The 57,671-nt window shown below is 66.0% G+C and carries 43 protein-coding genes; 22 read left to right on the top strand and 21 right to left on the bottom strand.

What is annotated here, in order from left to right; translation table 11 throughout:
* Window positions 1-41: 41 nt before the first annotated feature.
* The 3 genes from AB0J29_RS28060 (at window position 42) to AB0J29_RS28050 (ending at window position 2,668) form a co-directional block, all read left to right on the top strand.
* Window positions 42-1,334 (top strand): ROK family protein, encoded by a 1,293-nt coding sequence (locus AB0J29_RS28060; protein ID WP_364792615.1) that lies wholly within the window; start codon window positions 42-44, stop codon window positions 1,332-1,334.
* Window positions 1,335-1,801: 467 nt separating this feature from the next.
* Window positions 1,802-2,293, top strand: a complete 492-nt coding sequence (locus AB0J29_RS28055) for a helix-turn-helix domain-containing protein (RefSeq protein ID WP_364792612.1) — start codon at window positions 1,802-1,804, stop codon at window positions 2,291-2,293.
* Window positions 2,294-2,314: 21 nt separating this feature from the next.
* Window positions 2,315-2,668: a hypothetical protein gene (locus AB0J29_RS28050; protein WP_364792609.1), complete on the top strand. Its 354-nt coding sequence runs from the start codon at window positions 2,315-2,317 to the stop codon at window positions 2,666-2,668.
* Between the two features lie 376 nt (window positions 2,669-3,044).
* On the opposite strand, the gene AB0J29_RS28045 is transcribed toward AB0J29_RS28050, so the two are convergent.
* The gene (locus AB0J29_RS28045; RefSeq protein WP_364792606.1) at window positions 3,045-4,655 is read right to left on the bottom strand and encodes a DUF2207 domain-containing protein; all 1,611 of its coding nucleotides are present in this window, start codon (window positions 4,653-4,655) and stop codon (window positions 3,045-3,047) included.
* A 316-nt stretch (window positions 4,656-4,971) separates the two neighbouring features.
* On the opposite strand from AB0J29_RS28045, the gene AB0J29_RS28040 reads away from it, so the two are divergent.
* Together AB0J29_RS28040 and AB0J29_RS28035 are read left to right on the top strand one after the other, a co-directional pair.
* On the top strand, window positions 4,972-5,892 hold the full coding sequence (locus AB0J29_RS28040) for a neutral zinc metallopeptidase (protein WP_364792603.1): 921 nt from the start codon (window positions 4,972-4,974) through the stop codon (window positions 5,890-5,892).
* Between the two features lie 4 nt (window positions 5,893-5,896).
* Complete coding sequence (locus AB0J29_RS28035; protein ID WP_364792600.1) at window positions 5,897-7,087, top strand: neutral zinc metallopeptidase; 1,191 nt, start codon at window positions 5,897-5,899, stop codon at window positions 7,085-7,087.
* 151 nt (window positions 7,088-7,238) lie between these two features.
* Here AB0J29_RS28035 and AB0J29_RS28030 read toward each other — a convergent pair whose 3' ends face one another.
* Entirely contained in the window at window positions 7,239-8,063 is an 825-nt protein-coding gene (locus AB0J29_RS28030; protein ID WP_364792597.1) for a hypothetical protein, read from the bottom strand.
* A 467-nt stretch (window positions 8,064-8,530) separates the two neighbouring features.
* On the opposite strand from AB0J29_RS28030, the gene AB0J29_RS28025 reads away from it, so the two are divergent.
* From AB0J29_RS28025 to AB0J29_RS28010, 4 genes are all read left to right on the top strand, one after another.
* The gene (locus tag AB0J29_RS28025; RefSeq protein ID WP_364792594.1) at window positions 8,531-11,815 is read left to right on the top strand and encodes a DNA polymerase III subunit gamma and tau; all 3,285 of its coding nucleotides are present in this window, start codon (window positions 8,531-8,533) and stop codon (window positions 11,813-11,815) included.
* A gap of 255 nt (window positions 11,816-12,070) precedes the next feature.
* Window positions 12,071-13,285 carry an acetyl-CoA C-acetyltransferase gene (locus AB0J29_RS28020; protein ID WP_364792591.1) on the top strand — a complete coding sequence of 405 codons (1,215 nt, stop codon included), beginning with the start codon at window positions 12,071-12,073 and terminating at the stop codon, window positions 13,283-13,285.
* A gap of 252 nt (window positions 13,286-13,537) precedes the next feature.
* Window positions 13,538-15,682 (top strand): 3-hydroxyacyl-CoA dehydrogenase NAD-binding domain-containing protein, encoded by a 2,145-nt coding sequence (locus AB0J29_RS28015; protein ID WP_364792588.1) that lies wholly within the window; start codon window positions 13,538-13,540, stop codon window positions 15,680-15,682.
* 333 nt (window positions 15,683-16,015) lie between these two features.
* Window positions 16,016-19,612: a protein kinase gene (locus tag AB0J29_RS28010; RefSeq protein ID WP_364792585.1), complete on the top strand. Its 3,597-nt coding sequence runs from the start codon at window positions 16,016-16,018 to the stop codon at window positions 19,610-19,612.
* A gap of 22 nt (window positions 19,613-19,634) precedes the next feature.
* Here the strand turns inward: AB0J29_RS28010 and AB0J29_RS28005 are convergent, their stop codons facing one another.
* Together AB0J29_RS28005 and AB0J29_RS28000 are read right to left on the bottom strand one after the other, a co-directional pair.
* The gene (locus AB0J29_RS28005) at window positions 19,635-20,951 is read right to left on the bottom strand and encodes a class I SAM-dependent methyltransferase (protein WP_364792582.1); all 1,317 of its coding nucleotides are present in this window, start codon (window positions 20,949-20,951) and stop codon (window positions 19,635-19,637) included.
* Window positions 20,948-22,384 (bottom strand): FAD-binding oxidoreductase, encoded by a 1,437-nt coding sequence (locus AB0J29_RS28000; RefSeq protein WP_364792579.1) that lies wholly within the window; start codon window positions 22,382-22,384, stop codon window positions 20,948-20,950. The genes AB0J29_RS28005 and AB0J29_RS28000 overlap by 4 nt, the downstream gene beginning before the upstream one ends.
* 421 nt (window positions 22,385-22,805) lie before the next feature.
* Here AB0J29_RS28000 and AB0J29_RS27995 point away from each other — a divergent pair, with 421 nt between their 5' ends.
* Window positions 22,806-23,240 (top strand): SRPBCC family protein, encoded by a 435-nt coding sequence (locus tag AB0J29_RS27995; protein ID WP_364792576.1) that lies wholly within the window; start codon window positions 22,806-22,808, stop codon window positions 23,238-23,240.
* A gap of 38 nt (window positions 23,241-23,278) precedes the next feature.
* Here the strand turns inward: AB0J29_RS27995 and AB0J29_RS27990 are convergent, their stop codons facing one another.
* Window positions 23,279-23,629 carry a VOC family protein gene (locus AB0J29_RS27990; protein WP_364792573.1) on the bottom strand — a complete coding sequence of 117 codons (351 nt, stop codon included), beginning with the start codon at window positions 23,627-23,629 and terminating at the stop codon, window positions 23,279-23,281.
* Between the two features lie 16 nt (window positions 23,630-23,645).
* A complete protein-coding gene (locus tag AB0J29_RS27985; RefSeq protein WP_364792570.1) occupies window positions 23,646-24,461 on the bottom strand; it encodes a MerR family transcriptional regulator in 816 nt (271 codons plus the stop codon).
* Between the two features lie 110 nt (window positions 24,462-24,571).
* Between AB0J29_RS27985 and AB0J29_RS27980 the strand changes: the two genes are divergently transcribed.
* The gene (locus AB0J29_RS27980; RefSeq protein ID WP_364792567.1) at window positions 24,572-25,216 is read left to right on the top strand and encodes a hypothetical protein; all 645 of its coding nucleotides are present in this window, start codon (window positions 24,572-24,574) and stop codon (window positions 25,214-25,216) included.
* 3 nt (window positions 25,217-25,219) lie between these two features.
* Here the strand turns inward: AB0J29_RS27980 and AB0J29_RS27975 are convergent, their stop codons facing one another.
* The 3 genes from AB0J29_RS27975 to AB0J29_RS27965 are packed head-to-tail and all read right to left on the bottom strand — an operon-like array spanning window position 25,220 to window position 26,828.
* Window positions 25,220-25,834, bottom strand: coding sequence for a LysE family translocator (locus AB0J29_RS27975; RefSeq protein ID WP_364792564.1), 615 nt, complete (start codon window positions 25,832-25,834; stop codon window positions 25,220-25,222).
* A gap of 39 nt (window positions 25,835-25,873) precedes the next feature.
* Window positions 25,874-26,482 (bottom strand): recombination mediator RecR, encoded by a 609-nt coding sequence (gene recR / locus AB0J29_RS27970; RefSeq protein ID WP_364497833.1) that lies wholly within the window; start codon window positions 26,480-26,482, stop codon window positions 25,874-25,876.
* A gap of 13 nt (window positions 26,483-26,495) precedes the next feature.
* Complete coding sequence (locus AB0J29_RS27965) at window positions 26,496-26,828, bottom strand: YbaB/EbfC family nucleoid-associated protein (protein WP_364792561.1); 333 nt, start codon at window positions 26,826-26,828, stop codon at window positions 26,496-26,498.
* A 174-nt stretch (window positions 26,829-27,002) separates the two neighbouring features.
* Between AB0J29_RS27965 and AB0J29_RS27960 the strand changes: the two genes are divergently transcribed.
* The 5 genes from AB0J29_RS27960 (at window position 27,003) to AB0J29_RS27940 (ending at window position 36,526) form a co-directional block, all read left to right on the top strand.
* Window positions 27,003-27,614, top strand: a complete 612-nt coding sequence (locus tag AB0J29_RS27960; protein ID WP_364792558.1) for a hypothetical protein — start codon at window positions 27,003-27,005, stop codon at window positions 27,612-27,614.
* Between the two features lie 377 nt (window positions 27,615-27,991).
* Window positions 27,992-31,540 (top strand): transglutaminase family protein, encoded by a 3,549-nt coding sequence (locus AB0J29_RS27955; RefSeq protein WP_364792555.1) that lies wholly within the window; start codon window positions 27,992-27,994, stop codon window positions 31,538-31,540.
* Between the two features lie 69 nt (window positions 31,541-31,609).
* Complete coding sequence (locus AB0J29_RS27950; RefSeq protein WP_364792682.1) at window positions 31,610-34,474, top strand: circularly permuted type 2 ATP-grasp protein; 2,865 nt, start codon at window positions 31,610-31,612, stop codon at window positions 34,472-34,474.
* Window positions 34,471-35,385 (top strand): transglutaminase family protein, encoded by a 915-nt coding sequence (locus AB0J29_RS27945; RefSeq protein ID WP_364792552.1) that lies wholly within the window; start codon window positions 34,471-34,473, stop codon window positions 35,383-35,385. The genes AB0J29_RS27950 and AB0J29_RS27945 overlap by 4 nt, the downstream gene beginning before the upstream one ends.
* Window positions 35,386-35,389: 4 nt before the next feature.
* On the top strand, window positions 35,390-36,526 hold the full coding sequence (locus AB0J29_RS27940; protein WP_364792549.1) for a putative zinc-binding metallopeptidase: 1,137 nt from the start codon (window positions 35,390-35,392) through the stop codon (window positions 36,524-36,526).
* A 70-nt stretch (window positions 36,527-36,596) separates the two neighbouring features.
* On the opposite strand, the gene AB0J29_RS27935 is transcribed toward AB0J29_RS27940, so the two are convergent.
* The 6 genes from AB0J29_RS27935 to AB0J29_RS27910 all read right to left on the bottom strand — a co-directional run bounded on the left by AB0J29_RS27935 (window position 36,597) and on the right by AB0J29_RS27910 (window position 43,896).
* Window positions 36,597-37,622 carry a DUF2637 domain-containing protein gene (locus tag AB0J29_RS27935; RefSeq protein WP_364792546.1) on the bottom strand — a complete coding sequence of 342 codons (1,026 nt, stop codon included), beginning with the start codon at window positions 37,620-37,622 and terminating at the stop codon, window positions 36,597-36,599.
* Between the two features lie 159 nt (window positions 37,623-37,781).
* Entirely contained in the window at window positions 37,782-38,519 is a 738-nt protein-coding gene (locus tag AB0J29_RS27930) for a glutamine amidotransferase (RefSeq protein ID WP_364792679.1), read from the bottom strand.
* Window positions 38,520-38,542: 23 nt separating this feature from the next.
* Window positions 38,543-39,778: a MurT ligase domain-containing protein gene (locus tag AB0J29_RS27925; protein ID WP_364792543.1), complete on the bottom strand. Its 1,236-nt coding sequence runs from the start codon at window positions 39,776-39,778 to the stop codon at window positions 38,543-38,545.
* Window positions 39,779-39,849: 71 nt separating this feature from the next.
* Window positions 39,850-40,467 carry a pyridoxamine 5'-phosphate oxidase family protein gene (locus AB0J29_RS27920; protein ID WP_364792540.1) on the bottom strand — a complete coding sequence of 206 codons (618 nt, stop codon included), beginning with the start codon at window positions 40,465-40,467 and terminating at the stop codon, window positions 39,850-39,852.
* A gap of 169 nt (window positions 40,468-40,636) precedes the next feature.
* On the bottom strand, window positions 40,637-42,412 hold the full coding sequence (locus AB0J29_RS27915) for an FAD-dependent oxidoreductase (protein WP_364792537.1): 1,776 nt from the start codon (window positions 42,410-42,412) through the stop codon (window positions 40,637-40,639).
* Window positions 42,413-42,927: 515 nt separating this feature from the next.
* Window positions 42,928-43,896, bottom strand: coding sequence for an EamA family transporter (locus tag AB0J29_RS27910; protein ID WP_364792534.1), 969 nt, complete (start codon window positions 43,894-43,896; stop codon window positions 42,928-42,930).
* Window positions 43,897-44,223: 327 nt separating this feature from the next.
* Between AB0J29_RS27910 and AB0J29_RS27905 the strand changes: the two genes are divergently transcribed.
* Window positions 44,224-45,120 (top strand): LysR family transcriptional regulator, encoded by an 897-nt coding sequence (locus tag AB0J29_RS27905; protein WP_364792531.1) that lies wholly within the window; start codon window positions 44,224-44,226, stop codon window positions 45,118-45,120.
* A gap of 19 nt (window positions 45,121-45,139) precedes the next feature.
* Here the strand turns inward: AB0J29_RS27905 and AB0J29_RS27900 are convergent, their stop codons facing one another.
* Window positions 45,140-46,810 (bottom strand): AAA family ATPase, encoded by a 1,671-nt coding sequence (locus AB0J29_RS27900; protein ID WP_364792528.1) that lies wholly within the window; start codon window positions 46,808-46,810, stop codon window positions 45,140-45,142.
* Window positions 46,811-47,289: 479 nt separating this feature from the next.
* Window positions 47,290-49,080: a 2-isopropylmalate synthase gene (gene leuA, locus AB0J29_RS27895; RefSeq protein ID WP_364792525.1), complete on the bottom strand. Its 1,791-nt coding sequence runs from the start codon at window positions 49,078-49,080 to the stop codon at window positions 47,290-47,292.
* Between the two features lie 230 nt (window positions 49,081-49,310).
* On the opposite strand from leuA, the gene AB0J29_RS27890 reads away from it, so the two are divergent.
* The 4 genes from AB0J29_RS27890 (at window position 49,311) to AB0J29_RS27875 (ending at window position 54,490) form a co-directional block, all read left to right on the top strand.
* Window positions 49,311-50,078, top strand: coding sequence for a sulfite exporter TauE/SafE family protein (locus AB0J29_RS27890; protein WP_364792522.1), 768 nt, complete (start codon window positions 49,311-49,313; stop codon window positions 50,076-50,078).
* A 174-nt stretch (window positions 50,079-50,252) separates the two neighbouring features.
* Entirely contained in the window at window positions 50,253-51,830 is a 1,578-nt protein-coding gene (locus AB0J29_RS27885) for an alpha/beta hydrolase (RefSeq protein ID WP_364792519.1), read from the top strand.
* A gap of 130 nt (window positions 51,831-51,960) precedes the next feature.
* Window positions 51,961-53,583, top strand: a complete 1,623-nt coding sequence (locus AB0J29_RS27880) for a GMC oxidoreductase (protein ID WP_364792516.1) — start codon at window positions 51,961-51,963, stop codon at window positions 53,581-53,583.
* 58 nt (window positions 53,584-53,641) lie between these two features.
* A complete protein-coding gene (locus AB0J29_RS27875; protein ID WP_364792513.1) occupies window positions 53,642-54,490 on the top strand; it encodes an ion transporter in 849 nt (282 codons plus the stop codon).
* Here the strand turns inward: AB0J29_RS27875 and AB0J29_RS27870 are convergent.
* From AB0J29_RS27870 to AB0J29_RS27855, 4 genes are all read right to left on the bottom strand, one after another.
* On the bottom strand, window positions 54,468-55,679 hold the full coding sequence (locus tag AB0J29_RS27870; RefSeq protein WP_364792510.1) for a low temperature requirement protein A: 1,212 nt from the start codon (window positions 55,677-55,679) through the stop codon (window positions 54,468-54,470). The two genes, AB0J29_RS27875 and AB0J29_RS27870, sit on opposite strands and share 23 nt — an antisense overlap.
* 38 nt (window positions 55,680-55,717) lie before the next feature.
* Window positions 55,718-56,176, bottom strand: coding sequence for an SRPBCC family protein (locus tag AB0J29_RS27865; RefSeq protein ID WP_364792507.1), 459 nt, complete (start codon window positions 56,174-56,176; stop codon window positions 55,718-55,720).
* Window positions 56,177-56,497: 321 nt separating this feature from the next.
* Complete coding sequence (locus AB0J29_RS27860) at window positions 56,498-56,686, bottom strand: DUF1918 domain-containing protein (RefSeq protein ID WP_364497907.1); 189 nt, start codon at window positions 56,684-56,686, stop codon at window positions 56,498-56,500.
* A gap of 60 nt (window positions 56,687-56,746) precedes the next feature.
* A complete protein-coding gene (locus AB0J29_RS27855) occupies window positions 56,747-57,337 on the bottom strand; it encodes a TetR family transcriptional regulator (RefSeq protein WP_364792504.1) in 591 nt (196 codons plus the stop codon).
* 58 nt (window positions 57,338-57,395) lie between these two features.
* On the opposite strand from AB0J29_RS27855, the gene AB0J29_RS27850 reads away from it, so the two are divergent.
* Window positions 57,396-57,581: a hypothetical protein gene (locus AB0J29_RS27850; protein WP_364792501.1), complete on the top strand. Its 186-nt coding sequence runs from the start codon at window positions 57,396-57,398 to the stop codon at window positions 57,579-57,581.
* The last annotated feature ends 90 nt before the right edge of the window (window positions 57,582-57,671 follow it).

The following is a 57,671-nucleotide window of genomic DNA, read 5'->3' as shown; positions in this document are numbered from 1 at the left end:
GGCACGTCCCGTGGTACGGGACTTCAGCAAGGAATCTGCATATGTCCCTCCCCACCCTTGATCGATCTGCTTCCAGGGTTGTCACCGGTCGTGTCCGGGTCCAGCGTCCGGTCATCGCGCCGGAGTTGCGCATCACCGACAATCCGGCGGCGGCCGTGCTGCGCGCCGCGACCGGCGGTCCGGTCTCCCGTGACAATGCCGCGCGCACAACGGGTTTGAGCATCGCGACGGTCAACCGTCAGGTATCGGCGCTATTGGCTGCCGGACTGCTGCGCGAGCGCCCCGATCTGACCGCATCGGGTGCGGTCGGGCGTCCGCGGGTGCCGTTCGAAATCGACCACGATTCCTATCTGACCCTCGGCATCCACATCGGTGCCGCGGTCACCAAGATCGTCGCGGCCGATCTGCGCGGGCGCATCCTCGGTGGGCTGGCGATCGCGACGCCGCAGACCGGTCAAGACTTTGCGATCACGACAGTCGCGCGCAGCGCCAAGGCCTTCCTGCAGCGCTGGCATCGGCGTAGACCGCTGTGGGCCGGTGTGGCCATCGGCGGGCGGGTCGATCCCGCGACCGGTATCGTCGATCATCCCAAGTTGGCTTGGCAAGGCGCGCAGGTCGGTTCGGTGCTCGGCGAGGTGCTCGAGCTGCCGATTTCGGTCGCGCCGCACGTCGAGGCCATGGCCGCGTCGGAGCTGTTGTTGCCGACCGGCGAGCCGCGTGATGCCGAGCGCAATGGTGTGGGAACCAGTGGTGCGGGCAGCAGCCTGTACTTCTACGTTCGCGAAACCGCCGGTATCGCCGTGACTTTGGACGGCCGGGTGCATACCGGCAGCAGCGGTCCTGGTTCGATCGCGCACTTCCCGACCGGCTCCGATGTCGAATGCGCCTGCGGACGGCGCGGCTGCCTCGAGGTGACCGTCAGTGATCGGTCGCTGCACGCCAGAGCCGTTGGGCGCGGGATCATTCCGGCGCACAAGGGCACCGGCGGCACCACCATCGCCGACCTGTACCGCGCCGCCGATGCGGGCGCGGCCGATGCCAAGGAACTGCTCGCCGAGCGTGCCACCATCCTCGGGCACACCGTCGCGATGGTTCGCGACATGCTCAATCCGGATCGGGTGATCCTCGGCGGCCAAGCCTTCACCGGCTACCGACCCGCGGTCGCCCACGTCGCCCGCGCCTTCACCCAGTCCTCCCAGCTCCCGCCGACCGATATCCGTATCAGCGGATTCGGCGGCAAGGTCCAGGAATTCGCCGCGGTGGTCACCTCCCTCAGCATCATCTACGCCGACCCCCTCTCCGCAATCCGCCGCCGCACCGCACTGTCCGACTAGGTCCTCTATCGAAGTCAGTGCTGGGGTGGCAGCGCTGTGCGGTGCCACCCCCAAGTGTGAGATACACGGCTGTGCTGCCGATCGCCGCGGCCACCGTCGAGTTCGTGGCCGGGGCTGCTGGCGACCGAGTGTCGACGCCGGGGCGGCCGCTGGCGGAAGCCGGACTGTCGACCAGGCGGTGCTGGCGCTGCACTGGTTCGTAGACGGCACCCACCTGGTGCAGCTGACCTGTGACAACGGCCCCGTCTGCTCGGGAGTTCTCGATGATGTCGCTGCCCACGCGTCGACCTAGCTGGTGCGGCGTATGCTGCGCGCGATACGTGCGGCGCCTGTCCTCGCGCACCTCGGTCATTCGATAGCCCTATCCTCCGCCGGTCGGCTTCCTTCTGGGAACCTGCGTAGAAGGTGCCCTCATTCGGGAACGATCATTCTTGACTGATCATTCCCATATATCGTACGGTCAAGCCATGCCACGACCGAGAGCATTCGATGAGGAGACGGTCGTCGAATCGGCAGCGCGACTGTTCGCCCGCCGCGGTTTCGATGCCGTGTCGATTGACGACCTTGTCGGTGATCTGGGCATCCACCGCAACAGCTTGTACCGCACGTTCGGCAGCAAACGGGGGCTTTACCTTCGGGCATTGCGGGCCGCGCGGCGGCAGATCATGCAGGCGATGTCCGCCGCCGATCCCCTGCAGAACCTCTGCAGGGCAGTGACTTCCGACGAGATCGGCGCCCTCGATCTGTTGCTGATGGCGGCTATCGAGCAGGGCCGCGCCGATCCGGAGATCGCGGCGGAGGTGGCAGGCGCTTTCGCCGAACTCGACGGCTACACCGCAGTGCTGGGCAATGGAACGGTGTCGACAGCGACGTTGCTGGGACTTCGGTTGCGGGTCTGTGTCGGTGACGAGGTGGCTCACCTACGGCCGAATGGACCGGGCAGACAGACCGATCAGTGAAGATGAAAGAAGGAGAATGACGTGGCCGAGGTCGCTATCGCGGATACCGATCTGGTGATCCAACTCGAAGGCTGGGACAAACTCTGGGCCTTGAAGAGCCGCTTGGTGATCCCTTTGACGAATGTCCGCGGCGCCACCGCAGATCCAGGAATCACTAAGGAACGCAAGGGCATTCGAACGGCCGGCACCTATATGCCCGGTGTGATCACCGCCGGAACCTTTCACGTCGATGGCGAGCGCGTGTTCTGGGACATCCGTGACCCCGCCAAAGCCGTGGTCATCGAGTTGGCCGACGAACGCTACGCACGACTGGTCATCCAGGTAGACAACTCCTCAGAGGTGGTCGCCCTGATCGAACGCGCTTGCACCCACTGACGACGCGCCGAGTGGCGCCATACGGATACTGCAACGGCTGTGGGCCTGTCCCATCGAGGGCCATCGGATGATCTGGCCTGACAGCGGCCACGCCGACGCATATCTGCGCTGGCGTCGGTGTGGCCGAGTTCGGCACGGAAGAGGTGTGCCCGAGATCCTCGACCGCATCGTGCGGATCCAACCAGAACCGTTCTGGCCTCGCACGCACGACTGCGTTCGCCGCCGTCCGATGCAACCGGGATCTCCGGCTCGTCCTCCTCGGCTTTGTCACTGAGCGTGCCGATCGGTTGATACACCTCACCCGCGCGCTGGGACCAGAAGTCGTCTAGCCGACGAGTCGACTAGCCACCAAGTGGCCCGGCATCGTCACCCCGCGCTATGCGAAGAGTCCTTCAAGGGCGGTGATGAAGTAGGGGAAGTGGCCAGCGAAGCGTTGCAGGTTGCGGTCGCGTTCGAAGGTGCCGAACCAATAGAGGCCGGGCTGGGAGTCGGCGGCGAGGTTCAGGTCGCGGAAGGCGCGGATCCAGTTGTCGGCGCGGCCGACGATCACCATGAACGGCAGCGCTCTGGAGAAGACCAATTCCTGGTCGGCGGGCGGGATCTGGTCGCGGGTGGTGGCGTCGAGGCCGCGCTGCAAGCCGCGGATCTGGCGGACGAGTTCGCGGCCCTGGGCCGTGCGGACCGGTAGGAAGCGTGGCAGCAGTACGGTCGCGACGCCGGCGAGCAGGATCGCGACACCGACCAGTGCGCTGCCCGAGGTGAGCGCCAAGGCAACGGTCGCGGCGATACCGCCGACGATCAGTGCCCCACCCAACAGGACCGGCAGGCCGATGCGGGCCCGATCAATGAAGGCACCACGCTCGACCGCATCGGCCTGCATCGCGCTGCGCACCGGCTGCGACTGCACGCGGCCCGGCGCGCGCAACTGCCCGACGGTCACCGAATCGGTGCCGTCCGGTAGCACTGCGCGGTAGACCGCCTTCTCGTAATCGCGCAGTTGGTCATCGGGCGCGTTCACCCGATCGATGCGCCAATCGCTATCGCTGACCGGTGTGATCCAGATGTACCGGCGCACGGCGAGGTCGATCACCGTCGCGGCGATATCGCTCGGATCGACATGTTCGTCGAGCAATACGCCCGCCTCGCCGGGCAGAATGCCGTCCGGGGAGGTGAACTGGACCTGCCTACCGTCGCGCAGCAGCGGGTCGATCAGCTCCGAACTGGTTGCGGCGGCGGCGTTTTCCCGCCTGGTCTTGAACACGTAGGCCGCCATTGCGGCCAGTGCGAGCAGCAGCACACCGAACGCGACGAGCACCGGAGTCGTGAAGGAGAAGGCACCCGCCTCGCTGTTGTCACGAATATCGGCATTGGCGGGCACCGTGCCGGGCGGCAGCTGCAGCGTCAGGTCGATATTGTCGCCCTTGCGCAGGTCGGTCTGGCGCCAGTAGAGCACCCCGTCCGATTCGATCTGCAGATCGGAGCACTGCCGCAGATTACCGGGCGGGCCGAGTTTGCAGTCCACCACGCCCATTTCGTAGCTCGGGCTGATCAGGGATGCGTCGATCGATGCGACATCGGCATTGATGGTGCCGAGCCAGCGGAAGACCTGGGTGCCGGGTGCGTCGCTGACCGTGTTGTGGATCGCGTAGGTGAAGGTCGATTCACCCGGCTTGGCATCGATGGTGAACAGATCGTTCGCGACCGTGGCGGTGCCGGTGCCCTTGGTATCGATATCGGTGACTTTGAAGACGCGTTCGACGTCTTCGCCGACCTTGAGGCGCAGTGGCAGTGTCATTTTGAAGCTGCCGTCGGCGGGGACGACCACGTTCTCGGTGACCTCGAGCACGCCCTCGCGGCTCAGTTTCAGATCTGCGACGATATCGACGCCATCGGTTGCGGGCTCGGCGTGGGCAACCGGTGCGGCGGCCAGCATTCCCGCGGCGGCGAGAAGCAGCACGCTCGCGGTGCCCCCCCGTAAAGTCAGCATGACTGCCTACTCTAGACAAGTTGCTAAGCTGCGTCAGCGGCTGTAGGCGATCATGAGATGAGGGGGTACGGGGGACGTGACCCAACCACCATACGGCTACCGGCCGGTTCCGCCTGGTGGACAATCGGTTCCGCCGCGCCCCGGCGTCGGTTCGCCGCATGGGCAGCCCGGATATCGTCCAGCGCCGGGTCAGCCCGGATATGGCCAGCAGCCGGGTTATCCGCCCGGTTACGGCCAGCAGCCCAGTCATGCTCCGCCGCCCGGTTATGGCCAACAGCCTGGTCATCCGGCGCCCGGATACCGACAGCGTGTGCCGATGCCGCCGCCGATGCCCTACGGTCCCTCCGGACATCGGCGGCCGCAGAAACGCAAGGGCGGCGGCGGATGGATCGCGCTGCTGTTGATCGTCGTCTTCGTGGTCGCGGGTGGCCTGGTACGTGGCGCGATTTGGCACGGCAGGGGCAGCAATACCGCGTCCGGCGCCGCCCCGAGCATGACCTACACCCCGGATTCGAATGGCGGCGTAGCGGAGACCGGAACGAATCCACTGCTGACCGATCCGAACGCCACCTTGATCCCGGCGAAATGCGCTTACTCGCCGTGGAGCACGCGGGTGGACACCGCGCGCAAGTTCTTCGAGACCGCCGCGAGCTGCCTGGAGGCGGCGTGGAAACCCGTACTGGCACAGAAGAATCTGCCGTTCCAATCGCCGACACTGAATGTCAGCGCAAGCACGGACGGCATAACCACCCCGTGCACCGGTTCCACCAGTAATTTCGCCGCGTTCTACTGTCCGGCGAACAAGACGATCTACATGCCACTCAGCCAGCTGCAGACCGATCTGTTCAAGGACAACTGGATCATCTACCTGTCGGTCTTCGCGCACGAGTACGGCCACCACGTCCAGGCCATGTCCGGAATCCTGCGCAAGGCCAATAGCGATCGCGTAGACGCGGGCGTGCGCAGTGAAAAGGGGCTGGAGCTGTCGCGTCGAATCGAGTTGCAGGCCAACTGTTTCGACGGCATGTACGTCGGTTCCTCAGCCGATGGCGGTTCGTTGACCACGGCACAGATCACCCTTGCCCGCCGCGACGCACACGGCCGCGGTGACCAGCGCGGCGATATGCGCGATCACGGGACCGCGGACAACGGTGGCACCTGGTTCGAGATCGGCGTGGACAAAGGCCATGCGGCACAGTGCAATACATTCACCGCATCCGCCAGCTCGGTGTCGTGAGTAGATGACGCGGCCGCCCTACGGCCCTGGTTCGCCGCCCGCGTACCAGCCGGCACCGGGGTATCAACCCGCACCCGGTTATCAGCAACCGCCGGGATATGGTCCGCCACAGGGGTATCCGCCCGGTTACTGTCCGCCGTACGCGGCACCGTACGGCCCGCCGATACCGCATCAGCGGCCGGGTTATCCGCCGCGTCCGTACCCACCGCGCCGCCGGAGCTCGGGTGCGGGACTCAGCGCACTGTTCGGTGTGCTGACGGTCAGCGTCTTGGTCGTCGGACTGCTTGTCTCTTCGGCGATTGCGGCCGATAACGAGAAGAAGCGGCACCGTCCATCGGCCTACACCCCGCCGACGCCGAGCTACACCTACAACCCGCCGACGTCGTCGACCTCCGCCCCCAGCCCGACAACGCGCGCCGCGGCGGCGACCACCAGCCGCGCCGCCGCACCGACCACAACGAAACCCGCTGGGCCGCAACCGGTTGCCGCGCTCGGGGAGAATCCGCTGTTCAGCGATGACAGCTCCGGGTTGAGCAACGTCAACTGCGACTTCCCGCAATGGGCCCCCAATGTCGAGGCGGCGCTACCGTTCTTCCGAGCGGCGTCCGAGTGCCTCGGTCAGATGTGGCGGCCCGTACTTTCCGCTGCGAACTTGCCGTTCTCGGCACCGAGTTTGAGCGTCCCCGCGCGCGCCGCGGATGCGTCGTCACCGTGTGGTGGTAGCTCGGCGAATGTAGCTGCGTTCTATTGCTCGACGAACAAGACGATTTACCTGCCTGTGGATGCGGTGATCCGGAACGAGGACCCCAACGACTGGGCCATCTTCCTGACCGTATTCGCGCATGAATACGGTCACCATGTCCAGGCACTCAGCGGCATCTTGGCTAAGGCGCACAGCGATCGGTCCGACGCCGGGGCTCGCAGCGCGGCCGGGCTGGAGGTCGCGCGGCGGACGGAGTTGGAAGCCCAATGCTTCGCGGGCATGTTCACCGGGTCGGCCACTTACGTCGGAACGATCACCATGGCGCAGGCCCAGCGCATCCTCTCCGATAACTACCATCGTGGCGACAGCCCCGGTGACGCCCGAGACCATGGCACCGAACAGAGCTACGGCAACTGGTACGCCCAGGGGAACAGGTACAACCGGACGTTCCAGTGCAATACCTGGAAGGCGCCTTCGAACGAAGTTTCCTAGCTTCGATCAGTGATCGTCACCCTGCGGCTGCCCGAAAAGCCCTTGCCGAAGCGCCGCGGCGCATGTCCGTGCACCCCTTCGGCATACGCGGTCTCCGCTACCGAATGGTCACAGCGGCCCGAGCGCTGCTGGGCGTATCGGCCGAGACACTTCAGCGCCGCGCCTTCTTGGCCAAGGCGCGCAGGCCGCGTCGTCCGGGAACCGGCAGGTCGTCCTGCTCGGCCATCCATTCGGCGGTGGTGAGCCACCGGCGCTGGATGCGGGCGTCGGCGGTGTCGTGGAAGAGCCGGCGGCCGCGGTCGTCGCGCAGGTCGTGGGCGAGGGTGGACCAGCGCGGCGGGCGGTCGTGTTCGGCCTGATAGTCGCGCAGGTACATCGCGACGATCGTGCCGATCGTATTGACCGGTCGCAGCGAGACCCGGTTGCCGTACTTGGCGGAGTAGAAACGCCTTGCGGCACAAAGGGATCCGGGATTGGCATTGGAGGCTATCCAGCCGGCGCGCTGGGCGCGTTCGATCAGCCAGAGGTGTTTCACCGCGGTCGGGGCGATATCGCCGACCCGCTCCCGGATCAGTACCATCACCGGTTCGGACTGCAGCACGTCGCGTCGGGTAGGGCCGGTGCCATGTGCGATCCAGTAGTCCTCGGCCAGCCGGGCCAGTATGCGGCCGAAATCATCGATGCTGCGCTGAGCCCGGCGGCCGAGGCGTTCGATGCGTTCGGCCTCCCGGCGCATCTCGTTCTGCGCGGTGAGGGTGCGGATGGCTGCCATGGTCGGCACCTGGCCGCGCTCCAGAAGCTCGAGGATGGCGGCGGAGGTGGACGGATCGGCGGCCGCGGCCACCGGCAGCGAATCGCGCTTGATCGCGAAGTCCTGGGGGCTGATCGCTCGGCTGAGCAGGTCGACGGCGGCGTGGTCGTCGGCGAAATCTGTGCTCGAAAGCCAGGCGGCGGCGATGTGGTCACACGACGGCACGGTGGAAATATCCTCCGGTGGGAGTGGTGTGAGTTCGGCGGAAAGCGCCGTAAATTGTGGAGCTCAGGTTGTGCCCCGGTCGGGATGAGGGACCGGCCGGGGCCACCAACCTGATGAAGGTTTGGCTACCGAAGTTGCCGATAACCACGGTAGCCAGGCGATTGCATCGATGTCATGCTGGTTGATTGATTCGTTATCTCCGCAAATAGATCTCGAACCGGGGCGTGAGTTCAGCTAATCGCCGTCAATTGCACTGGACGGGCGCCAAAATTCGCTCTTCATCCGTTCTGGATCTTCGATTGCTTCAACTTTGCCGGCTTCGGCGCTGATCAGTGGGGGCTAACAGAGATTCGAGCATCATGTGATCTACATCACATATCTGACGGGAAGTGCCTGTCAGCACGCCGCGCCCGGCCTGTTGGTCGAGGGGAATGTGCTTTGTCGGTGGGCGCCGGTAACCTCTGGCCGTGGCTCTGTACCGGAAGTACCGACCGGCAACGTTCGCTGAAGTGGTGGGTCAGGAGCACGTCACCGACCCGCTGAGTATCGCGCTCGACACCGGTCGCATCAGTCATGCCTATCTGTTCTCCGGTCCCCGGGGCTGTGGCAAGACCTCCTCGGCACGCATCCTTGCGCGCTCGTTGAACTGTGTACAGGGCCCGACCTCGACACCATGCGGCGTCTGCCCGTCGTGTGTGGCGCTCGGTCCGGGTGGGCCGGGCAATCTCGATGTGATCGAACTGGACGCGGCGAGTCACGGCGGTGTCGACGACACCCGTGAACTGCGCGATCGGGCCTTCTACGCGCCCGCGGAGTCGCGGTATCGGGTGTTCATCGTCGACGAGGCGCATATGGTCACCACCGCCGGGTTCAATGCGCTGCTCAAGATCGTCGAGGAGCCGCCGGCCCACCTGATCTTCATCTTTGCCACCACCGAGCCGGACAAGGTGCTGCCCACCATCCGCTCCCGCACACACCACTACCCGTTCCGGCTGCTGCCGCCCGCGACCATGCGCGGACTGCTCGGCAAGATCTGCGAGCAGGAGCAGGTGCCGGTCGAGGAGGCGGTGTACCCGTTGGTGATTCGCGCGGGCGGTGGATCGCCGCGCGACAGCCTCAGTGTGCTCGACCAGCTGCTCGCGGGCGCCGGCCCCGAGGGCATCACCTACGCGCGGGCGGTTTCGCTGCTCGGCGTCACCGATGTCGCGCTGATCGACGATGCGATCGACGCGCTCGCCGCCAGCGATGGTGCCGCCCTCTTCGGCACCATCGACCGCGTCATGGAGGCGGGCCACGATCCGCGCCGTTTCGCCGTTGACCTGCTGGAGCGCCTGCGCGATCTGATCTTGCTGCAAGCCGTCCCCGACGCCGCCGACCGCGGCCTGGTCTCCGGCCCCGGCGATGTCCTGGAGCGCCTGCGCGAACAGGCCGAACGCACCGGCCCGGCTACCCTGGCCCGGCACGCCGAACTCCTGCACGAAGGCCTCGGCGACATGCGCGGCGCCACTGCCCCGCGCCTCCTGCTCGAAATCGTCTGCGCCCGGATGCTCCTCCCATCGGTGTCCGACGCCGAATCCGCAACCCTGCAACGTCTGGAGCGCCTCGAACGCGGCATAGCCACCGGAGCGATCACCCCAACCGCCCCGGCCCAGCCCACCGACTCGGCGCCTGCCCCGGCCCAGCCAGCGGCCACTCAGTCGGCCCCGCCCCGCGCCTTCAACGAACCGCCACGCCGCCGAGGCGCGGAACTCCTCGCCGCCGCCCGCCGCGAAAAAGACGCCACTCGCGCGGGCACGAGCTCGGCGAGTGGCCCGGCGCAGGCTGGTGGCCCGGCGCAGGCTGGTGGCCCGGCGCAGGCTGGTGGCCCGGCGCAGGCTGGTGGCTCGGCGCAGGCTGGTGGCTCGGCGCAGGCTGGTGGCTCGGCGCAGGCTGGTGGCTCGGCGCAGGCTGGTGGCCCAGGGGCGAGCCTGCCTGCGGAGCGTGCGGCGGCTGCGGAGCAGCAGTCGACTGTTGGGCGTGGTAACGAGGCGGCGGGACCGGTGGGTGGGCAGGACGCGGCCGATCGCGAGAACGCAACTGTCGAGTACGGCATTGATAGCCAAAACTTGGCTGGCGGGCAGGATCCGGCGGTCGGACAGAGCGCTGGGGTAGCGCAGGCAGCGGAGGCTGCGGCCGAGCGTCAGCAGTCGGCTGCCGGGCAGAGCGCGGCCGTAGGGCAAGGCGATGCGGAGGCGGGATTCGCTTTCGTGCCGGGCGATTCGACCGCGGAGCGCGGTGACACACAGACAGGTGCGGCTCCGAACCGTACGGCCGTCGACCGGGATTCGAGCACCGGACAGGTCGGCGCGCCAGCGTCAGCCGGAGTTGATACTGCGGCCGGGACAAGCGGTGCAGCTGTCGATGCGGTGTCCGAGGGACAAGCACGATTCGCTGCTTCGCCGGAGGTTGGCGCTGCGCCGGTCGATGGCGCCCGAGGTGCGGCTGCCGCCTCGTCCTCGGCCGTCGAGTCTGCGGACCGAGCCGCCCGGCCCGGTCGCGTTGGGGCCGAGTTTGCTGGTGGCGCGGGTTCGGTGGCCGCTGGTGGATTGTTGGAACCCGAAGGGGTGCAGGCAGTCTCCGATACAACTGCATCGCCGGAGCGCGACTCCGCTGGTGCGGCGGCGTCGAATTCGGAAGCTGCGTGGTCGATTTCGGCCCAGCAGTCCGAGCGAGGTGCGCAGAGGCGGGTGGCGTCCGGGGCCGGCGCATCGGCGCACGCGAGCGAGCCGATGAGTGCCGCGGCGCAGGAAGACGCTGCGGTGCGTGGTGTCGGGGATCGCACCGGAGCTGGTGCGGCCCCACAAGTGAATGAGTCGACGACCGAGGCGGGCTCGGGTGCTGCGGGCGTGGGGCCTGCTGCCGTGCGGCAGGGTGGTGCGGCGGAGCAGGGCGTCTCGCAAGGTGCGGCGGCGGAGCAGGGCGGCGCGCAAGGTGTCGTACAGCAGGGTGGTTCGCAAGGTGCGGCGGCCGAGCTGAGCGGTGCGGACGCTGGACAGCGGCAGGGCGGGGATGCGGATCTGCTGCGGACGGTGGAGGGGGCCTGGGGGGAGATTCGGGCGAAGGTTCGAGAATTCGGACCAACCGTGCAGGCGTTGTTGTCGGGGGCGTCGGTGTCGCGGATCGAGGGGGAGGTGATCGTATTCGCGCATCAGCATGCGCCATTGGCGCAGCGGCTGTCGGATCCACGGAATGTGGAGGCGGTGCGGTCGGCGGTGCGCGCCGTGCTCGGTAGCGATCATCCGGTGCGATGGGAGGCTGGTGGGGCCGCGCCTCGGTCCGCGGCTGCCGCGCCGAAGGCGAACCGGGGGCGTGGTCAGGCCGGGCAGCAGCCCACTAATGCGCCGGGACGTGACTCCGGCAATCCGGGACGTGGTTCGGATGCGCTGCCGCGGTTCTCGCGGCCGAGCCAGGCCAGGGTGGCGGCCGCCGATCCGGCGGGTACGGGTCAGCGGTCCGCGCCGAGTGGTGACGCCCGGTCGTTCCGCGGCGACGACGATATTCCGCCGCCCGATTACCCGGATCTACCGGATGATCCGGGACCGATGGATTACGCGCCGATAGATGGCGTCCCGCCACCCTCCACACCGGAGGAGGAGCAGGAAATGCTGGCCGAATCGCAGACCCCGGTGGCGCCCGGGGATCGGCGCGATCCGGATGAGGTCGCCTTGGAGTTGCTCAAAAGTGAGCTGGGTGCCACACGGCTGGACAGTTGACAACCATCGTTCACAGGACGTTAAGTTAACCGGAGTTCGCGCTCGACGGTAGTATGAACGGGTAGCCGCGAGCTGCGGTGTGGCGACGTTCTATGGTATGCGCAGGCATGCGTGTCCATAGGGACTTGTTATCACCGCTGCTTGTCGACTTTTGTACAGCGTCAGGACGGTCGGTCTCCGGGTCGACCGGCGAGGTCACTCGCATGGACGGACGAATGTTCGGCCGTCGCACCCTTAAGGAAGGAAAACTCCGATATGACCACTGAGGCCTACATTTACGAGGCCATCCGCACCCCGCGCGGACGCGGCAAGAAGAACGGTTCGCTGCACTCGGTCAAGCCGATCGACCTGACTGTTGGTCTGATCCAGGAGCTGCGCGGCCGTTTCCCGAACCTCGACGAGGACCGGATCTCCGACCTGATCCTGGGCGTGGTCGCACCGGTGGGTGACCAGGGCGCCGATATCGCCCGCACCGCCGTGACCGTGTCCGGCCTGCCCGACACCGTCGGCGGCTTCCAGCTCAACCGCTTCTGCGCCTCCGGCCTCGAGGCCGTCAACCTGGCCGCGCAGAAGGTTCGCTCCGGCTTCGACGACCTGGTCATCGCCGGTGGTGTGGAGTCCATGTCCCGTGTGCCGATGGGCTCCGACGGTGGCGCCTGGGCTCTGGACCCGGCCACCAACTACGACACCTACTTTGTCCCGCAGGGTGTTTCGGCCGACCTGATCGCCACTATGGAGGGCTTCAGCCGCGATGACGTCGACGCCTACGCGGTGCGCTCGCAGGAACTCGCCGACAAGGCGTGGACCGGCGGCTACTTCGCCAAGTCCGTCGTCCCGGTCAAGGACCAGAACGGCATCATCGTGCTCGACCACGACGAGCACCGCCGTCCCGGCACCACCGCGGAGGACCTCGCCAAGCTGAATCCGTCCTTCGCCGCGGTCGGCGAGATGGGCGGCTTCGACGCGGTCGCGCTGCAGAAGTACTACTTCGTCGAGAAGATCAACCACGTCCACCACGGTGGCAACAGCTCGGGCATCGTCGACGGCGCCGCGCTGGTGCTGGTCGGTTCGGAAGAGGCGGGCAAGGCCTCCGGCCTGACCCCGCGTGCGCGCATTGTCGCGACCGCCACCAGCGGCGCCGACTCCACCATCATGCTGACCGGTCCGACTCCGGCCGCCAAGAAGGCGCTGGCCACGGCGGGCCTGACCATCGACGACATCGACCTGGTCGAGATCAACGAGGCCTTCGCCTCTGTGGTGCTGAAGTTCCAGAAGGATCTGCAGATCCCGGATGAGAAGCTGAACGTCAACGGCGGCGCGATCGCGATGGGCCACCCACTCGGCGCCACCGGCGCCATGATCACCGGCACCATGGTCGATGAGCTGGAGCGCCGCAACGGCCGCTACGCGCTGATCACCCTCTGCATCGGTGGCGGCATGGGCGTCGCCACGATCATCGAGCGCGTCTGAAAACCCAACCGACAGCTGAGAATTCGCGCGGCATGAGCGTCCGGCCCGAAGGAACCCAGGGGGGCCGTCAAGGCGGTACCCCGCAAGAAATACGCGCGCACGCAGGGCCCGCGAATGCCGCCATTGAACCGGCGGCATGAGCGTCAGGCCCGAAGGAACCCAGGGGAGCCGTCAAGGCGGTACCCCGCAGGGAATACGCGCGCACGCAGGGCCCGCGAATGCCGCCATTGAACAACAAGGAGACAAAGAGCTGTGAGCGAAACCAACATGATCGGTTGGGAGCAGGATTCGGACGGCATCGTCGTTTTGACGATGGACGACCCGAACCAGGGCGCCAACACGATGAACGAGCTGTACAAGACGTCGATGGCGGCCACCGTCGACCGGCTGGAGGCCGAGAAGGACAACATCACCGGCGTGGTGCTCACCTCGGCGAAGAAGACCTTCTTCGCCGGCGGCGACCTGAAGAACATGATGAAGGTCGGCCCGGAAGACGGCCAGGCCCTCATGGATGAGCTCGGCACCATCAAGTCGGCGCTGCGCCGGCTGGAGACCCTGGGCAAGCCGGTCGTCTCGGCGATCAACGGCGCCGCCCTCGGCGGTGGCCTGGAGATCACCCTCGCGACCCACTACCGCATCGCCGCGGATGTGCCGGGCGTGCAGCTCGGCCTGCCCGAGGTGACCCTGGGTCTGCTGCCCGCCGGTGGCGGTGTCATCCGCACCGTGCGCATGTTCGGCCTGCAGGGCGCGCTGATGCAGTTCCTGCTGCAGGGCAACAAGTACCGTCCGGCAAAGGCCAAGGAGGTCGGCCTGATCAACGAGGTCGTCGGCTCGGTCGCGGAGCTGGTGCCCGCTGCCAAGGCGTGGATCAAGGCCAACCCGGAGGGTGGCGTACAGCCCTGGGACAAGAAGGGCTTCAAGATTCCGGGCGGCACTCCGTCCAGCCCGGCCTTCGCCGCCAACCTCCCTGCCTTCCCTGCCAACCTGCGCAAGCAGCTCAAGGGCACCAACATGCCCGCACCGCGCGCCATCATGGCGGCCGCGGTCGAGGGGTCGCAGGTCGATATCGACAATGCGTCGCTGATCGAATCGCGCTACTTCGTCTCGCTGCTGACCGGCCCGGTCGCGAAGAACATGATCCAGGCGTTCTTCTTCGACCTGCAGTCGATCAACAACGGCGGTTCGCGGCCCAAGGATGTCCCGAAGAAGGAGATCCGCAAGGTCGGCGTGCTCGGCGCGGGCATGATGGGTGCCGGCATCGCCTACGTTTCGGCCAAGGCGGGCTACGAGGTCGTGCTCAAGGACGTGACCATCGAGGCGGCCGAGCGCGGCAAGAACTACTCCGAGAAGATCGAGGCCAAGGCCCTCTCTCGTGGTAAGACCACCGAGGAGAAGTCCAAGGCGCTGTTGGGCCGGATCAAGCCGACCGCGGATGTGGCCGACTTCGCCGGTGTCGACTTCGTTATCGAGGCGGTCTTCGAGAACACCGAGCTCAAGCACAAGGTGTTCCAGGAGATCGAGGACACCGTCACCCCGGACGCGCTGCTGGGCTCGAACACCTCCACCCTGCCGATCACCGGTCTGGCGACCGGTGTGAAGCGCCAGGAGGACTTCATCGGCATCCACTTCTTCTCGCCGGTCGACAAGATGCCGCTGGTGGAGATCATCAGGGGCGAGAAGACCTCCGATGAGGCGTTGGCCCGGGTATTCGACTACACCCTCGCGATCAAGAAGACCCCGATCGTCGTCAATGACAGCCGCGGCTTCTTCACCTCGCGGGTGATCGGCACCTTCGTCAACGAGGCGATCGCCATGCTCAAGGACGGCATCGAGCCCGCCGCCATCGAGCAGGCCGGTCTGCAGGCGGGCTACCCCGCCGCGCCGCTGCAGCTGTCGGACGAGCTGAACCTGACGCTGATGCAGAAGATCGCCAAGGAGACCCTTGCGGCCGCCGAGAAGGCGGGCAACCCCGTGAAGCGGCACCCGGCGCAGGATGTCATCAACTACCTGGTCGAGCAGGGGCGCCCGGGTCGTCTGGGCAAGGCCGGTTTCTACGAGTACGACGAGGACGGCAAGCGTATCGGCCTGTGGCAGGGGCTGCGTGAGCACTTCCAGACCACCGCCGGCTTCGGTGTGCCGCTGCAGGATCTGATCGACCGCATGCTGTTCATCGAGGCGATCGAGACCCAGAAGTGCTTCGACGAGGGTGTGCTGACCACCACCGCCGACGCCAATATCGGCTCGATCTTCGGCATCGGCTTCCCGGCCTGGACCGGTGGTGTGCACCAGTTCATCGTCGGCTACCCGGGTGGCCAGGCGGCCTTCGTGGAGCGTGCGGACTACCTCGCCAAGACCTACGGCGAGCGTTTCGAGGTTCCGGCCTCGCTGCGCAAGTAGTCTCGCGGTAATTCGCAACACCAAAGCCCGCCACCGCTTTTCGCGGTGGCGGGCTTTCGCCGTTTCCGCCGTCGTCACCTCGAGAACGTCATGGAGCGGATCTCATTTCGCTACGATCAGACGACGCGGCCCGCCGCCGAGCGTTGAGCGGACTGCACCACGCTGCGCGGTTGCGCGACGCCGTTTCGAAAGCCACCCACTCGGGTTGATACCGCGCTACGTTGGAGTATGCAGAGGCATTTCGGGCATCGCGAGAGCGTTTCGCGATGTCCGATGTCGGTGTGCTTCTTGATTGCCGGTGACGCCGATTCGATGTGAATTCGAGGTGGTCACATGACTCCACAGATGCGTTCGGGCAAGGTAAACGACAAGGTGAACACCGGGTCGACTCCGGCCGGATCGGACACACAGCGACAAGCGCCCATCGAGATCGTCGATGAGTTGGAGGCGATGGGCCTGTCGGGTGCTGTCGAGATCGGCCGGGGCGGGTTCGGGGTGGTCTATCGCTGTATCCAGTACACGCTGAACCGGGTGGTCGCGGTCAAGGTGCTCTCCTCGGAGATCGATGCCGAGAGCCGGGAGCGATTCCTGCGCGAGGAGCAGGCGATGGGTCGGCTGTCCGGCCATCCGAATATCGTCGACATCCTGCAGGTCGATGTCACCCCGACCGGTCAGCCGTTCATTGTGATGCCCTACAGCACCCGGGGTTCGCTCGAGCAGCTCATTCAGGAACAGGGGCCGCTCACCTGGACGGATTCGCTCCGCGCCGGGGTCAAGTTGGCCGGTGCGATCGAGAGCGCGCATCGGGCCGGGATCCTGCACCGGGACGTCAAACCGGCGAATGTCCTGCTCAGCGCATACGGCGAACCGCAACTGACGGATTTCGGAATCGCCCGGATCCCGGGAGGTTTCCGCACCTCCAGCAGTTTGATCACCGGCTCACCCGCCTTCACCGCGCCCGAGGTGCTCAAGGGCGACGACCCGACCGTTCGCTCCGATGTGTACGGACTCGGCTCGACGCTGTTCGCCCTGCTGACCGGCCATGCCGCCTTCGAACGGCAATCGGGGGAGAAGGTGGTCGCGCAATTCCTGCGGATCACCACCCAGTCGGTGCCGGATCTACACGGCCACGACCTTCCCGACGATGTCGCCGACGCCATCCAGTATGCGATGGATACCGATCCGACTAAGCGGCCCACCTCGGCGTTCGAGTTCGGTGAGCTGCTGCGCACGGTGCAGCACGACCACGATCAGATGCCCGACGAGATGGCGCTATTGGATACCTCGGTGGTGGCGCCGGACGAGGCGGAGCAGCAGAACGCGACCGAGGCGACGGTGTCGCGACCGGCGGTGACCGCACGCCGCAGTTGGCCGTTGACATTGCGTCCCGCGGTCTCACAACATCCGGACAACTCGACCGTGGTCGTGCCGACTGTGCCGCCGACGGCCGCGACCAAATTCCGCCCGCCGACTCCGGCCAGGGAGCCGGTTCCGCGCCCGCGTCTGCTGGACACGCTGCGTGCCGGTGGCCGCCGCCGGCTCGCGGTTATCCACGCACCGGCCGGTTTCGGTAAGAGCACGGTGGCGGCGCAGTGGCGCAACGAACTGACCGATGCCGGGGTCCCGGTGGCCTGGCTCGGCATCGACCAGGACGACAATAACGAGATCTGGTTCCTGGCCCATCTCATCCAGGCGATTCGCCGGGTCCGACCGGATATCGGCGAGGGTTTGGATCAGGTGCTCGAGGAACGGCCCGCCGATGCGGCCGCCTATGCCATCTCCACGCTGATCGATGAGATCCACGCCGGCGCGACCACCGTCGTTGTCATCGTGGACGACTGGCACCGGGTCAGCGATGCGGGCGCGCGGCGGGCGATGGATGCGTTGCTGGACAACGGATGTCACCATCTGCGCTACGTGGTGACCAGTCGAGAGCAGTCGGGCCTGCCGACCAGCCGGATGCGGGTACACGACGAACTGGTCGAGATCGGCTCCTCGGCACTGCGCCTGACCATCGCGGAGACCGAGGAAATCCTGGTGCAACGCAACGGTTTCGCACTCACCGATAACCAAATCGAGGAGATCCACACCGCCACTGACGGCTGGCCCGCCGCGGTCCAACTGGTGAGTTTGTCATTGCGTGGCAATGCCGATCCGGAGAGTTTGATCGCCAATCTGGCCGAGGGCAGTCACGGCATCCGCGAGTATCTCGCCGAAAACGTGTTGGACACCCTCGAACCCAAGATGCTCGACTTCCTGACCTCGATCTCGATCACCGAGCGGGTCTGCGGTTCGCTGGCCTCGGCGCTGTCGGACGAGCCGGACGGCGAATCGATGTTGGAGCAGGCCGAGCAGCGCGAGTTGTTCGTCCGGCGCATTGCCCACGATCCGGAGTGGTTCCGGATGCAGCCGCTGTGCGCCGAACATCTGCGGGCGCGCTTGGAGCGGTCGGATCCGGCCAAGTTGAAGGAATTGCACCGCAAGGCATCTCGCTGGTATTCCGAACATCAGCAGCTGCGCAAGGCGGTCGATCACGCGCTCGCGGCGACGGATCTGACGATGGCGCTGGATCTGCTCGAGAGCGGCGGCATGGACCTCATCGACAAGTCCTGCCTCGCTACGCTGCTCGGCACGGTATCGAAACTGCCGGTGCAGCAGGTCGCTTCGCGATCGAAACTGCTGATGGCCGTGGCCAGGGCGAATGTGAATCTGCAGGAGTCGAGTGCGGCGCGCCAGGCCCTTGGCCGATTGTCCAATGTGCTGGCGCGCGGGTCGTCCACCGACGCCGATCTGGACCGGCAGCGCTGCCAGGCCGCGGTGCTCGCGGCCTCGGATCAGATCGCGAATGACCACACCGAGGGGGTGCTCGACCGGGTGGCCGAATGCCTGGAAAAGCCCGATGAACTACCCGCCTGGACCGTATCAGCCGCCGCGAATCTGACCGCCTTCGTGCGGTTGTGCGAATTCGATTTCGATGGCGCGCGCGAAATCCAGGAATGGGCGGCGCCGTATCACGCCCGATCCAAGGATCCGCTCGGCGAGGTGTTCGGACTGTGCGGAAAGGGTGCCGCGGCGTATGAACAGCTCGATATCCCCGCTGCCACAAGTTGTTTCCAGCAGGCGTGGGAGACCGCGCGGGAGAAGTCGGGACCGCGCTCGCATGCGGTGCGGGTGGCCGCGGCGCTGCTCGGCGAAATGAATTACCGCCGAGGCGATCTGGATACCGCCGATCAGCTGCTCGACGACAGTCATCAGTTGGTCACCCGGATCGGGCCGGTGGACTTCCTCATCTCCACCTTCGTGATCGGCGCCAGGGTCAAGGCCGCGCTCGGCGATCTGTACACCGCGACCGTCCGGCTCGACGAAGGTGATCGAATCGCCGCCGATAACAGGCTGGTTCGGCTCGCCGCGCATATTCGCGCCGAGCGGCTGCGCCTGGGACTGCTGACCGATACCGCGACCCGGCGGGTCGCCGACGCCGCTGCCGGATACGAATCGGATATCTCCGGAACCATCCACCAGGCCCATCGGATGACGGGCGCGGCGGCATTGGCCGCCGAGGCGGAGGAGATCGCCGCGATCCGCGCACTGTTGTCCGAAGGTCAGTTGCGCGCCGATGATCGCGCCGTGCGCCGGGCCCGCGCGCTACACGGTCGGATGGCCGAACAGCATCGTCCGCGTGCGGAATTGGATACCGTACTGCTGCTCGCCGAATGTCTGGCCGCCTCCGGCTGGGTCGGTGAGGCCACCGGACTGCTGCTGCCCGCGGCCGCCACCTGCGCCGAATATGGTTGGACCATGCCACTTTTGGATGCGGGCCCCGCTGTGCTCGGCATCCTGCGCGTGCTGCGCACCGAAATGCGCACCACACCACGACAACCCGGCGAAACGACACTGCCCGCCCTATTCCTGGATGAACTCCTGGGCTAGGACGGGCCGTATCAGTTGTCGACTATGGCTGCCACCATGGGCGCAGCGGCAGATCCGATTCGCCGTTCGGGCACAGCTTGACGCCGAGCACCTGATGCAGCTGAACCACATTGCGCTGGAAGCCGAGTCGGCAACCGGCCATGTACAGGCCCCACACCTTCGCGGTGCCCTCGCCGACCTCCTCGACGCAGGCATCCCAGTTGGCGACCAGATTCTTGCACCATTCGTGCAGGGTGAGCGCGTAATGTTCGCGCAGGTTCTCCTCGTGGAACACCTCGAGGCCGACATTCTGGATCTCGGAGATGATCCGGCCGGAGCCGATCAGCTCGCCGTCCGGGAAGACGTAGCGGTCGATGAAATCCCCGGCCTTGGTGGTCCGGGTGTTGTCCGGTCTGGTGATGCAGTGATTCAGGAACAGGCCGCCATCGCGCAGTTTGCCCTTGATGTGGTCGAAGTAGAACGGGTAGTTGTGCACCCCGATGTGCTCGGTCAGTCCGATCGAGGAGACGGCGTCGAAGTCGACCTCCGGGATATCGCGGTAATCGGTATGCCGCACCTCGGCCAGATCGGACAGCCCCTGTTCGGCGATCTTCTGCTGTGCCCACTCCGCCTGCTCCGCGGATAGGGTGGCGCCGATGACCTTGACGCCGCGCTTGGCCGCGTAGCGCACCATGCCGCCCCAGCCGCAGCCGATATCGAGCAGCCGGTCGCCCTCCTGCAGCCGCAGCTTGTCGAAGACCAGGCGGTACTTGTTCTCCTGAGCCTGCTCCAGGGTCCAGTTCTCATCCCCGTAGGCCGCGCAGGTGTAGGTCATCGAGGGGCCGAGGACGTATTCGTAGAAGGTGTTGGAGACGTCGTAGTGGTGGTGGATGGCCTCGGCATCGCGAGTCTTGGAGTGCCGCAAGCCCTCCAGCGCGATCCGGCGCCAGCGGGGCAGCGTCTCCTGCGGCGGCGGCGCGATCGGTTTGAGCCGCTCCCACCCGAGCGAGCGGGCAATGGTGACAAGTGTGAGCGCCGACGGACGACGGAACTTCAGCCCGTCCATCGCCTCGAGAATGTCGTACGGGTCGCCGGGGTGCACGCCGGTGGCGGTCATATCGCCGGAGATGTAGGCGCGGGCCATGCCCAGATCGCCTGGCGCGGTGGCCAGGTAGTTGATACCGCGCGGGGTCTTGATCTCCAGGCTGTATTCCGAATCCTCCGGCCCGGTCGCGCTGCCGTCGTAGGCGGTCAGCCGGATCGGAACCGCGCCGTCGATCAGCGTCTCGAAGATCTCGGCAATGCTGAGTTTTGTCCCGAGGTCCGCGAAGACATCGGAACGGTCCTTGAATGTAGTCATTTGCGTTGCACCGCCTTCGAATACAAATCCAGCAGTCGCTGGTCCGGGTCGTAGCGCTTCTTCAAATCGGTGTAGGTCTGGCCGCCGTACAGAGCCGCGAATTCATCCTCGCCGTAATACGAGTCCGAGTACAGGGATTTGTGCCCGTCGAACTCGGTGACGGTCTGCTCGATCGCGCGGTTGGCCTTACCCTCTTGCTGACCTGCGACGGTCGGCACCGCGGACCAGAATCCGACATTGACGTAGGTACGGTTCGGCTGCAGCGGATACAGCGGCCACCGCCGTCCCGCGTTCGATGCGTCGTTTTCGCGCAGTCGCAGCGGGCACAGCCAGATCGGTTCGATCGGAATTTCGCGCAGGAACCATTCGACGAAATCCGCGGTCCGCTCGACCGGAACTTCGATGTCCTGCACCACTCGCTCGCGCGGCGGATTGCCCTTGCGGGCCTCCAGTTTGTCACCGATATCGTACTTGTGATCGAGTGCGATGAGTTTCCAGTAGAAGCTGCTGCGCCGGTAGCGTTTCGGCCAGAGACGGCGGATCTTCGGGTTCTGGGTGCCGAAGGCGCGCGAGCACCAGAACCAGTCGGTGTCCCAGCGCCAGAGATAGTCGTGGATGGTCAACCGGTCGCGTTTGGGTCGGTCGGAGTCGTGCTGGATGGACCGGTAGTAGATATCCATGCCGGTGTAGTCGCTGACCGGTCCGGGTTCGTCGGTCTGGCGACCCAGCGTCAGGTAGCTTTCATCGGCGGTGAAGACCACGCCGTCGAGATAGTCGACGCGTTCGCCGTCGTAGGTCCGGTCCGTGACGATCCGGGCGAGGGTGGACTCCAATTCGCGCAGATCATGGAAGCGGATGTGCCGCAGCGCTACGTAGGGCTGGACGGTCTCCAGTTCGATCTTCAGGCGAACCGAGTAGCCGAGGGTGCCATAGGAGTTCGGGAAGCCCCGGAACAGATCCGCGTGTTCGCCATCCGGTGTCGCGGTGACGATCTCGCCCGCCCCGGTCAGCACATCCATCTCCAGCACCGACTCGTGCGGCAGGCCGCTGCGGAACGAGCTGGATTCGATGCCGAGGCCGGTGACCGCGCCGCCGAGGGTGATCGTCTTGAGCTGCGGCACCACCAGTGGGGCCAGGCCGTAGGGCAATGTCGCGGCTACCAGATCCTCGTAGGTGGTCATTCCGGCGACGTCGGCGGTCTTGGCCTCGGCGTCCACCGCGATGACCTTGGCGAGTCCGGAAACATCCAGGCCGGGGGCAGTGTTTTTGGCCCTGGCCCGGAACAGATTCGAGGTCTTCTTCGCCAATCGCACGTTGGCGTTCGCGGGTATTGCGCGGTAACTGGCCAACAGTCGCTCCACACCCGATCGATGCGCGGCGAACCCTGATTCGTGTGCGGCCGATGCGTGACCGGCCTTCCCCAACAGACTCACTGCCACTCCTCGACGCTAGTACGCACCGGTAACTCGAGCCACTGCAAGGTCACCGACGAGGGATTAATGTCACGCATCTGCTGCATCGGGAATACTCTGGACTCGCCGTGTCAGTGCGGCGGTAATCCGGGCGGTTTCGAACACCCGCTTCGCACGATGTATTGCATGGTCCCCTCCAGCGCAATCTGATCGGGAAGCCTAACAGGACATCTGATGATTGGTCGGGTGTTCGGGACGCTTGGTCCGGGATGGCCGTATGTTGCTGTGGTTATCAGGCCGGCCGGTGGTGGCGGGTTGTTGTCGGTCGACGCGCGGACCTACCTGGGCGTCACGGGGAGGCAGCGACAGGGCAGGATAGGGGTAACCGTAGCGATTGTTTGCAGTCGCTCGAAAAGATCAGCAGCCGGACAAGGAGCTCATCGTGGGACAGGTCAGCGCCAGCAGTTCGATCGCCGTCGCGGCGGATCCGCAGCGCACACTCGAGGCCATCGCGGATTACGAGAAGGTGCGGCCGCGCATCCTCTCCGCGCACTACCGCGATTACCGGGTGCTCGAGGGCGGCCAGGGCGCGGGCACCGTCGCCGAATGGACTCTGCAGGCCACCGAGAAGCGTTCCCGCAACGTGCACGCGGTCGTGTCGGTATCGGATTCCATAGTGACCGAACGTGATTCGAATTCGACGCTGGTGAACACCTGGACGGTGTCACCGGAAGGTACCGGTTCGCAGGTCACGCTGCGCACGTCGTGGAAGGGTGCGGGTGGTGTCGCAGGGATCTTCGAGGGGATCTTCGCGCCATTGGGGCTGAAGAAGATTCAGGCCGAGGTGCTCGCGAACCTGCAGCGCGAACTCTCCTGAGATAGCCGAAAAGGCCCGACCTAGGTCGGGCCTTTTCGTTATCCAGCCGCTATATCGAAGAGGTTGCCCTCCGGATCGGCCAGTGTCGCCCATTGCGTGCCGGATTCGTCGAAATCGCCGATGTGCTTGGCGCCCAGGCCGATCGCGCGATCGATCTGCTCGCGCCAGTCCGCGGCCTCCAGGTCCAGGTGGATCACATTCTTGCCGGGCGTCTTATCCGCCACCTGGATGAACATCAACCTCGGTCCCACGCCTTCGGCCAACCCGACCGTGGCGAACTCCGGGCTCGCGTTCTCGTCCAGTGGGCGATTCAACAGCTCGGACCAGAAACCGGCCAGTGTCGCGGCGTCGGCGCAGTCGAAGGTGATGTGCCCGATCGTGAGTGTCATTGCGGTTCTCTCTCTTTCAGAGCCGGCCGATTGGCCAGCAGACTTCGGTGCGGTAGGCGTTGGGGTCGTCGATTTCGCCGGGCCCGAGGACGTATAGCTCACGGACGGGCTCGGCGAGCGCGGTGTCGTGTTCGGCGACGTGGCTGCCGAGAGCGCCGTAGGTGCGGTCGAAATCGTCGAACGGCCCGGAGTGTACGGCGATCGCGAAGCGGCGCGCGGGCAGTTCGATGATCGAGAGTTCGCTCGGCGGCGCGATCCGCGCATCGGCCGGGATCGGGATGAACGCGGCGACCTCGCCGCCGTCGTTTTCGAAGAATTCCATCGAATAGGTGGCGCCGTCGACACCGGCGGGCGCGATATTGGTCGCGGCCAGCGTCTCGTGCAGCAGCGGATATGCGGCCGCGCACCAGTTGTCGATGGCCTCCGTGCGCACCGTATCGACGTACGCGAGCGCCGGGAAGGCCGCGATCGACCGGTATTCGACGGTGATCGGTGCGGTCGGGGTGAGCAGTGAGCGCAGCGAGGCAACCACCGACTGCGTGCGCCGCAACTCCGCTTCCATGCGTTCCAGGTGTGCGCGCAATGCGGTATCCCGGGATTCGGTATCCGCGGCCGCCAGCATCGCCTTGATCTCCGGGAGCGGCATATCCAGCCCGCGCAGCCGACGGATCAGATGCGCCTGCCCGACCTGATCGACCGAATACCGCCGATATCCGGACCCCGCGTCGATCGCGACCGGTTCGAGCAGCTCGACCTCGTGGTAATACCGCAGCGTCTTCACGCTGAGATAGGTCAACCTGGCGAACTCGCCGATCGAAACCGTCGCTGTCATAGCTGACAGCGAACACCTTCCCCCTACGGGAGAGTCAACCTGGCGGATGATCGCACCGCCAGCCCATGGTGGTCACCTGTCCAGTTCTGCCTCCCCCGTACGCTGTGCTGGTGAGCTACGACCACGTCTTGTTGCCGTCCGGTGTCGCGACGACGATCGCGCAAGTCGATGCGTATCTGGCCACCCAGCAGGGCAGGCCCGAGACGGAAATGGTTGCGGCGATGGCGGCGGAGCTGAACAAACGCAATGCCGAACTACCCGAGCACGACGGATTCCTGAGTACGGTTCCGGTCGGCGGCGCGTCGACCGGTGCGGTGCTGCACGTCCCGTGCCCGTACGACGCGATCGGATTCGTCCGGCAGTTGCTGTTCGACCTCGCGACTCCGCTGCACTACGCCGTCTACGATCCGCAGCTGGCCTGGCTGATCGATCCGGCCGGACATGTGCCCGCGCTGGTGACCCACGGTGGTGCCGGCGAATTTCCCTATCTGACGAAAACCCTTGCCGACCAGTGGGTTTCCGAGCTGGCGCCGCCGAATCCCTATCTGATCGTCGAGCGGGACGAACAGGTCTACATCCAGACCTACCGTGACAAGTCCGGCACATTCACGCTCGAGTATCGAGATGGCGCCCCGGACCAGCACTTCGGCCTCACCGTCACCGACTCGCAGACCGTCGCGGAGCTGATCTGGGACTGGGCGATCGACGACCGTACCCGGCTGCAGGGCCTGCCCTGGAGTCGAATCACCGTCTGACGCTTACTGATTCTGTACCGCGAGTCGACCGGCCAGGGCAATGAAGGAGGCCCCGAATACCCGGCGCATCCAGGTGACCACGGCGGGCCGGGAAACCACCTGGTTGCGCACGGCGGCCGCGCAAGCACCGTAGATCGCGAAGACCACGAATGTGGCGAGCATGAAGAGTCCGCTCAGTTCGAGCATGCGCGCTAACGCATTCGGCGCACTCGTCGGCACGAACTGGGGCAGGAAGGCGAAAAAGAAGATCGTCAGCTTCGGGTTGAGGATATTGAGCAGGACCGCCGAGGTGATCACCTGCCGGGCCGATGGTGTCCCGGCCTCCGCCTCGGGCACCGCCAGTGCACCCTTGTCCCGGAACGTATTCCACGCCATGTACAGCAGGTAGGCGACACCGAGATACTTCAATGTCTGGAACGCGACAGCACTCGCGTTGAGCAGTGCGGCCAGTCCGGTGATGGCCGCGATCATGTGCGGAATGATGCCGAGCGTGCAGCCGAAGGCCGCGATCACGCTGGCTCTGGTCCCCCGGGAGAGTCCGGCCGCCAGCGTGAACAGCACGCCGGTTCCTGGTGTCGCGACGATGACGAGCGTAGTCAGCAAGAACTCGATGCTCATCCCCGACACAATAACCGTGCCCGGCCGAACGCGAGCGATCTACAGTGCCCGCCGACCCGATAGCGCGCGGCCGAGGGTGAGCTCGTCGGCGAATTCGAGATCGCCGCCCATCGGCAGACCGGATGCCAAACGCGTCACCGACAATCCGGGAAAATCACGCAGCATCCGCACCAGGTAGGTGGCCGTCGCCTCGCCCTCGGTATTCGGGTCGGTCGCGATGATCACCTCGCTGACATCGACGCCGTCCTCCTGATTGCCGATGCGCGCCAACAACTCTCGAATGCGCAGCTGATCCGGTCCGACGCCGCTGAGCGGATCGAGCGCGCCGCCGAGCACGTGATAGCGTCCGCGGAATTCGCGGGTGCGTTCGATGGCCTGCACATCCTTCGGCTCCTCGACCACGCAGATCATGGTGCGGTCGCGGCGCGGATCCGAACAGATGCGGCACATTTCGTTATCCGACACCGTGCCGCAGACAATGCAGAACTGCACGCCGTCGCGCACCTTCTGCAAAGCGGCCTGCAGCCGGTCGATTTCGGGCGGCTCGACCTGGAGCAGATGAAATGCGATGCGCTGCGCGCTTTTCGGACCGACGCCGGGCAGCTTTCCCAACTCGTCGATCAGATCCTGGACCGGGCCCTCGTACAAAGACGTCCCCGGATCAGAAGCCGGGCAGACCCGGCAGCGAGCCGCCGCCGGCCAGCGGGCCGAGCCGCTCGGCAGCCAGCTGCTGTGCGTTGGACATGGCGTTGTTGACCGCGCCGATCACCAGATCCTGCAGCCCCTCGACATCATCGGGGTCGACGATCTTCGGATCGATGCTCAGTGCGACGATCTCACCGGTCGCCTTGATGGTGACCTTGACCAGGCCGCCACCGGCCTGCCCCTCCACTTCGGTCGCCGCGATCTCGGCCTGAGCCTGCATCACCGCCTGTTGCATCTGCTGCGCCTGGGCGAGTAGCTGCTGCATATCGAACTGACCACCGGGCTGCACGGCTTGTCCTCTCTGCGGAAAGTGTCGTTGTTCAGCCTAGTGGGCGCGGCAACAGCCGTCTCCGCAGCCCCGAGCCGCCGGTTGACAGTTCGATCTGTGACCAGATGTTGCGAGTCCACCGTCGGACGCTCGATACTTGGTCCGAGGGCATGGTGGTGAGTTCTGGAGACAGCAATGCGCGTTAACCGAGTTCTATTGATGTCCACCGCGGTGCTCACGCTGGGATTTCCCAGTCTGTTCCTCGGGGCCGCCGCTCCCGCCGCCGCCGACTCCGGCATTCTCGATTCCGAGGTTGACGACTCCGAGGTTGTCGACGCGACGGTGGACTATGGCGACGGATGCGTCCTCTATCCCGACAATGCGACCGCGACCATCGAATCGCTGCGTTCGCGCTGCTCGGCCGAACAGCAGGACGCGATCTTCCGCGATGCTCCGCGCGGCGAGGTGCCGAGGGGAGTCACGAACGGCTGGGTCACCAGGCCGCCCATCATGGAGGTGGTGGCCCCGGCCTTGTGGATCGGTAAGACCTTTTACACCGACCCGGACGGCGGTTTTCTGGTGAACCGGATCACCAGCGAGGGCATCGAGGCATGGAAGGCCGATGTCTACACCGCACCCGCGATCACGGACGGCGGGCCGACTTGGGTGTTGGACTACGCCCCATCACCGACCCCGCCGGTCTACGACGAGATCCGCGAGGTCACGCCCAATGTCTGGTTCGGCTACTCCTGGTGGCGGGGCCGCTTCCAGACCACCTTGCTGCTTACCTTCGCGCTGACCTACTAGGGCCGCCGTGCCAGGCGGTGCGCGTGACATCCGGTGCCGCGCATGCGCAACCTCCGGCCATGTCGGTGCAATCGACGACGAAGGCGTGCCGTGGGTGGTCGAAATCGATGCAGTCCGCTTCGGTGCATTTGGTCGTGCGGCCGAGGTGGACGATGAGCGTGCCGTGGCAGTGGTCGATGGTGGATTCGCAGGACGGACAGTTCAGCGCACGCATATGACCTCCAGACGAGATCGGTTCGTGAATCGGTCATATCACCGGACTCGGACAGGTGGTGGGAGATCGGTCGCGTGTCGCGCGACGGCATCGCCGCCCGGCTGTCCGGAAACCGCCTGCTCGAGCTGCGGCGCATCCGGCCAGGTTGTGATGGACTTGCTGCATGGGCATCAAGGTGTCGCTCGAACACCGGACGACCTACACCTTCGACCGGCAGGTGGAGGTCCACCCCCATGTGGTGCGACTGCGGCCAGCGCCGCATTCGCGGACCAAGATCGAGGCGTACTCCATGCGGGTCACCCCAGGTGATCACTTCTGCAACTGGCAGCAGGACGCGTTCGGAAATTTTCTCGCCCGGCTGGTCTTTCCGAATCCGGCGCGCGAGCTGTCCATCACCGTGGGGTTGATCGCCGATCTCGAGGTGATCAATCCGTTCGATTTCTTCATCGAGGATTACGCGGAGCACTTTCCGTTCGCCTACAGCCCGGAGTTGCTCGCGGATCTGGATCTGTATCTGCGTCCGGTCGATGAATCGCGTCCGGGTTCGGGACCAGGTGCGCTGGTGCGCGCATGGGTGGGTGCACATACGCCGACCGATCGGCCGCGCACCATTGATTTCCTGGTCGCGGTCGATCACGCGCTGCGCGATGACGTCGAATATTCGATTCGGCTGGAGTCCGGTGTGCAATCGCCGGACCACACCCTGCGCAGTGGGATCGGATCGTGCCGCGATTCGGCCTGGTTGCTGGTGTCGATCCTGCGGGAATTCGGGCTGGCGGCGCGGTTCGTCTCCGGATATCTGGTGCAGTTGGCCCAGGACGTGCCCGCACTCGATGGGCCGTCGGGACCGCCCGCCGATTTCACCGATCTGCATGCCTGGACCGAGGTGTTCCTGCCCGGCGCGGGGTGGGTCGGCCTGGATCCGACCTCGGGCCTGTTCGCGGGCGAGGGGCATATACCGCTGGCCGCGACACCGCATCCGACCTCGTCGGCACCCATCACCGGCGCGACCGGGCCGACCGAGACAACGCTGGATTTCGCCAATACCGTGCGGCGGATCCATGAGGATCCGCGAACCACATTGCCCTACACCGCATCCCAGTGGGCGCGGATCACGGCCGCGGGTGCGGCCGTCGACGAGCGCATGGCGGCAATGGATATCGGCTTGACCATCGGTGGCGAGCCGACGTTCGTATCCATCGATGATCAGACCAGTCCGGAATGGACAACCGAGGCCGACGGTACGCACAAACGTGAACGCGCCGTCGATCTCGCCGATCGGCTGCGTCGTATCTATGCGCCGACCGGGTTGGTGCAGTTTCGGCAAGGTAAGTGGTATCCGGGAGAACCGTTGCCGCGCTGGGAGATCGCGGTCGCGTGGCGTGCCGATGGTGCACCCGTGTGGCCGCGACCGGATCTGCTCGCCGATCCGTGGACGCCACCGACGATGGTTGCCCTGGTGCCGGAGGGGGAGTCCGTCGGTGTGCAGCCGATGGCCGAGCGTTCGGGGCGCACCGCACGACCGCGGTCGACGGGAGAGTCGGCCGTCGCTCCCGCGGACGACCTCGCGAATGCGGTTGTGCTGGAGCATGATTCGACAAACCAATATGGGCCCGCGCCCGACACCGAATCGATGATTCGTACGCGGTGGCCCGCGGTTGCCGGTCCCGAATCCGCAAGGGCATTGATCGCACATATCGCCGCGGGTCTCGGCCTGCCGGATACCCAGGTGCGTCCGGCCTACGAGGACCCGCTGGCCCGGTTGACGGGCAGTGTCCGTGCGCCGGACGGGGATCCGGTGGACCCGGCCGATGATCTGGAAGCGGATTCGGCGCAAGCGCGCAAGGAACTGTTGGCGCGGCTCGATACGGCCGTGACCGCGCCCGCCGCCTATGTGCTTCCGCTGTATCGACGCGCGGACGGTGCCGGGTGGGCGAGTGCCGACTGGCGGATGCGGCGCGGTAAGTCACCCGACCAGCCGCAAGGGCGAATCGTATTGTCCGAGGGTGATTCTCCGGCCGGTCTGCGCCTACCGCTGGGCGCCGTCTCGTGGCAGTCGCCGCGGCCGCGCCCCGACCGCGATCCGCTCTTCATCGGCCCGCTGCGATCCCCGCGGAATGAACCACCCGGCATGGTCGAGGCTTCGGATTGGCAGCCGACCACCGCACTCGTCGGTGAAGTGCGCAATGACAGACTGCACGTCTTCCTGCCGCCGCTGGACGAACTCGACGACTTCCTCGAGCTCATCCAGCGCGTCGAGGCGGCCGCGGCCGCGGTGGGGCGACCGGTGGTGCTGGAGGGCTACGCCCCGCCCGTCGATGCCAGGCTGCGCACCCTCTCGGTGACACCGGATCCCGGCGTCATCGAGGTGAATGTGCAGCCGAGCGCCTCCTTCGGTGCGCAGGCCGAACTGCTCTCGACACTGTACGAGCAGGCCAGACTGGCGCGGCTGGGCACGGAATCCTTCGATGTCGACGGCACGCACAGCGGAACCGGCGGCGGCAACCACATCACGCTCGGCGGGGTGCGGCCCGCGCGCTCACCGCTGCTGCGCCGTCCGGATTTGCTGGTCTCGATGCTGACCTACTGGCAGCGGCATCCGGCGCTGTCCTATCTGTTCGCCGGTCGCTTCGTCGGTCCGACCTCCCAGGCCCCGCGCGTGGACGAGGGCCGGGAGGAGGCGCTGTACGAGTTGGAGATCGCCTTCGCCGAAATCGCCCGGCTGACCAGGGATTCGGATGCACCGTGGCATATCGATCGCGCGCTGCGTCATCTGCTCACCGATCTCGCCGGCAACACTCACCGCGCCGAATTCTGCATCGACAAGCTCTACAGTCCGGAAACGGCAAGGGGCCGACTGGGATTGGTGGAGTTGCGCGGCTTCGAGATGCCACCGCATTTCCAGATGGCCATGGTGCAGTCACTGCTGGTGCGCGGGCTCGTCGCACAGTTCTGGGCGAAACCGTTGCGGGCGACGCTGATTCGACACGGCGCCAATCTGCACGGTCGCTATCTGCTGCCACATTTCCTGATGACCGATATCGCCGAAGTGGCCGCCGATCTGCGCGCACACGGTATCGAATTCGATACCAGCTGGCTCGACCCGTTCACCGAATTCCGCTTCCCGCGCATCGGCACCGTGGTGCTCGGCGATATCGAACTCGAGCTGCGCGGCGCGATCGAGCCGTGGAATACCCTCGGCGAGCAGACCGCGGCCAGTGGCACCGCCCGCTATGTCGACTCCTCGGTGGAGCGGCTACAGGTCCGGGTGGTCGGCGCGGACCGCGACCGCTTCGTGGTGACCTGCAATGGGATGCCGGTGCCGCTACTCGCCACCGACAAGGCTGACGTGCAAGTGGCCGGGGTGCGCTATCGCGCCTGGCAGCCGCCCAATTCGTTGCATCCGACCATCACCGTCGACGCACCGCTCGTATTCGATCTGATCGATGCCGAGACCGGGTTGTCCCGCGGTGGCTGCACCTATCACGTCGCACATCCGGGTGGCATGGCCTACGTGGAGCCGCCGGTCAATGCGGTGGCCGCGCAATCGCGCCGCAACCGGCGGTTCGAGGCGGCCGGGCACACCACGACAAGGGTCGATCCGGGGGCACTACGTGCGAAGATGGCAGCACAGTCCATCGACATCGGCGCGCCGGGCATCCTCGATCTGCGCCGGGCACGCACGGTGTGGGGACTGGTCAGCGACTGGTGAAAGTGGGGCGGACAGGTGTCCGCGCTCCGGACAACGTCTGGCAGGAGAAGCGAGGTCGGCGCGGTGACTATGCGCGACGAAGCGCGGGGCACGGAATCCGGCGCCCGGGGGGAGACGACGCTGCCGAATGCCGGACGGCTCAGTGTGCGCGAGCAGGTCGCCGAACAGTTCGCCAGATATCGTGCCGAGGGCGCGGATACCGCGGGCTATGACGAATGTGGTCGGCCGATGAGCGGATATTACGACGAGTTGGTCGATCCCGCGGGTGGTGTGCGGCGCATGTGGTCGGAGCTGTCCGCCGATTTTGTCGAATTGGGCACGTCCGGACTCGCGCGGCTGGACGGCCGGGTGCGCAGGCTCATCGATGACGACGGCATCTACTACACCGAAGCCGCGGCGGCGGGCGAACCGACCGCCTGGCGGCTGGATCCCATTCCGCTGCTGGTCTCCGCCGAGGACTGGACTCGCCTGGAGGCCGGGCTGGTGCAGCGCTCGCGGGTGCTCGACGAGGTGCTCACCGATATCTACGGCGCGCGGCGCACCATCACCACCGGCCTGCTGCCGCCGGAGGTGGTATTCGGCAGTAACGGATATGTGCGGGCCGCGCATGGCATCACGATTCCGGGGCGGCACCAGTTGTTCCTGCACGCCTGCGATCTGAGCCGGTGGAGCGACGGACAGTTCCGGGTGATCGCCGACTGGGCGCAGGCGCCGTCGGGTGCCGGATACGCGCTGGCGGACCGGCGGGTGGTGTCGACGGCGATTCCCGAGGCTTTCGAACGTTCCAATCCGCGTCCGCTCACGCCGTTCGCGCGGGCCATGCGGTTGATGCTGATCGAATCCGCGCCGATGGCCGATGACAATGATCCGGTCGTCGTGGTGCTCAGCCCGGGTGTGCATTCCGAAACCGCCTTCGACCAGGCATTTCTCGCCTCTACGCTGGGCTTTCCGCTGGTGGAGAGCGCGGATCTGGTGGTGCGCGACGGTGCGCTGTGGATGCGCTCGCTCGGCACCTTGAAGCGGGTTGATGTGGTGCTGCGCCGGGTGGACGCCGAATTCTCCGATCCGCTCGATCTGCGGCCGGATTCGCGGCTCGGGGTGGTCGGGCTGGTGGAGGTGTTGCGTCGCGGTGCGGTGACCGTCGTGAATACGATCGGCAGCGGGTTGCTGGAGAATCCGGCACTGGCCGGATTTCTGCCGCGGATCGCGCGGGCGCTGCTCGGGGAGGAGCTGGCGCTAGAGAGCGCGCCGACGTACTGGGGCGGCAACGACAGCGAACGGTCGCATCTGATCGCGAATCTGGACCGGCTGATCATTCGCTCGGCGGTCGACGGCGCGACGCTGTTCGGTCCGGAACTGTCCACTGCGCAACGCGCGGAACTCGCCGCTCGGATCGAGGACCGCGGCTGGCAGTGGGTTGGACAGGAGCCCGCGCAGTTCTCGGTCGCGCCCGCGGTCGAGGGGTACGGCGGGCTCGCCTCGGCACCGGTCGGTATGCGACTGTTCTCGCTCGCCCGTCGCGGCGGCTATACGGCGATGACAGGTGGCCTCGGTCAGCTGCGGCAGCGCCTACATCCGGAGCGGGTGGTCATCAAGGTTGCCGCCAAAGACATTTGGGTCCGCGCCGCCCCGACCGCCGTCGCCGCAATCAGCACCGAACCCGCTCCCGAGGAACGCGAACGCCGCGCGCCGGCGATCGAACCGGTCAGCTCCCCCCGCGTACTCAACGACCTGTTCTGGATGGGCCGCTACAGCGAACGCGCCGAAGCCGTTGTGCGACTGCTCATCGCAACGCACGAGTGCTATCAGGACTACCGTTACCGCCCGTGGCTGCAAGGCGCCGACGCCCTGCCCATCCTCATGGCCGCGCTGGCCCGCACCACCGGGACACTGGCTCCGTTGCGTGTGTTGCCCGATGGCGTGCACGAGACGAGTTCCGGTGCGCGGCAGCCACCTTCGGCTGAGCCCGGCTCGGTCTCGGGCGGATCCGGTCCCACGACGGGCAGCCCGGGAACAACAGCAGGTGCCGCCGAATCCTCTGGTGCCGGGTCGGGCGCTGGTGCGCCGAATATCGGTGCGGATACGGAGTCGACGTCGCTTGCCGCGATTACCGCCGCGGTGGTGCCCGAGGCAGGGCGGGAGGGGCATGACTACTTGGTGGCGTTGACTGTCGATCGGGATATGCCCGGGTCGATGGCGTTTGCGATCAATCGGTACGGGTCGGCGGCGCGGGCGGTGCGCGATCAGTTGTCGGTAGATACCTGGATGATTCTGGGTGCGGTGGATCGCGCGCTTGCGGAGTATCGATCCACCGGTGACGATCAGGAATCGGCATTGTCGGCGGTGCATTCGCTGGCGTTGGCGGCGCTGCTTTCGCTGTCCGGGATCGGTGCCGAATCGCTGGTTCGCGACACCGGTTGGTACGTCATGGATATCGGCAAGCGCATCGAACGGGGACTGTCGCTGACCGCATTGCTCGCGGCCGCGCTGACGCAGTCATATCCGCCGGAGGCCGAGCGGGTCGTCACCGAAACGGTGCTGAAGGCGGCCGAGTCGTCGGTGAGTTACCGTCGGCGGCATCGGGATTCGGTGCGAGTATCGGCGGTGGCCGGACTGCTGCTGTTCGATGCCGGGAATCCGCGCTCACTGGCCTATCAGCTGGATCAGCTCGATGCCGACTTCCAGGCGCTGCCCGGTGCGTCGGGATCTTCACGCCCGCAACGGCTGCTGGCCGATGCCCGGCGCATGCTGAGCCGGGTGGACCCGGACGATTTGGATACCACCGATCCCGAGGGCCGGCGTACCGAACTGGCCGAGTTGCTGGAGGGCGTGCATTTGCGGTTGCGCAAGATCTCCGAATCGTTCGAGACCACGAAACTGGCGCTGCCGGCCGACATCCAGCCGCTGTGGGGTAGCACGAGGGTCGTTGAATGATCGCGCCCAACACCGCCGCCCGGCGCTATCGGGTCGAGCACCGCACCACTTACAAGTATTCCGACGAGGTCACCAGCTCCTATGGGCGCGCCTTTCTGACGCCGCGGGAGTTTCCGGGGCAGCGCCTGCTCTCGCATGAGATCCATATCGATCCGATGCCGTCGGACCGCTCGATCGGCACCGATGTGTACGGCAACACCACCTCGTACTTCCATGTCACGGCCGTCCATACGAAGCTCGTGGTCACCGGGGAATCCGTGGTCGAGGTGGACATACCCGATGCGGCAGCGGTGAGCGCGACCGGTAAGCCGTGGGAGCAGGCCCGTCCGAGCACGGCCAATGGCCCGCTGGCGGTGGAGTTCACCCTCGACCTGCATCCGCCCGAGATCATCCCCGAGGTCACCGCATATGCCGCCGAATCCTTGACGCCCGGTAGGCCGCTGCTGGAAGCGGTGACCGAACTCAACACCCGCATCTTCGCTGACTTCACCTATAAATCCGGCTCGACCACGGTTGCCACCAAGGTCGCCGATGTCTTCGCCGCGCGCGCGGGCGTCTGCCAGGACTTCGCCAGGATCGGCGCCGCCTGCCTGCGCTCACACGGGCTGGCCTCGCGCTATATCTCCGGTTACCTGGCGACCGATCCACCGCCGGGTAAGGAACGCATGATCGGCGCGGACGCGACCCATGCCTGGTCCGCGGTGTGGGTGCCCGGCGATACCGCACACGACCGGACCGGCCACTGGATCGGCTTCGACCCGACCAATGACCAATTCGCCGACGAGCGGTACGTCACCGTTGCGTGGGGCCGCGATTATGCCGATGTGCCGCCGCTGCGTGGCATCATCTACACCGACGCCAAGGAGAGCTCGATCACCGTATCCGTCGACGTGGCACCGGTAGAGGTGTAGTGATATGCGCGATTTCACCTGTCCGAACTGCGGACAACAGCTGGCCTTCGAGAACTCGGTGTGTCTGTCCTGTTTCAGCCCACTCGGTTTCAGCCTCGCCGATCGGGCGCTGGTGGTGATCGGCGATCCGCTGGGAGATGCGGCGGTGGATCGGTCGAGCGGCGTTGTCGATCGCGAGCGGTTCCGGCTCTGCGACAACTTGCATGTGGCGGAATGCAATTGGTTGGTGCCAGTGCCCGGTTCCGAGGTCGCCGGCGCGATCGTGCCGCCTCCCGCGGGTACGTCGGAGGATGCCTGGCAGATGCAGGCGGATGAATTCCCGGCATCGGATGACGATGGGGGACCGAGCCTTTGCGAATCCTGCCGCCTGACCCGCACCCGCCCCAATGATCTCGATGCCGCGGGCCTGCGGGCGTTCGCCGAGGCCGAGGCCGCCAAGCGGCGACTGATCATGGAGTTGGTCGAACTCGGCCTGCCGATCGTCGGCCGCGACCGCAACCCGCACACCGGCCTGGCCTTCGACCTGCTCTCCAGCGTCACCGACCGGGTCAGCACCGGACACGAAAACGGCGTGATCACTGTGGATCTGGCCGAGGCCCACGACCCGCACCGCGAACAATTGCGGATCGAAATGGACGAGCCGTACCGCACCCTGCTCGGCCATTTCCGGCACGAGATCGGCCACTATTACTTCTCGGTACTGATCGCCGATGACGATGCCGCGCAACGCTTCCGGAACCTGTTCGGTGACCCGAACGCCGACTATCAAGCGGCACTGGACCGCCATTACACCGAAGGCGCGCCCGCCGGCTGGGAAACCAACTACGTCTCGTCCTATGCCAGCATGCACGCCGCCGAGGACTGGGCCGAAACCTTCGCGCACTACCTGCACATCCGCGACACCCTCGACACCGCCGCCGCCTTCGGCTTCGCCCCCGCCGGCGCGACCCTCGACCGTCCCCAAGTCGGCCGCGCCGGCTTCGACCGCATTATCGACCGCTGGCTTCCCCTCGCCTGGTCCCTCAATATGGTCAACCGCTCAATGGGCCACGACGACCTCTACCCCTTCGTCCTGCCCGACCCGGTCCTGGAGAAGATGCGCCTTGTCCACGACCTCTGCACCACCCCGGATTCCCGCTGACCTAGCCGACACCGTTGGTTGCGATCAGGTGGTCCGCGATGCCTTCCGGTGTGGCTGAGGCAGTTTCGAGTCAGAAGGGGCTGATCTCTGCCTTGCCGCCCGCGCCGCTGGTCGCGAATGCCGGTGTGATCAGCGGTGCTGCCGCTGTCCCTGGCAGTGTGTTGGTCGGCAGCTTTTTCGGAGCGACGGGCAGCGGGTCGGTATTCTCCAAGATCGCGGCGTCCAGCGCCGGCACGACAGGCTCTTCCTGCGGTGCCGAATCCCGATCCTCGCCCGCCGCTTGGTCGCGGTCCTCCTGCGTTTCCGGCGCGCGGTCCTCCGGCATCGCCGGTGCGTGTTCCGCCGGTACTGCCGGTGCGTGTTCCGCCGGTACTGCCGGTGCGTGTTCCGCCTGTGCTGTAGGTGTGTGCTCGGCCTGCGCTGTGGGTGCGTGTTCCGCCCGTGCTGTGTGTGTGCGCTCGGCCTGTGCTGTTGGTACGCGGTCCATCTGTGCTGTTGGTACGCGGTCCGCGTGTGCTGTCGGTACGTGTTTCGCCCATGCCGTCAATGTGTGCTCCGCCTGCACTGTCGGTGCGTGTTCCGCCCGTACTGCCGATATGTGCTCCGCGATGCGTGCGCGATCATGTTCGCGCCCGAACAGCATCAGGGTGAGATGCACCGCGAACAGCATGGTCAGCGGCATACCGGCGTAGAGCGACAAAGACACGGGGCTGCCCCCGATTTCGCGCGCGTACTCGATATTTCCGGCGACCGACATCAGGGTCCAGAAGACGAACAGCGCCGTGGCATACCACCAGGCCGAACTTCGCCTGCGGAAGGTGGCGGTGGCGATGATCGAACCGATGACCAGTCCGTCGATGGCGATCGGCACATTCGCCGCGAGCGCGGGAGCCACCAGGTTTCGCACCGACAGGTCGTGCAATGCGACAAACGACATTTCGAATGACGTGAGTGCGACGACGCCGGTGACGACTGCCGAAGCATGTAGCGGGCGCGGCCGCCACGACCGAAGTCGGCGGATCAATGACAGCAGACCATCCGCCGGTGCCGACTGTCCCTCGAGCAGTTCAGAATCCGTTGTTGTGATCGTTGTCATAGCCGGAGCGTATCGTGCATCACTCCGTATTCCGTCGAGGCTACCGACGAAAACACGGCGCGTTGTCCGTATATCGGACATCGTGCCCAAATCCGCCATGCCCGATGACGGCGCGGTTGCGTCCGCTGCCGATCACCCGCGACGAGCTCGGATCAGTGCTCAGGCGCGCAAGCGTTCTCGGCGGAGTCGGTCCACCTCGGGCAGGTGCAGTGGGGGGAGTTCGTCCACGCCGAGAACGCGCATGAGCAGGAGGTCCGCGAGTTCCGGATTGCGGGCGAGTGCGGGGCCGTGCATATAGGTTCCGATGGTGGAACCCTGGACTACGCCTTCGAGGCCGTCGCCGACACCATTGCCGACGCCGCGGGTGACGTGCGCGAGACCGGTGGCGTCGCCGCCGAGTTTGGTTCCGCCGCGGTGGTTTTCGAAGCCGGTCAGGGCGGCGGTGAGGCCGGGGAGCATCGGGGTGGTCGTCACCTCGCCGATGGCGCGCTTGGCCTGCGGGGAGGTGGTGACATCGATGAGCCCGACGCCGTCGACGCGCTCGCCGGTGGACGTCTCGTACCAGTGACCGAGCACCTGGATGGCGGCGCAGATGGCAAGTACCGGAGCGCCTTTCGCGGCGGCCCGCTGCAAGCCCGGATAGCGCTGCAGGTGCCGGGTGGCCAGGCGCTGCGCCGAATCCTCCGCTCCGCCAAGGGTATAGATATCGAGTGACTCGGGAACCGGCTCGGACAGGGTGATTTCGACGATCTCGGCGTCGTGGCCGCGCATGCGCAGTCGCTGCCGCAGCACCAGCGCATTGCCGCCGTCGCCGTAGGTGCCCATCACATCGGGCAGCACCAGACCGATGCGCACAGTCGATTCGTGCCCGCCCGTCACCCGGCCACCGCCCCTCATCGAATCGCTAGGCGATGCTGACATTATTTTTGCCCCTCCAGATCGCGGTTGAGATCGCGGAACGCGGTGTAGTTCGCCAATACCTCGACCCGTCCCGCCGGACAGGATGCGATGGCGCGCAAGGGATCCGACACCGTGGTGTGCTCGACTCCGGCATAGGTCAGGCGCACCGCGAGATCGGTGGCGCGCTCACCGGCGGCCACCACCTGGACGCCCTCGAAATGTTCGAACCGCACATCCCATAGCCAGGACAGATCCTCGCCATCGGGCACCTGCCCATTCACCGCGATCACCAGACCGGCCGAATCGGGCTCGATCATCGACAGCGCCTCCTGCCAGCCCGCGGGATTCTTCGCGAGCAGCAGTCGGGCGGCGTGCTCGCCGACCTGCACCGTCCGATAGCGACCGGCGATCTCGCGCACCGTACCCGCCGCGGTCACCGCCGCCGCCGGATCCGCACCGAGTGCGACCGCCGCGGCGACCGCCTGCGCGGCATTGCCCTTATTGGCGCGTCCGGGCAGCGCCAATTTCAGCGGCAGCCGGACACCGTTGGGCCCGACCAATTCCGAGCCGTCCAACCACCAATCCGGTTCGGGCCGTTCGAAGTCCGTTCCGGTGCTACGCCAATGCGCACCCTCCCAGACGATCGGCTCACCGCTGCGCGGACAGCTCGTCGCATCCATCGACCAACCGCTGCCCGCCGCGACCCACACCACATTCGGATGGTCGTAGGCGATGGAGGTGACCAGCACATCGTCGCAGTTGGCGATCACCACGGTCTGCGGATGCCGCGCCAGTCCGGCGCGCAGCTTGCGCTCGATCATATTGATCTCGCCGACCCGGTCCAGCTGGTCACGGCTGAGATTCAGCAGGACCACCACGGACGGATTCAGCGAATCGGTGACATGCGGCAGATGCAGTTCATCCACCTCGATCGCGGCCAACGGCGTCCCACGGTGCGCACTCAGCGCGGCCACGATGCCCGCGTCCATATTCGCGCCGTCGGCCTGCGTGGCGACCTCGCCGAGGGTGCTCAACGCGGCGGTGGTCATCCTGGTGGTGGTCGACTTGCCATTCGTGCCGGTCACCAGCACGGTGCGCCGTCCGCGGCCCAGCTGATCCATGATCGTCTTATCGATCTGCAGCGCGATCAGCCCGCCGATCATCGACCCCTTGCCGCGTCCCGCCTTCTGCGAGGCCCACGACGTTGCCGCCGCCGCCCGCAGCGCGAGCCGCCCGCGCACCGTTATATCTGCCACGCCGCGAGTCTATGTGCTCTGCTCGGCAGCGCATTCGCTGCGGCCCACCCGCTCGGCCGCGGTGGCCGTACTCACTCCCGGTACAGCTTGGCGTTGTAATTTTCCGGCGAGTAGTAGCGCTCCAACTCCTCCACCGTCTCGGTCACATTGGTCTGGACCTCTTTGACGAGCCGGGCCGGACTCGGCAGATTGTCGACCGGCCACTGCTCCGGTTCCCATAGCTGACTGCGGATGAACGCCTTCGCGCAGTGGAAGAAGATCTGCTCGATATCGACCTCGATCGCCAGGATCGGTCGATGGCCCTTGACCACCATGTCGTCGAAATAGGGTGCGTCGCGGAGCAAACGGGCCCGGCCGTTGATGCGCAGCGTCTCGCGGCGGCCCGGAATCATGAACAGCAGCCCGACGTGCGGATTGCTGAGGATATTCAGGTAGCCGTCGGCCCGGCGATTACCGGGCCGTTCCGGAATGGCGATGGTGGTGTCGTCGAGGACCTTCACGAAACCGGGCGGATCGCCCTTCGGGGAGGTATCGCAATTGCCGTCGGCATCGCTGGTGCTCAGGGCGATGAACGGGGTGGCCGCGATCCAGTCGCGATCGCGGGGATGCAGTGCGACGCGCTCCTTGGTCGCGGCTCGCGGAAGGACCTCCCCGAGCAACTGCCGCAGCTCGGCTGGGTCGGTGATCAATCCCCGGTCCCCCCGGAATTCTTGCCGGTCGTTGTGCACGTGCAGACTCCCGTTCCGGGCTGCCGGATACGTGCTGAACAACTCTTGGGCGTATCCGGCGAGTTACCTATGTGCTTGCGAAATCAATGATCACGTTGACTCTACGGTGATCTGCGCGGCGAGTCACGGGTCACAGACGCACGTCGAACAGGTTGGGCTGGCCCGCGGCGTAGCGGTCGGCATCGATGCGGCGCAGCGGTTCCAATTCGGTGGCCCGGTAGAGCGTGAACTTGCGGCAGCGTTCGGCTTGGGAACCCGAAACGTCGAGGATGGCATTGACCGCGTCGCGCGCCGACTCGTTGGCGCCCTCCATGGTTGCCAGGTCGACATTGGTGCGCACGTAATCGCCTGCCAGGAATAGGTTTTCGAGCGTGCCGTGGGTCTCCGGTCGGCAGTCCCATGACCCGGCGGTATTGATCAGCAGCGGATCCGCATTGGCATTGCGCCGCTGCGATTCCTGCCAGCTGATGCCGGGATCGAGGAACCAGGAATGCAGATCGGCATCGCGCAACAGTTCGTCGCGATCGTTCAGATGTGCCGTCATCTGTGCCCACACCTCGCGCGCGATCTCCTCGTGTGTGCACTCTTTGGCGGGCTTGCCATAGAGCATGCCGGGGGAGTTCCAATCGGAGATATCGACCGAAAGACAGTCCTGCACGGTGCCGTCGCCGAATTCGGTGAGTTTGCGGGTCCACAGCTGATTCTGGGTGACCGAGGTGAGCGACCACGGCGCGTCGATATAGGCGGTGTGACCGTGCGAAATATCCATCGGCCTGCGCAGATAGAACTGGATGCCGTTCATCCAGTCGACGAAGAGCCGATCCATCGCGGCCAGCTCCGGGCGCACCTCGAGCACGTCGGGTGACCACAGGGCGCGAGCCTGTTCGGCGGGCAGCGCGACCACGAAATAGTCGGCCTCGATACTGCGCTGGGCGCCGTTCTCATCGACGATGCGGGCCTTGGCGATCCGCCGATCACGCATCTCGAGTCCGCGCACCTCGGCCCCGAGCGCGAATTGCACGCCGAGTTCGCGCAGCTGCTGCACCCATGGATCGATCCACACCGAATTGGTCGGCCCGTTCAGCACCCGGTCCAATGAGCCGTCATTGCCGAGTCCGAAAGGGTTGCCGAGGAACTGCTCGCCCATGGTGCCGATGGTGCGGACACTGGCGACATCCTCCTTCGCGGCCACCATGATGCTGGTCAGGGTGCGCGAGAGCAGGGCGCGGAATTCGTGAGAGCGCTGGTGGCCGCCGACGAAGTCGCGCCATGAGGTGTATTCCCACTGCCCCAACCGGCGGGCGTCGCAGCTGGAGTTGAATACCAGCAGGCGATCGGCGAAGTAGGCGCCTTCGTAGGCGGGCATTTTCAGGGCCGTCGCGATTGTTGCGCCCATGGTTTCGCGGAACGAGTCCGGGGTGAAATTCGTGCTGGCGTTGGGGCCCAAGGGAAGTCGGAAATCATCGCCGCCGAGGCGGGCGAAACGTGCCTCCGGCACGCCGATCAGGTTATTCCAAACGCCATTCGGATTGCCCGCGAACGGAATTCGCCGCATGGTATCCGGAATATGTTGGTAGAAGCCGGGAAAGAAGCGGAAGCCGTGCTCACCCGGTAGGTCCGGCCGTCCGCCCGATCCGCTGCCCGGCACCGGAATGCTGCGCGCCTTGCCCCCGAGTGCACGTCGCTCGAAGACGGTGACCTCGAATCCACGCTCGGCCAATTCGTGTGCCGCGGTCAATCCCGCGACCCCACCGCCGAATACCGCGACCCGCCTGCCACCGGGACTGCCCGCGGCAGGCGCCGACCTCAGCCCACCGGCCGTCAGCGCCCCCGCCGCTGCTACTCCCGCTGCGACGGTGCCGCGCAGCATTGCTCTTCGCGATACCGTCCATCGCTGATCTACCATGCGCTTCTCAGCCGCCTACAGCGCGCCGAACAAACTGTCCGACGCCACCCTTCTGAGCACCGACAAGTTTCTCGACAACGTTCCAGCCTCCGACCCTGTTCCACGCCGCAAACACTGTAAAGCGACTGTCAGTGGGGAGCCGACCCACCCCTGACGTCGCCCGCCGGAACCTGGTCGGCCACCGGTTCACGAAAATGGCGCGGCAGACATTACCGGGCGCCGTGACCGGTCCGAACCGGTTTCCTGAACCGGTGTTGTACGCAACCTGCGCAGGTCAGGGCGTCACAGCGACCGGCATGTGCATGTCGGTCGGCTCAGGCCTCCGTCGATCGGGTTGCCGGTCGAGCGTCGGGTCCGGGGCAGGGGCGAAACCGGTTCGACCGGTAGGGCAATCGTGTTGTGCCGGTCGGCCGATTCCATCAATCGGGTTTGCCTGTGGAGGGTCGGGTCCGGCGAGAGGTCGCGGTCGAAACGGTTCGACCGCAGTGGCAATGGCATCGTGGTGGCCGGTCGGCTCAGGCGTCCACCATTCGGGGGCGCCCGTCGAGGTCTGGCTCCGGCCTCGGGGGCGGGGTCGAATCCGGCTTTGCCGCTACGGCATTCGCATCGCGGCGACCCACCTTTGTCGCCGCGAATGCGCCGGCGATCACGATGGCGCCACCGAGCAGCGACAGCGGCGTCGGGTCCTCGCCGAAGGCGGCCCAGGCGGCGAGGATGCCGACCACCGGGACCAGCAGGGACATGGGCGCGACCGTGCTGGCCGGGTACCGGCTCATCAGATAGGTCCACAGGCCCGAGCCCACGATCGTGCCGAGCGCGACGATGTAGGCGAGGCCGAGCAGCGCATGCCGGCCGCCCGGGGAGGTGACGTCGGTCAATGCGTGCAAGCCGGTTGTCGGTCCTTCGATGGCTGCGGACAGCGCGAACATCGGGATCGGCGGTACAACCGTCATCCATAGCGTCAAGTGCAACGGGTTGACGTCGCCGGACGCCGTCGCCAAGCGCGAGCCGATATTGCCGAAGGCCCACCCCAGACCACCCGCCAGCGTCAGCAGCACTGGCAACAGCGCCGCATGCTGTGCGCGATCGAGCCCGATCACCACAATGCCCGCCACTGCGACCGCAATGCCGAGCAACTGTGTCATCCGCAGCCGCTCTCGCAGGAACAGCGCCCCCAGAACCACCGTGAACGGCGCGGACGATTGCAGCACCAACGAGGACAACCCGGTCGGCATACCCGCCCGCATAGCGGTGAACAGAAACGCGAATTGCAGAATCCCGAACCCGATCCCATACAACAGGAACCACCGCAATGGCACCTTCGGCCGCGGCACGAACATCAGCACCGGCACCGCGATGACCGCGAACCGCAGCGCGGCGAAAAAGAACGGCGGAAAGTGGTCCAGCCCCACCCGAATCGCGATGAAGTTCAGCCCCCACAGCACGACAACGGTAAGCCCGAGCAAACGGTCACGATTGGTCACGTTCTTTATCTTCGGTAATGAAACAACTAAGAACAATCGAATAAATGTGTACTAACGATGTAGCATCACTTAATGGTTTCCGGAAGCCATCCCGCCCCGACTTCCGACGCCCGGCAACCGTTGCCTCGAGCCGATGAGGCTGGGGATACCTCGGAGTCGGCGTCAACCGCATCGGCGGCCGGGTCGACGGCATCGGCAGGGGTGGCGGAGACTGCGAGACCGGCGCCTCCCGATTCGCCCGGTGGCGTGGGGAGTTCAGCTCACGCAGCCGTACCGCCCGCAGGGGCGGAGCAGACCGCAGGGGTGGGCGGGCGGGTTGGACCGCCGATGGCGGTTGAGCGGCTGCGGTTGCTGCGGGAGTTCGCGGATCGCGGGACTGTCGCGGCTGTGGCCGAGGCGCTTTCGATGACTCCTTCGGCGGTGTCGCAGCAGCTCAAGGTGCTTGCCAAGGAGGCCGGTGTCGCGTTGCTCGAGCCCGATGGGCGGCGGGTTCGGCTCACCGATGCGGGGCAGGCGCTGGTGGTGCGCGCCGATGAGGTGCTTGCCGCGATGGACCGTGCGGTGGCCGAGATGGCGCACTATCGCGGGTCTGCGCGCGGTCGCGTCCGGGTCGCGCTGTTCCCGTCCGGCGCCGCATTGCTGCTGCCGCGGGTGCTGCCTGCGCTGGCCGACAGTGGTGTCGAGGTCGTCGCCCGTGACGAGGACTTGCCGCCGAGTGAAGTACCGCGCCTGCTCGCCGACTACGACATCGTCCTCACCCACCGCGACGAGCGCTCACCCGGTATCGCGGGCCCGCGCGTCAGTACCACGGTCATTATGCGCGAACCCACCGATGTCGTTGTCGCACCGACCCATCCGCTCGCGACCCGTACCGAGGTGACCCCGGCCGAACTCGCCGAGGAGACCTGGCTCAGCGTCCGCGGCGGCTTCCCGGTTGACGACGTGCTGCGCTCCATCGTGACGATGACCGGCGTCCAACCCCGTATTGTCCAGCGCCTCAACGACTTCCGCGTTATCGAAACCCTCGTCGCCGCGAACTACGGTGTGGCTCTGATGCCCCGCTGGGCTGTCGCCCACCCGGACCTCGCCGTCCTCCGCCTCTCCGGCGTCCGCGCCGCCCGCCTCTACGAACTGGCCACCCGGCCCCACGCCGCAACCCGCCCCGCCATAGCCACCGTCCTGCAAGCCTTCCGCACCGCCGCCACCCAGATCACCGCCGAATAGCGCCCCCGAGAACCGGATGCTAGTAGTGCCTGGGCGGACCGGGGCGGTGCTGCTGGGTACCGATGTAGCCGAAATCGTCGGCGACCATGGCGGCCAGCTCCAGGAGGGCGCGCCGGGTCGGCTTGCTCACCAGTTCCAGGTCGATCTCCGCGCCCTCGGCGAGATGGTCGTCGAAGGGCACCACCTGGACCGCGCGGGTGCGGTCGAGGAACAGTTTGCGTAGCTGGTCCAGGTCGACGGTGGAGGCGCCGCGACGAGATGCGTTGACCACCACCACCGTTCGCTCGACCAACTTGCTGTAGCCGTGGTGGTCCAGCCAGTCCAGGGTGGCCGAGGCGCTGCGGGCGCCGTCGATGGCTGGTGAGGTCACCAGCACCAGTGAGCTGGCCATATCGAGCACACCGGCCATGGCCGAATGCATCAGACCAGTGCCGCAGTCGGTGAGGATGATGTTGTAGAACGACTGCAGGATGCCGATGGCCTGGCGGTAATCGGCCTCGCTGAAGGCTTCGGAAACCGCCGGATCCTGTTCACTGGCAAGCACTTCCAGTCGGCTCGGCGCCTGGGAGGTATGCGCCCGGACATCGGAGTACCTGGTGATGTGCTGATCCTCGAGCAGATTGCGCACGGTGGAGCGGGTCTGCCGCGGCACCCGATGCGCCAGGGTGCCGAGGTCGGGATTGGCGTCGATCGCGATGACCCGGTCACCACGCAGTGAGGAGAACGTCGATCCGATCCCGACTGTGGTCGTGGTCTTACCGACGCCGCCTTTGAGCGAGAGGATCGCGATCCGATAATCCCCGCGCACCGGCTGATTCACCCGGTCGACGAGATCGCGGTAGACGATATCCGCCGCCGACTCACCCGGATTGATCATGCCGCCGGAGGCCTTGTGTACCGCGCGTCGCCAGCCGCTGCGCGGTGCCTTGCGGGCCCGCTTGAGCAGGTTCAGGTCATTGACCGAATGTCCGGGCTGGCCGGGTTGCGTTACATGCTGCGGCTCGAACGGCCGCTGCTGACCTGCCGGGCCGCCCTGCCAACCCGGCGGTGGGCCCTGCTCGGTATACGGCATCACACCCGCGCCCGGCCCCTGCTCGCCATAGGGCATCAGGCCAGTGCCCGGCCCCTGCTCGGCGTACGGCAACTGCCCGGTGTGTGGTTGCTGCCCCATGGACGGCTGCCCCATCGGCCCCATGGGCGGCTGCTGATACATCGGCGGCTGCTGCACCGGTGGTGGTGGCGGCGCCCAACTGTAGATCGGCCCGCTCTGCGGCTCGGCCTGACTTTCCGTCGGCAACCGCCGAACCAGCCCATCGGGCCCGATCTCCGGCCGGTACTCGCCATAGGACGGCTCGGGCTGCACCGGATGGTTACCGCTCTGGCTTTGACCCGGCTGATACGGCTGCGCGAACTGACCGGGGTGGTACGGCGCACCGGGCGGCGCGAAGACCTCGGGCGGCCCGTACTGCTGCGGCGGCACCCCGGCCTGCGGGTAGGTGGTGGTCTGATCCGCCGGCCCGACCGGATATCCGGTGAACTGCTCCGCTGGTTCATCGGACTGCCCGGCCTGGTCGGTGACCTCGACGGTCTCCTGCGCATCACCCGGACGCTCGGATCCCGCGTCGACGGGTGCGGATTCGGCCGCTTCGTTTGGCGCCGAAGAGTCGGTGGTGACCTCGGCCGTATCCACCGAATGACTCTGCAGCCAGGGCGGAGAAGTCGGGTTGTGGTCGTTAGTTGTCACAGTTCCCCCATCTGCTCAGGAATTCGAGCAGAGAGCTCGGCGCTTGAATGCGAATAAACGCTAGCACGGGGTACCGGGCTCCGCGCCGTGGTATACACGGCTGCCGCGCCGAGTGCCACACGCGACCAGCCGCAACCCGAAGACGCTGTCCAACAGCGAGTTCGAGAGTCGGACGCCCGGGTCGGCGACACATCGTCACCAAGGGGCGTCCGGTTCTCACCGTACTCCGTGGTCTCGGCCGAGGTGCCGGATCGCTCGGACCGACCCGAACGACCTCGGCCCCAACAGATCCGGCTCGACGAACCCGGTCGAACGAATCCGGCTCGAACGAGCCCGGCTCCGAAACCTGGCCCGAACCGGCCCGGCTCGACGAACCAGCCCGAATGAACCTCCGGCCCTGCCGAACTCGGCCCAACCGCCCCGCGTCAGTGCGCCCGGTTCACCGCCGACACCACTGCTCGCAGCGACGCGGTCGTAATGGAGGTGGCGATACCGACACCCCACACCACCTTGTCGCCGATCGCGCACTCCACATATGCCGCGGCCTGCGCGTCGTCGCCCGAGGACATCGCGTGCTCGGAGTAATCCAGCACTCGCACATCGAATCCGACCGTCGCGATCGCGTCGACGAAGGCGGCCAGCGGTCCATTGCCCGCGCCGGTGATTTCCTGCTCGACGCCGTCGACCTTCACTACCGCGGTGATCGCGTCCACGCCGCCGTCGGTCTCCGAGGCGGTCACCTTCTGCCGCATCCGCTCCAGCGGACGGATCGGGCTCAGGTACTCCTCGGCGAAGACATCCCACATCTCCTTGGGCGAAACCTCGCCGCCCTCACCGTCGGTGATCGTCTGGATCGCCTGGGAGAACTCGATCTGCAGCCGCCGCGGCAGCACCAGCCCGTGATCGGACTTCATGATGTAGGCGACGCCACCCTTACCGGACTGGGAGTTGACCCGGATGACGGCCTCGTAGGTACGGCCAACATCCTTCGGGTCGATCGGCAGGTACGGCACCTCCCAGACGATGTCGTCGACATCGGAGTCGGCGGCATCGGCCGCGACCTTCATCGCATCCAGACCCTTGTTGATCGCATCCTGATGCGAACCGGAGAACGCGGTGTAGACCAGATCGCCACCATAGGGGTGGCGTTCGTGCACCGGCAGCTGGTTGCAGTATTCGACGGTCCGGCGAACCTCGTCGATATTGGAGAAGTTGATCTGCGGATCCACGCCGCGCGAGAACAGATTCATCCCCAGCGTCACCAGGCAGACATTGCCGGTGCGCTCACCGTTGCCGAACAGGCAGCCCTCGATGCGATCCGCACCGGCCTGGTAGCCCAGTTCGGCCGCGGCCACCGCGGTGCCCCGGTCGTTGTGCGGATGCAGCGACAGCACGATCGAATCGCGGCGGGCCAGATTGCGGCTCATCCACTCGATCGAGTCGGCGTAGACATTCGGGGTCGCCATCTCGACGGTCGCGGGCAGGTTGATGATCATCGGCCTGTCGGGGGTGGGCGCGATGATCTCGGTGACCGCGTCGCACACCTCCTTGGCGTAGGACAGCTCGGTGCCGGTGTAGGACTCCGGGCTGTACTCGTAGCGCCAGTTGGTGTCCGGATACTTCTTCTCGATCTCCAGGCACAGCTTCGCCGCATCGGTCGCGATCTTCTTCACCGCCGCCCGGTCCGCGCGGAACACCACACGTCGCTGCAGGACCGAGGTCGAGTTGTAGAAGTGGACGATCACATTGGCCGCACCGGAACACGCCTCGAAGGTGCGCTCGATCAGTTCAGCGCGGCACTGGGTCAGCACCTGGATGGTGACGTCATCGGGAATCGCGCCGTCCTCGATGATCTCGCGCACAAAGTCGAAATCGGTCTGGCTGGCAGACGGGAAGCCGACCTCGATCTCCTTGTAACCCATCCGCACCAGCAGGTCGAACATGCGGCGCTTGCGGGCTGGGCTCATCGGGTCGATCAGGGCCTGGTTGCCGTCGCGCAGGTCGACAGCGCACCAGCCGGGGGCGCGGTCGATGATCTTGTCCGGCCAGATGCGGTCGGGCAGCGTGATCGGCTCGACCTCCTCGGCGAAGGGCCGGTAGCGGAAGGTCGGCATGGAGGAGTTCTGCTGCCGGTTCCAGGCGGGCTGGTCGGCAGGGGCGGGTTTGCTCGGGGCCGTGATGGCGCGCGAGCTGGATACGAACGCGTCAGCGGACATGCGATTTCTCCAGGGGTGTGGTGGATCCCAGTTAACGGGTCGACCGGCGCGGCAGAACCCCGCGACGGGAGGCCAGTCCGATCAGACCCCGTCGCGGCGGCCGAGAAGAAGTGCCCGCTGCATGATGCCGGCGAGTTTACCGTGCCCGGAGGCGCCGCCGAAAGTCCGGTCCCGATCGTCCGGTCATCCGACCTGACGATTAGCGTTCCGACCGGCTGGAGGTAGTTCATATGACTTGGCTGGAACAACTGGCGGTCTTCGGCGCGGGGATCGCGGCGGGCGGCATCAACACCATCGTGGGATCGGGCACCCTGATCACCTTCCCGGTACTGCTCGCCTTCGGGATTCCGCCGGTCACGGCGAATGTGTCGAACACCATCGGTCTGGTCCCCGGTGGTGTCAGCGGGGCCTATGGCTACCGGCGCGAACTCGAGGGACAGCGGGCAAGGGTGGTCCGGCTCGGCTCCGCGTCCCTGCTGGGCGGTACCACCGGTGCGATCTTGCTGCTCATCCTGCCCGCCGCGGCCTTCAAGGCAATCGTGCCGGTGCTGATCATCGCGGCGTTGATCCTGGTCGTGGTCCAGCCGCGGTTGGCGCGCTGGGTCAAAGAGCGCCGGGCGTCCGGCACCGATCCGGCGCCCGAACACGGTGGCCTGATCCTGTACGTCGCGATATTTCTGTGCGGCGTCTACGGCGGTTACTTCGGGGCGGCCCAGGGCGTGTTGTTGATCGGGCTGCTCGGGGTGTTCGTGCACGAGGACATCCAGCGGCTCAACGGGGTCAAGAATGTGCTCGGTCTGCTGGTCAACGCGGTTTCCGCGGTGGTTTTCACGCTGATCGCCGATGTCGACTGGCGGGTTGTCGCGCTGATCGCCGTCGGTTCGATCATCGGCGGCCAGCTCGGCGCGAAGATGGGCAGGCGGATGCCGCCCACGGTATTGCGTGCGGTGATCGTCGTGGTGGGCAGCATTGCCGTCGTCCGGCTGCTGATGACGTAGCGGTAACCGAGTTCGAACACAATAGTCTTGTCGACCAGCGAAGTTCGACCGGATACGGAGGAAGTACGTGGCACTCGAAATGCGAAACCCCTAGTGTGGTCGCATTTGTGGCGCAGCGGGATTAGTCCCGAAGGAGGACGACGGCGGCCGGGTTCGCATCGCAGGATGATCGGTATGCGCGGGTGGAAGATCGTCGGATTGGCCTTGGCGGCCGTATTGGTGTCGTCCTTGGTCGCCTGCTCCCGGCAGAGTGCGGTGGTCTCGCAGGTCGCCGAACTGGTCGCGCAGGCCGATGCGGCGCCGACCCCGACGCTCGATTGGGCACAGTGCACCGAACCGGAGTTGAGCAAGTATCAGTGTGCGACGGCGGCGGTCCCGATCGATTACGCGCAGCCGAATGGCCCGACGTTGTCGCTGGCCGTCCTCAAACAGCCCGCCATCGATGCGGACCATCGCATCGGCACCCTGTTCAGCGCCGTCGGCGGACCCGGCGGTTCAGGGTTCGAAATGGCGAGCCACGGCGAGTTGTCCGACGGTGAGGTGGCCCGCCGATTCGATGTGATCACCTTCGATCAGCGCGGCATCGGCCGCAGCGGTCAGGTGCGGTGCTTCGCCAATTCCGAAGAGCAGCACCGCTTCTGGTCCGGCGTCCTGCTCCCGCCGACAAATGCCGAGCAGGAGGCCGTTGCCGCGCGCAATGCCCGCGAACTGGCCGCCGGCTGTGCCGCGCACAGCCCGCAGCTGCTGCCGCACCTCACCACCGTCGATGCCGCCCGCGATCTGGATCTGCTGCGCCGCGCGGTCGGCGAGACGACCATGACCTATCAGGGCTGGTCCTATGCGAGCTATCTCGGCGCGGTGTACGGCGCGCTGTTCGGCGACCGGGTCCGCGCACTGCAACTCGGCTCGATGATCGACCCGGACGCCTACAGCAACGATTCGCGCGCCCAGATCGCCGACTCCGCGGCGGGCACCGAGGATGTGCTCGCGGAGTTCCTGCGGCTGTGTGCCGAAGCGGGACAACCGCGTTGTGTGTTCGCGGGGCCGACCGAAACCGATGCCGCCGCGCTGCGCGCCCGCAACGATGCCGTATTGGACCGGCTGCGCCAGGGCCCCATCGCGGTCGGCCAGGGTGAGCACTCTCGCGCGGTAACCCTCACGGAGGTGCTGCCCGCACACGCCACCCTGCTCTACGACACGAAGGACGGCTGGCCCGTGCTGGCCGAACTGCTCACCGAACTGGAGCGCGGCCCGGCGGGCAATCCCGATGTCGTACAACAGATTCTGGACGCGATCGGTTTCACCGAGGATTTTCTCGAATCCTTCACCGCAATCACGTGCGCGGACAACAGCTTCGGCCGCGAACCTGAGCAATGGCCCGTCATGGCCGCCGAACTCGCCAGCGCCGCACCGCATTACGGTGCCATGTGGCTGTACCTGCGCCAGGCATGCGGTGCTTGGCCCGCACCGGCGAAGGGGTATCCGCAGCGCATCACCGGTCCGTGGATTCTGCGTTCGGATAAACCCGCCCTGCTGTTCAACAACCGCTTCGATCCGGTCACCCCGCTGACGGCTGCCCGCCGGGCCCAGCAGGAGCTGGTCAATGCCAGGCTGGTGATCATCGAGGGCGGTTACGGGCACCTGGTGATGAGTGACTGCGCGGCCCGTCTCCAGGAGCACTACCTCGTGGACCTGCAACTCCCGGCGCCTGGCGCTACCTGCAAGCCGGACAAGGCCCCGTTCGCCGACTGAGACGCCCGTACCGGCAACCGCCTCGACGGCACTCGACCGAGATCGTCGGTTTCCTTCGGCGCCAGCTGTTCAGCACCGCCGAATACCGGTAGTCTGCGCTCGGTCATGCGTGATGAGGGAGGTAGGCCGGGTGCACAGACGTGCCTTTTTCAAGGCATCCGGTGCGGCCGCGATGTTGGGTGTCGCGGGTATTGCAGTGGGTGCGGGGCGATCCGGTGCCGCAGATCCGATGTGGGACGACCTTTTCCGCATGTGGGTCCCGGAAATCTTTGCGCCACTTCCTGATCCGCCCGAACATTCGCCCGCGATCGTGATCGGCTCCGGCTTCGGCGCCTCGGTCACCGCACTGCGCCTAGCTCAGGCCGGCATCGCCAATACCGTGTTGGAGCGCGGTTCGCGCTGGCCCAACGATCCGTGGCGGGAAATCTTCACCGGTGACGATCTGCCCGACGGCCGCGGCTTCTGGCATCGCACCAACTTCACCGGCGTCACCAAGGTGCCGATGCATTTCGCCAGCTTCGGCGGCGTACTCGACTGCACCGAGTATTCGGGCATCGACGTATGGCGGGCGGCCGCTGTCGGTGGCGGCTCGGTCATCTTCTCCGGTGCGATGGTCGCGCCCGAGCGTCGCTTCTTCGACCATATCTTCGGCGGCACAGTCGATTACGGCGAAATGGCGAGCGTCTATTACCCACGCGTGCGGGAGATGTTGCGGCTCAGCCCTATTCCGGCAGACCTATACGCCGCCGCGCCGTTCGCGCATTCCCGGGCCTGGGACGAACAGGTGCGCAAGGCGGGCTATCAGCCGGTCGCCAATGACTCGATCTTCAAGTGGGATGTGTTACGCGGCGAAATCGCAGGCACCACAAGGCCTTCCGCGACGGTGGCGCGCAGCAGTCTCGGTAATTCCAACGGCGCGAAGTTCGACCTCAACCAGAACTACCTGCGCTACGCCGAGGACACCGGCAAATCCGCCATCTATCCGGGGCACCGCGTCGACGCCATCGCGCAGGAATCCGGCGGCCGCTATTCGGTGACTGTGACAAAACTTTCGCCGACCGGCGAGGTGATCCGCACCCGCACCCTCACCTGCGACCGCCTGTTCCTCGGCGCGGGTTCGATCGGCACCTCGGAGCTACTGGTGCGGGGCCAGGCGACCGGCGCACTGCCGAACCTCAACGAGCACATCGGCGATGGCTGGGGCACCAACGGTGATGTGGTGCTGGCGCGCGGTGCCAGCGAGTTGGCCGGTTTCGGTCAGGGCGTGCCGAGCGCGAGCCGCATCCTCGACGAATCCGCGGTGCCGCTCACGCTCGAAAATTGGTACATCCCTGGCATTCCGTTCGAGACCGGCGCGCTGGCCTCCCTTGGCATGGTGCTCGATCCGGCCCGCGCCCGCTTCGGCTACGATCCCGCCCGCAATGCGGTCGGGCTGTCCTGGTCGGCCAAGAACCGTGACGATATCGTGGCGGCCGCCCGCGCGGTCGATCACCGGATCGCCGAACGTGCCAATGCCGTGGTCGAATACAGCGCACTCGGTTACGACGCCAACGCATTGTTCACCGCGCACCCGCTGGGCGGTGCGGTGCTCGGCCGGGCCACCGACGGTAATGGTCGCGTGCACGGCCATGCTGGCCTGTATGTGATGGACGGCGCGGCCGTTCCGGGCAGCACCGGCACGGTCAACCCCTCGCTCACCATTACCGCACTGGCCGAACGCAATATCGAGGCGATCATCCGCGCTGGGAAGTAACCTGGGGCGAACGCGTATTACCCTCGGCGGGACCGTTCGGCGTCGAAGGGATCGTTAGGTGGCAACTCCAACCAGGCCGACCACGCTTGGCCTCGACGACGGGCCGAAGCTGGATTTTCCGCGCAAACCGCCTGCGCTGTGGTCGGACCTGGTGATGCTGGTGCTGGCCATCGTCTCGGTCGTGCTGGTCACCTGGGTCAGCTTCTTCGACGTCTCCGCGCACACCTACCGCGTGATCGTGGTGCTCGATTACTCGGTCTGCGCGATATTCGCCGCCGAATTCCTCTGGCGCTGGCGCCGTGCCGGCTGGCCGTGGACGTTCCCGTTCGTCTATTGGTATGAAGTGCTCGGCATGATCCCGGTGACCAGCCCATTCTTCCGCGGGTTCCGGTTGCTGCGGATCGTGGTGATCGTCGTGCGCGTCGGCCGGGTCGCCGATCGGGCGCTCGGCGATCGGGTGACCGCGGCGGTGGTGAACCGGTTCGTGACGACCATTGTCGATGTCATCAAGCGCCCCATGACCATCGCCATCCTGGACGAGGTCGCGCAGGTGCTGCGTGCCGGCCACTACACCCGCAATATCGCGGCGGCGCTGGAGGAGAACCGCGCCGAAATGGACGAGATGATCCTCGAACTCATCAAGAACGATCCGCAGGCCGGACGGGTCCGCTACATCCCGTTCCACGACGAGATCATCCGACTCGTCGCCGACACCACATTTCGCATCGTCTTCCAGGTGCTGGCCGATCCGCGCACCGACGAACTGGTCTCGGACATGATCCGCGAGAACGTGGATCAAATCCGGGACGCGGTGCATAACGGGGTGCGCGTCGAGTCCTCCAACTGCGGCCCGACGCCGCACGAACAAACCGTGCGCTATCAGCTCAGCCGTATGTCGCGTGCCTGATCTCATTGCGCGGCTGCGCGTAACGCATTGTCTCCCAGACGATCAGCAGCACCAGTACTCCGCACAGCAGCGCCAGTGCGGCCAGCGCGGGCAGCGCACAGGCCGCCGGAATCAGCGCCAGCAGCACCGCGGCGGCCACCAGTCGCGGCACCGTGACGCTCCCGGTCGCATAGTGCTTGAACCCGACCAAGGCGATCAGATACAGCACCACACCGCCGTACAGCGCGAACAGCGGTATCCCGGAGAGCGCGTCGGTCAGGTTGTGCGCCGATTCGTCGCCGACGTAGTAGAGCACCTTCTTCAGTCCGAGCGAGAGTCCGATGATCCCGGCGATCATCGGGAAATGCCAGAAGGTGTAGGAGTTTCGGGCGATCTTGATCTGCCGCTCGCCCTCGGCCCGCTGCAACTCGTGCTCCACCGACAGTGCGGCCGCATCGAAATACGCCCACCACAACAAGCCTGAAATCGCAAGTCCGAGTAGTGATCCGACGGCGATCGGCCACGAAATGGGCAGTCCCGCAACGCCGATGCCGATCGAGACGATCGATTCACCAAGCGCCACAATAATGATCAGTCCGTAGCGTTCGGCGAAATGGCTGACCGAATTGATTCGCCAGTCCTCGCCCGCGAGCAGGGTCCATCCCATATCGCCGGCGATCGCGGCGATCCACAGCACGATCTGCACCGTCCCGGAGGTCATCGCCGCGATGACGAGCAGGGTGGTCCCGATAGTGATGGAGCCGAGACTCCAGCGCAGCACCTGGTTGCGTAGTTGCGAATCCTCGGCGCTGGCCAGCACGAACATGCCCACATGCACCACGCGCACGATCAGGTACGCGATCGCGAAGACCAGCGGGCCATACCAGCCGCCGGGCAGATCGTGGAAGGCCTCCGGAATGGTGAGCGCCGCGAGGAATCCGCCGCCCATCGCGACGAACATGGCCACGCGCGCGATGCCCTCATCCGCGCGCACCACATTGCCGAGCCAGGAGTAGGCGATCCACAGCCACCACATGACGGCGAGCACCAGCAGTGCGCGCAGCATGTTCTTGGCGCTGGTCTCGTGTGCGGCCAGGTCGGTGACCATGGTGAAGGCGAAGACGAGCACCAGATCGAAGAACAACTCGAGCTGGGTTACCGACGCATCGTCGGCCGTCGGTAGCAGGCGTGCCCGTTTGGAACCGATCATGGGTCACATAGTCGCATCCGCTTGCGCAAGGGGCAGCCCTAGACGGCCTGATAGTTCTCGTTTTCGGTGAAGCCCTCAGCGAACTCGATGAAGTTCTGCACGACGGTCTCGTTCGAGCGCCGCATGGTCCGGCTCACCAGCATGCCCGGGATCGGGATCGGGACATAGAGCTCGACGTGGTACCAGACATCGGTACCCTCTTCGCCCTCGGTGACCTCGAACCAGCCGCCGCCCTTCACCCCGCGGGTGCTGTCGGTGACCTCCCAGGAGGAACGTTTCTCGGTCCACTCGTACTCCAAGACCTGTAGATCCGAGCGGCCCATCAGTTCCGCTTTGACGAATACCCGGCGCGGTCGCAGGTCGTCGTCGCGGCTCGCGACCCGGGCATCGCGGTAGGAGGTGGACCACTCCGGGAGCATCTCGACCGCGGCTAACGCATCCATTACCTGCTCGGGGTCGGTGTCGATGACAAAACGGATATCGGTCTTTGTACGCATTCCATACCTCCGCCCCCGCCCAACTACATCGGCAAATTGTGCCCAGCGACACAATCGCAAGTCAACCGAGTGGATGGTGCCCGAAGCCACACGGTCGCATATCTCGGGGGAATCACGGTCGATTATGAAGGGCGAGAACAAGTTACGGTTGGTATTCGAAGAAACCGCGATATCGCGGCCCCGGTGGACTTGCCGGCGGAGATGCCGGGGGCGCGGTGCGGTCGCCCCACGAAAGGCAACGGGTTGCCGGACCAGGTGTGTGCGTACGGCTGGGCAGCGCGCAGCGGGCCCGCGGCCAGCGGGCCCCGCGCGTGCTGCGGCTCAGTGCGGCGTTGGTTCGATGATCGCGTCCGGGCCCGGGTAGACGAGCGATTCGTGCCCGTCATCGAATCGCACCACATACGGCGGTGCGCCCTGGGGGCCGCGGACTTCGACGATTTCGCCGTGGCGATCACCCTCCCCCACCACGTGGCCGTGCACGAGGAGCCGGTCTCCGACATTCGCCATCATTGCCCCATTATCGAATGGCGGTGACGCGCGTCACAAGGGTTCCCGGTAGAGCGCGGCGTTTCACTCTGAGCCGACGAGTCGATCGACCGCGGCTTCGATCAGTTCCTGGCTCTGTGCCTCGGTGAAGATTCCGGGCAGCGTGAGCCGGTCCACGATCAGCCAATTCAGGGCCAGATACAGCAGAATCACCGACTTTTCATCGCCGGGCAGTTCGGCTTCGAGATGGTTGCGCACATTGAAATCGAGATCCGCGCGCACGGCCTCGGTCATGACCGCGCGCAGCTCGGGTCGCCGCGTCGCCTCCAGGCGCAGCTCGAGCATGGCCAGGTAGCCGGTGCGGAACGCCTCGAGGCGACCGACCGTCTCCCGCATCAGCTCGGTGATATGCGCCTTCGTCTTCGCGCCGGTCGCGAGATCGGCCATGGTCGCCGCACTCGGGGCCAGGCGTTCGTAGAATCGCCCGCCCGCCTGGGTCATCAGGTCGTCGCGGTTGGCGAAATAGTTCGACGCCGTACCCGCTGGCACCCCCGCTTCCTTGTCCACCGCGCGGAAGGTGAGCCCGCGCGCTCCCTCCTTCGCCAACACCTCGAGCGCCGCATCGAGCAGCGCTTGCCGCCGCTCCGGATTTGTCCGCACTTGACACCACTCCATCCGTAGTACTACTTTCAAATCACTACAGACAGAGTACAACGAATCAGGCGGTATGAATATGCGAAAGCTCGTTTACTACGTGGCCGTGTCGCTCGACGGCTATATCGCGGGTCCGGCGGGCGAGTACGACTTCTATCCGCTCGACGCCGAGATGGCCGCGTGGATCAATGGGGAGTGCCCGGACTTCGTGCCGGGTCACCTGCGGCCGCACGCCGGGATGGCGGTGGACGAGCCGAGTAAGTGAGCGTCTGAGAACTCCGGCTGCGCGTGTGTGACGCTCGAGATTTGAGTGAACTCCTGGTAGTTCAGTGATTGCTGAGGTCGCTGTTCCACC

The organism is Nocardia sp. NPDC049707 (genome assembly GCF_040674855.1).
Classification (GTDB): domain Bacteria; phylum Actinomycetota; class Actinomycetes; order Mycobacteriales; family Mycobacteriaceae; genus Nocardia.
This window is presented reverse-complemented; position numbering and strand designations above follow the sequence as displayed.

Bases quoted from the DNA above. Each gene is read 5' to 3' on its own strand.
- AB0J29_RS28060 (WP_364792615.1), top strand. From the start codon at position 42: ATGTCCCTCCCCACCCTTGATCGATCTGCTTCCAGGGTTGTCACCGGT.
- AB0J29_RS28055 (WP_364792612.1), top strand. From the start codon at position 1,802: ATGCCACGACCGAGAGCATTCGATGAGGAGACGGTCGTCGAATCGGCA.
- AB0J29_RS28045 (WP_364792606.1), bottom strand. From the start codon at position 4,655: ATGCTGACTTTACGGGGGGGCACCGCGAGCGTGCTGCTTCTCGCCGCC.
- AB0J29_RS28040 (WP_364792603.1), top strand. From the start codon at position 4,972: ATGCCGCCGCCGATGCCCTACGGTCCCTCCGGACATCGGCGGCCGCAG.
- AB0J29_RS28035 (WP_364792600.1), top strand. From the start codon at position 5,897: ATGACGCGGCCGCCCTACGGCCCTGGTTCGCCGCCCGCGTACCAGCCG.
- AB0J29_RS28020 (WP_364792591.1), top strand. From the start codon at position 12,071: ATGACCACTGAGGCCTACATTTACGAGGCCATCCGCACCCCGCGCGGA.
- AB0J29_RS28010 (WP_364792585.1), top strand. From the start codon at position 16,016: ATGACTCCACAGATGCGTTCGGGCAAGGTAAACGACAAGGTGAACACC.
- AB0J29_RS28005 (WP_364792582.1), bottom strand. From the start codon at position 20,951: ATGACTACATTCAAGGACCGTTCCGATGTCTTCGCGGACCTCGGGACA.
- AB0J29_RS27990 (WP_364792573.1), bottom strand. From the start codon at position 23,629: ATGACACTCACGATCGGGCACATCACCTTCGACTGCGCCGACGCCGCG.
- AB0J29_RS27985 (WP_364792570.1), bottom strand. From the start codon at position 24,461: ATGACAGCGACGGTTTCGATCGGCGAGTTCGCCAGGTTGACCTATCTC.
- AB0J29_RS27975 (WP_364792564.1), bottom strand. From the start codon at position 25,834: ATGAGCATCGAGTTCTTGCTGACTACGCTCGTCATCGTCGCGACACCA.
- AB0J29_RS27960 (WP_364792558.1), top strand. From the start codon at position 27,003: ATGCGCGTTAACCGAGTTCTATTGATGTCCACCGCGGTGCTCACGCTG.
- AB0J29_RS27955 (WP_364792555.1), top strand. From the start codon at position 27,992: ATGGGCATCAAGGTGTCGCTCGAACACCGGACGACCTACACCTTCGAC.
- AB0J29_RS27950 (WP_364792682.1), top strand. From the start codon at position 31,610: ATGCGCGACGAAGCGCGGGGCACGGAATCCGGCGCCCGGGGGGAGACG.
- AB0J29_RS27945 (WP_364792552.1), top strand. From the start codon at position 34,471: ATGATCGCGCCCAACACCGCCGCCCGGCGCTATCGGGTCGAGCACCGC.
- AB0J29_RS27940 (WP_364792549.1), top strand. From the start codon at position 35,390: ATGCGCGATTTCACCTGTCCGAACTGCGGACAACAGCTGGCCTTCGAG.
- AB0J29_RS27935 (WP_364792546.1), bottom strand. From the start codon at position 37,622: ATGACAACGATCACAACAACGGATTCTGAACTGCTCGAGGGACAGTCG.
- AB0J29_RS27930 (WP_364792679.1), bottom strand. From the start codon at position 38,519: ATGAGGGGCGGTGGCCGGGTGACGGGCGGGCACGAATCGACTGTGCGC.
- AB0J29_RS27915 (WP_364792537.1), bottom strand. From the start codon at position 42,412: ATGGTAGATCAGCGATGGACGGTATCGCGAAGAGCAATGCTGCGCGGC.
- AB0J29_RS27905 (WP_364792531.1), top strand. From the start codon at position 44,224: ATGGCGGTTGAGCGGCTGCGGTTGCTGCGGGAGTTCGCGGATCGCGGG.
- leuA (WP_364792525.1), bottom strand. From the start codon at position 49,080: ATGTCCGCTGACGCGTTCGTATCCAGCTCGCGCGCCATCACGGCCCCG.
- AB0J29_RS27890 (WP_364792522.1), top strand. From the start codon at position 49,311: ATGACTTGGCTGGAACAACTGGCGGTCTTCGGCGCGGGGATCGCGGCG.
- AB0J29_RS27885 (WP_364792519.1), top strand. From the start codon at position 50,253: ATGCGCGGGTGGAAGATCGTCGGATTGGCCTTGGCGGCCGTATTGGTG.
- AB0J29_RS27870 (WP_364792510.1), bottom strand. From the start codon at position 55,679: ATGATCGGTTCCAAACGGGCACGCCTGCTACCGACGGCCGACGATGCG.
- AB0J29_RS27865 (WP_364792507.1), bottom strand. From the start codon at position 56,176: ATGCGTACAAAGACCGATATCCGTTTTGTCATCGACACCGACCCCGAG.
- AB0J29_RS27860 (WP_364497907.1), bottom strand. From the start codon at position 56,686: ATGATGGCGAATGTCGGAGACCGGCTCCTCGTGCACGGCCACGTGGTG.
- AB0J29_RS27855 (WP_364792504.1), bottom strand. From the start codon at position 57,337: ATGGAGTGGTGTCAAGTGCGGACAAATCCGGAGCGGCGGCAAGCGCTG.
- AB0J29_RS27850 (WP_364792501.1), top strand. From the start codon at position 57,396: ATGCGAAAGCTCGTTTACTACGTGGCCGTGTCGCTCGACGGCTATATC.